Origin of the sequence: Gracilibacillus caseinilyticus (assembly GCF_022919115.1) — a bacterium.
GTDB classification, from domain to species: Bacteria; Bacillota; Bacilli; order Bacillales; family Amphibacillaceae; genus Gracilibacillus; species Gracilibacillus caseinilyticus.
Window position 1 is genome coordinate 634,386 of the sequence record NZ_CP095072.1, and the last position, 57,671, is coordinate 692,056.

General features: G+C 38.4%; 51 protein-coding genes, 1 pseudogene and 1 riboswitch (2 of these 53 cut by a window edge). Of the genes and pseudogenes, 12 read left to right on the forward strand and 40 right to left on the reverse strand.

Features of this window, described 5'->3' with window-relative positions:
• On the reverse strand, nucleotides 1-1,157 hold the 5' portion of the coding sequence (locus MUN88_RS03075; RefSeq protein ID WP_244720685.1) for a hypothetical protein. Its footprint begins 985 nt before the window's first position; the window shows 1,157 of its 2,142 coding nt (coding positions 1-1,157); it begins with the start codon at nucleotides 1,155-1,157; the stop codon falls past the left edge of the window.
• Nucleotides 1,158-1,522: 365 nt separating this feature from the next.
• On the opposite strand from MUN88_RS03075, the gene MUN88_RS03080 reads away from it, so the two are divergent.
• On the forward strand, nucleotides 1,523-3,211 hold the full coding sequence (locus MUN88_RS03080) for a hypothetical protein (RefSeq protein ID WP_244720687.1): 1,689 nt from the start codon (nucleotides 1,523-1,525) through the stop codon (nucleotides 3,209-3,211).
• Nucleotides 3,212-3,617: 406 nt separating this feature from the next.
• Here MUN88_RS03080 and MUN88_RS03085 read toward each other — a convergent pair whose 3' ends face one another.
• The 4 genes from MUN88_RS03085 to MUN88_RS03100 all read right to left on the reverse strand — a co-directional run bounded on the left by MUN88_RS03085 (nucleotide 3,618) and on the right by MUN88_RS03100 (nucleotide 7,816).
• A complete protein-coding gene (locus MUN88_RS03085; protein ID WP_244720689.1) occupies nucleotides 3,618-4,280 on the reverse strand; it encodes a response regulator transcription factor in 663 nt (220 codons plus the stop codon).
• A gap of 14 nt (nucleotides 4,281-4,294) precedes the next feature.
• The gene (locus MUN88_RS03090) at nucleotides 4,295-6,508 is read right to left on the reverse strand and encodes an ATP-binding protein (RefSeq protein WP_244720692.1); all 2,214 of its coding nucleotides are present in this window, start codon (nucleotides 6,506-6,508) and stop codon (nucleotides 4,295-4,297) included.
• Between the two features lie 231 nt (nucleotides 6,509-6,739).
• Entirely contained in the window at nucleotides 6,740-6,916 is a 177-nt protein-coding gene (gene comX / locus MUN88_RS03095; RefSeq protein ID WP_244720695.1) for a competence pheromone ComX, read from the reverse strand.
• A gap of 18 nt (nucleotides 6,917-6,934) precedes the next feature.
• On the reverse strand, nucleotides 6,935-7,816 hold the full coding sequence (locus MUN88_RS03100) for a polyprenyl synthetase family protein (protein WP_244720698.1): 882 nt from the start codon (nucleotides 7,814-7,816) through the stop codon (nucleotides 6,935-6,937).
• A gap of 989 nt (nucleotides 7,817-8,805) precedes the next feature.
• On the opposite strand from MUN88_RS03100, the gene MUN88_RS21620 reads away from it, so the two are divergent.
• Complete coding sequence (locus MUN88_RS21620; protein WP_440136857.1) at nucleotides 8,806-8,985, forward strand: tubby C-terminal domain-like protein; 180 nt, start codon at nucleotides 8,806-8,808, stop codon at nucleotides 8,983-8,985.
• A 161-nt stretch (nucleotides 8,986-9,146) separates the two neighbouring features.
• Here MUN88_RS21620 and MUN88_RS03105 read toward each other — a convergent pair whose 3' ends face one another.
• Genes MUN88_RS03105 through acpS form a run of 3 tightly spaced genes read right to left on the reverse strand, consistent with a single transcriptional unit; the run spans nucleotide 9,147 to nucleotide 12,146 of the window.
• A complete protein-coding gene (locus tag MUN88_RS03105) occupies nucleotides 9,147-10,166 on the reverse strand; it encodes a LolA family protein (RefSeq protein WP_244720701.1) in 1,020 nt (339 codons plus the stop codon).
• 54 nt (nucleotides 10,167-10,220) lie between these two features.
• Nucleotides 10,221-11,732, reverse strand: coding sequence for an NAD(P)H-hydrate dehydratase (locus MUN88_RS03110; RefSeq protein ID WP_244720704.1), 1,512 nt, complete (start codon nucleotides 11,730-11,732; stop codon nucleotides 10,221-10,223).
• Nucleotides 11,733-11,789: 57 nt separating this feature from the next.
• Nucleotides 11,790-12,146 (reverse strand): holo-ACP synthase, encoded by a 357-nt coding sequence (gene acpS, locus MUN88_RS03115; RefSeq protein ID WP_244720707.1) that lies wholly within the window; start codon nucleotides 12,144-12,146, stop codon nucleotides 11,790-11,792.
• A 264-nt stretch (nucleotides 12,147-12,410) separates the two neighbouring features.
• Between acpS and MUN88_RS03120 the strand changes: the two genes are divergently transcribed.
• Both MUN88_RS03120 and MUN88_RS03125 read left to right on the forward strand, forming a co-directional pair.
• The gene (locus MUN88_RS03120) at nucleotides 12,411-13,172 is read left to right on the forward strand and encodes a rhomboid family intramembrane serine protease (RefSeq protein WP_244720709.1); all 762 of its coding nucleotides are present in this window, start codon (nucleotides 12,411-12,413) and stop codon (nucleotides 13,170-13,172) included.
• A gap of 18 nt (nucleotides 13,173-13,190) precedes the next feature.
• Nucleotides 13,191-13,634: a hypothetical protein gene (locus MUN88_RS03125; protein WP_244720712.1), complete on the forward strand. Its 444-nt coding sequence runs from the start codon at nucleotides 13,191-13,193 to the stop codon at nucleotides 13,632-13,634.
• Nucleotides 13,635-14,446: 812 nt separating this feature from the next.
• Here the strand turns inward: MUN88_RS03125 and cshA are convergent.
• Nucleotides 14,447-15,919, reverse strand: a complete 1,473-nt coding sequence (gene cshA, locus MUN88_RS03130; RefSeq protein ID WP_244720714.1) for a degradosome RNA helicase CshA — start codon at nucleotides 15,917-15,919, stop codon at nucleotides 14,447-14,449.
• Nucleotides 15,920-16,292: 373 nt separating this feature from the next.
• Here cshA and MUN88_RS03135 point away from each other — a divergent pair, with 373 nt between their 5' ends.
• Nucleotides 16,293-17,198 (forward strand): DMT family transporter, encoded by a 906-nt coding sequence (locus MUN88_RS03135; protein ID WP_244720716.1) that lies wholly within the window; start codon nucleotides 16,293-16,295, stop codon nucleotides 17,196-17,198.
• A 532-nt stretch (nucleotides 17,199-17,730) separates the two neighbouring features.
• Here the strand turns inward: MUN88_RS03135 and MUN88_RS03140 are convergent.
• From MUN88_RS03140 to MUN88_RS03200, 13 genes are all read right to left on the reverse strand, one after another.
• Nucleotides 17,731-18,456: an alpha/beta hydrolase gene (locus MUN88_RS03140; RefSeq protein WP_244720718.1), complete on the reverse strand. Its 726-nt coding sequence runs from the start codon at nucleotides 18,454-18,456 to the stop codon at nucleotides 17,731-17,733.
• Nucleotides 18,457-18,689: 233 nt separating this feature from the next.
• Nucleotides 18,690-19,031 (reverse strand): YppG family protein, encoded by a 342-nt coding sequence (locus tag MUN88_RS03145; RefSeq protein WP_244720720.1) that lies wholly within the window; start codon nucleotides 19,029-19,031, stop codon nucleotides 18,690-18,692.
• A gap of 62 nt (nucleotides 19,032-19,093) precedes the next feature.
• Nucleotides 19,094-19,333, reverse strand: a complete 240-nt coding sequence (locus tag MUN88_RS03150) for a thioredoxin family protein (protein WP_244720722.1) — start codon at nucleotides 19,331-19,333, stop codon at nucleotides 19,094-19,096.
• Between the two features lie 71 nt (nucleotides 19,334-19,404).
• The gene (locus MUN88_RS03155) at nucleotides 19,405-19,878 is read right to left on the reverse strand and encodes a MarR family winged helix-turn-helix transcriptional regulator (protein ID WP_244720724.1); all 474 of its coding nucleotides are present in this window, start codon (nucleotides 19,876-19,878) and stop codon (nucleotides 19,405-19,407) included.
• 56 nt (nucleotides 19,879-19,934) lie between these two features.
• The gene (locus MUN88_RS03160) at nucleotides 19,935-21,356 is read right to left on the reverse strand and encodes a hypothetical protein (protein ID WP_244720726.1); all 1,422 of its coding nucleotides are present in this window, start codon (nucleotides 21,354-21,356) and stop codon (nucleotides 19,935-19,937) included.
• Nucleotides 21,353-22,039: an ABC transporter ATP-binding protein gene (locus MUN88_RS03165; RefSeq protein WP_244720728.1), complete on the reverse strand. Its 687-nt coding sequence runs from the start codon at nucleotides 22,037-22,039 to the stop codon at nucleotides 21,353-21,355. Before MUN88_RS03165 ends, MUN88_RS03160 begins: the two co-directional genes overlap by 4 nt.
• A gap of 413 nt (nucleotides 22,040-22,452) precedes the next feature.
• Nucleotides 22,453-22,773: a thioredoxin family protein gene (locus MUN88_RS03170; protein WP_244720730.1), complete on the reverse strand. Its 321-nt coding sequence runs from the start codon at nucleotides 22,771-22,773 to the stop codon at nucleotides 22,453-22,455.
• A gap of 80 nt (nucleotides 22,774-22,853) precedes the next feature.
• Nucleotides 22,854-23,663 (reverse strand): DUF368 domain-containing protein, encoded by an 810-nt coding sequence (locus MUN88_RS03175; RefSeq protein ID WP_244720732.1) that lies wholly within the window; start codon nucleotides 23,661-23,663, stop codon nucleotides 22,854-22,856.
• A 12-nt stretch (nucleotides 23,664-23,675) separates the two neighbouring features.
• Nucleotides 23,676-24,800, reverse strand: a complete 1,125-nt coding sequence (locus tag MUN88_RS03180; RefSeq protein WP_244720734.1) for a CapA family protein — start codon at nucleotides 24,798-24,800, stop codon at nucleotides 23,676-23,678.
• Nucleotides 24,801-24,891: 91 nt separating this feature from the next.
• Nucleotides 24,892-25,167, reverse strand: coding sequence for a YkvA family protein (locus tag MUN88_RS03185; protein WP_244720736.1), 276 nt, complete (start codon nucleotides 25,165-25,167; stop codon nucleotides 24,892-24,894).
• 381 nt (nucleotides 25,168-25,548) lie between these two features.
• Nucleotides 25,549-27,372 (reverse strand): translational GTPase TypA, encoded by a 1,824-nt coding sequence (gene typA / locus MUN88_RS03190; protein WP_244720738.1) that lies wholly within the window; start codon nucleotides 27,370-27,372, stop codon nucleotides 25,549-25,551.
• A gap of 78 nt (nucleotides 27,373-27,450) precedes the next feature.
• Nucleotides 27,451-28,806, reverse strand: coding sequence for a sensor histidine kinase (locus tag MUN88_RS03195; protein ID WP_244720740.1), 1,356 nt, complete (start codon nucleotides 28,804-28,806; stop codon nucleotides 27,451-27,453).
• Nucleotides 28,803-29,495: a response regulator transcription factor gene (locus MUN88_RS03200; protein WP_244720742.1), complete on the reverse strand. Its 693-nt coding sequence runs from the start codon at nucleotides 29,493-29,495 to the stop codon at nucleotides 28,803-28,805. The genes MUN88_RS03195 and MUN88_RS03200 overlap by 4 nt, the downstream gene beginning before the upstream one ends.
• A 236-nt stretch (nucleotides 29,496-29,731) precedes the next feature.
• Between MUN88_RS03200 and MUN88_RS03205 the strand changes: the two genes are divergently transcribed.
• Nucleotides 29,732-31,000, forward strand: coding sequence for a S1C family serine protease (locus tag MUN88_RS03205; protein ID WP_244720745.1), 1,269 nt, complete (start codon nucleotides 29,732-29,734; stop codon nucleotides 30,998-31,000).
• Between the two features lie 399 nt (nucleotides 31,001-31,399).
• On the opposite strand, the gene MUN88_RS03210 is transcribed toward MUN88_RS03205, so the two are convergent.
• On the reverse strand, nucleotides 31,400-32,839 hold the full coding sequence (locus MUN88_RS03210; protein ID WP_244720747.1) for a carbon starvation CstA family protein: 1,440 nt from the start codon (nucleotides 32,837-32,839) through the stop codon (nucleotides 31,400-31,402).
• Nucleotides 32,840-33,143: 304 nt separating this feature from the next.
• Complete coding sequence (locus MUN88_RS03215) at nucleotides 33,144-33,494, reverse strand: TraR/DksA C4-type zinc finger protein (protein WP_244720750.1); 351 nt, start codon at nucleotides 33,492-33,494, stop codon at nucleotides 33,144-33,146.
• A 118-nt stretch (nucleotides 33,495-33,612) separates the two neighbouring features.
• Between MUN88_RS03215 and MUN88_RS03220 the strand changes: the two genes are divergently transcribed.
• Nucleotides 33,613-34,482 (forward strand): NAD(P)-dependent oxidoreductase, encoded by an 870-nt coding sequence (locus MUN88_RS03220; RefSeq protein WP_244720753.1) that lies wholly within the window; start codon nucleotides 33,613-33,615, stop codon nucleotides 34,480-34,482.
• A 30-nt stretch (nucleotides 34,483-34,512) separates the two neighbouring features.
• On the opposite strand, the gene MUN88_RS03225 is transcribed toward MUN88_RS03220, so the two are convergent.
• Nucleotides 34,513-34,743, reverse strand: a complete 231-nt coding sequence (locus MUN88_RS03225; protein ID WP_244720755.1) for a hypothetical protein — start codon at nucleotides 34,741-34,743, stop codon at nucleotides 34,513-34,515.
• 986 nt (nucleotides 34,744-35,729) lie between these two features.
• Here MUN88_RS03225 and MUN88_RS03230 point away from each other — a divergent pair.
• The gene (locus MUN88_RS03230; RefSeq protein ID WP_244720757.1) at nucleotides 35,730-36,851 is read left to right on the forward strand and encodes an alpha-helical endospore appendage domain-containing protein; all 1,122 of its coding nucleotides are present in this window, start codon (nucleotides 35,730-35,732) and stop codon (nucleotides 36,849-36,851) included.
• Between the two features lie 823 nt (nucleotides 36,852-37,674).
• Here MUN88_RS03230 and MUN88_RS03235 read toward each other — a convergent pair.
• The gene (locus tag MUN88_RS03235) at nucleotides 37,675-37,785 is read right to left on the reverse strand and encodes a Spo0E family sporulation regulatory protein-aspartic acid phosphatase (RefSeq protein ID WP_244724303.1); all 111 of its coding nucleotides are present in this window, start codon (nucleotides 37,783-37,785) and stop codon (nucleotides 37,675-37,677) included.
• Nucleotides 37,786-39,290: 1,505 nt separating this feature from the next.
• Here MUN88_RS03235 and MUN88_RS03240 point away from each other — a divergent pair.
• Nucleotides 39,291-39,784: pseudogene (locus tag MUN88_RS03240) on the forward strand (CotY/CotZ family spore coat protein).
• 185 nt (nucleotides 39,785-39,969) lie between these two features.
• Here the strand turns inward: MUN88_RS03240 and MUN88_RS03245 are convergent.
• Genes MUN88_RS03245 through MUN88_RS03255 form a run of 3 tightly spaced genes read right to left on the reverse strand, consistent with a single transcriptional unit; the run spans nucleotide 39,970 to nucleotide 40,664 of the window.
• A complete protein-coding gene (locus tag MUN88_RS03245) occupies nucleotides 39,970-40,134 on the reverse strand; it encodes a hypothetical protein (RefSeq protein ID WP_244720760.1) in 165 nt (54 codons plus the stop codon).
• 54 nt (nucleotides 40,135-40,188) lie between these two features.
• Nucleotides 40,189-40,353 carry a LysM peptidoglycan-binding domain-containing protein gene (locus tag MUN88_RS03250; RefSeq protein WP_244720763.1) on the reverse strand — a complete coding sequence of 55 codons (165 nt, stop codon included), beginning with the start codon at nucleotides 40,351-40,353 and terminating at the stop codon, nucleotides 40,189-40,191.
• 5 nt (nucleotides 40,354-40,358) lie between these two features.
• On the reverse strand, nucleotides 40,359-40,664 hold the full coding sequence (locus MUN88_RS03255) for a hypothetical protein (RefSeq protein WP_244720766.1): 306 nt from the start codon (nucleotides 40,662-40,664) through the stop codon (nucleotides 40,359-40,361).
• Nucleotides 40,665-40,849: 185 nt separating this feature from the next.
• On the opposite strand from MUN88_RS03255, the gene MUN88_RS03260 reads away from it, so the two are divergent.
• Both MUN88_RS03260 and trhO read left to right on the forward strand, forming a co-directional pair.
• Entirely contained in the window at nucleotides 40,850-41,089 is a 240-nt protein-coding gene (locus MUN88_RS03260) for a tyrosine-type recombinase/integrase (RefSeq protein WP_369809936.1), read from the forward strand.
• Nucleotides 41,090-41,341: 252 nt separating this feature from the next.
• Nucleotides 41,342-42,316: an oxygen-dependent tRNA uridine(34) hydroxylase TrhO gene (trhO, locus tag MUN88_RS03265; protein ID WP_244720772.1), complete on the forward strand. Its 975-nt coding sequence runs from the start codon at nucleotides 41,342-41,344 to the stop codon at nucleotides 42,314-42,316.
• A gap of 44 nt (nucleotides 42,317-42,360) precedes the next feature.
• Here the strand turns inward: trhO and MUN88_RS03270 are convergent, their stop codons facing one another.
• From MUN88_RS03270 to MUN88_RS03285, 4 genes are all read right to left on the reverse strand, one after another.
• Nucleotides 42,361-43,590 carry a cytochrome P450 gene (locus MUN88_RS03270; protein WP_244720775.1) on the reverse strand — a complete coding sequence of 410 codons (1,230 nt, stop codon included), beginning with the start codon at nucleotides 43,588-43,590 and terminating at the stop codon, nucleotides 42,361-42,363.
• A 37-nt stretch (nucleotides 43,591-43,627) separates the two neighbouring features.
• Nucleotides 43,628-43,858, reverse strand: a complete 231-nt coding sequence (locus MUN88_RS03275) for a ferredoxin (protein WP_244720777.1) — start codon at nucleotides 43,856-43,858, stop codon at nucleotides 43,628-43,630.
• 622 nt (nucleotides 43,859-44,480) lie between these two features.
• A complete protein-coding gene (locus MUN88_RS03280; protein ID WP_244720779.1) occupies nucleotides 44,481-44,966 on the reverse strand; it encodes a glutathione peroxidase in 486 nt (161 codons plus the stop codon).
• Between the two features lie 145 nt (nucleotides 44,967-45,111).
• Entirely contained in the window at nucleotides 45,112-46,002 is an 891-nt protein-coding gene (locus tag MUN88_RS03285; protein ID WP_244720781.1) for a TetR/AcrR family transcriptional regulator, read from the reverse strand.
• Nucleotides 46,003-46,774: 772 nt separating this feature from the next.
• Between MUN88_RS03285 and amt the strand changes: the two genes are divergently transcribed.
• Nucleotides 46,775-49,054, forward strand: coding sequence for an ammonium transporter (amt, locus tag MUN88_RS03290; protein WP_244720783.1), 2,280 nt, complete (start codon nucleotides 46,775-46,777; stop codon nucleotides 49,052-49,054).
• A gap of 73 nt (nucleotides 49,055-49,127) precedes the next feature.
• On the opposite strand, the gene ribH is transcribed toward amt, so the two are convergent.
• The 7 genes from ribH to carB all read right to left on the reverse strand — a co-directional run.
• Nucleotides 49,128-49,595, reverse strand: a complete 468-nt coding sequence (gene ribH / locus MUN88_RS03295; RefSeq protein ID WP_244720785.1) for a 6,7-dimethyl-8-ribityllumazine synthase — start codon at nucleotides 49,593-49,595, stop codon at nucleotides 49,128-49,130.
• Between the two features lie 2 nt (nucleotides 49,596-49,597).
• Complete coding sequence (locus MUN88_RS03300) at nucleotides 49,598-50,818, reverse strand: bifunctional 3,4-dihydroxy-2-butanone-4-phosphate synthase/GTP cyclohydrolase II (RefSeq protein WP_244720787.1); 1,221 nt, start codon at nucleotides 50,816-50,818, stop codon at nucleotides 49,598-49,600.
• A gap of 11 nt (nucleotides 50,819-50,829) precedes the next feature.
• Nucleotides 50,830-51,462: a riboflavin synthase gene (gene ribE / locus MUN88_RS03305; protein WP_244720789.1), complete on the reverse strand. Its 633-nt coding sequence runs from the start codon at nucleotides 51,460-51,462 to the stop codon at nucleotides 50,830-50,832.
• On the reverse strand, nucleotides 51,462-52,553 hold the full coding sequence (ribD, locus tag MUN88_RS03310; protein ID WP_244720792.1) for a bifunctional diaminohydroxyphosphoribosylaminopyrimidine deaminase/5-amino-6-(5-phosphoribosylamino)uracil reductase RibD: 1,092 nt from the start codon (nucleotides 52,551-52,553) through the stop codon (nucleotides 51,462-51,464). Before ribD ends, ribE begins: the two co-directional genes overlap by 1 nt.
• 227 nt (nucleotides 52,554-52,780) lie before the next feature.
• Nucleotides 52,781-52,932, reverse strand: a riboswitch (FMN riboswitch).
• A gap of 273 nt (nucleotides 52,933-53,205) precedes the next feature.
• On the reverse strand, nucleotides 53,206-54,117 hold the full coding sequence (murB, locus tag MUN88_RS03315) for a UDP-N-acetylmuramate dehydrogenase (RefSeq protein ID WP_244720807.1): 912 nt from the start codon (nucleotides 54,115-54,117) through the stop codon (nucleotides 53,206-53,208).
• A gap of 174 nt (nucleotides 54,118-54,291) precedes the next feature.
• Nucleotides 54,292-55,254, reverse strand: coding sequence for an ornithine carbamoyltransferase (argF, locus tag MUN88_RS03320; protein ID WP_369809975.1), 963 nt, complete (start codon nucleotides 55,252-55,254; stop codon nucleotides 54,292-54,294).
• Nucleotides 55,224-57,671: the 3' portion of a carbamoyl-phosphate synthase (glutamine-hydrolyzing) large subunit gene (gene carB, locus MUN88_RS03325; RefSeq protein WP_244720813.1), read on the reverse strand. 789 nt of this gene lie beyond the right edge of the window; 2,448 of the gene's 3,237 nt are visible here — the last part of the coding sequence; the start codon falls outside the window, past its right edge; its stop codon occupies nucleotides 55,224-55,226. Before carB ends, argF begins: the two co-directional genes overlap by 31 nt.

The window sequence follows — 57,671 nt, forward strand, 5'->3', positions numbered from 1 at the left end:
TGCTGCAGCATATCCACATTATGCTGTCCTTGCTCTGTCTCCATGTGTCCACCTTGGTCGCGATCGAGTGGTCCGAAATGGGCATTCCCTCGTGATGCCGGCACCCCAAACTCTGTGATCATGATTGGCATGTCTTTATGGTATTCTTTCAGTTCTTGCAGATACCCTTTATATGTATCTACCTTTCCTTCATCATTCTTCACATTGTCATATTTGTCGGTATACCTTAGAAAATCCGGATAATAAGGATAAGCGTGATAAGAAGCAAAATATCCTCCTGTTTCATTAGTCCGCTGAATATGAGTAGCGTCGACACTAACCAAGTCCTCCATGACAAATGGTTCGTCAGGATGTTCGAGTGGATCCGTTGTTATCCAATTAGTAAATGTAATCGGATGTTGCCACCCCTTAGCTTCTTCCTTCTCGGCTAAGTCATCCATCAACTCTGCCAGCCAGCTTTCAAATGCTGAAGCTTCCTTTGTCGTTTCAAAATAATCCCCTTGAAACAGAGAATCTTCATTATGCTGTTTATTCGTATTCTCTACTATTTCAGGATCCCACTCTGTCCCAATATGCCAAGACACTAAGTAGGAACTGGCATCTGCTGTGAATTCACCGCTTGCTTTTCCAGGATTTTCAGGTAGTGTTATATCACCACTAACAGCTCCTATCGCATTGGACATTTCTTCTTTGAATTGTTTTGTCACTTCTGGTGCCCATGCATCCTTCTTCTCTTTAAGCAAGTTGACTGGTGACCACACTCCTTGCATGAAATAAAGAGGATCTTCGTTATGCTTTTGATTAAATTCAACTAAAGCCTGATAAAAAGCTGGATCATGAATGGTGTATATACGAATCGTATTAGCTCCCATTTCTTTAATCATCTCAAACCAACGAAGATAATCTTCTTTCTTAATTGCATGCTCGCCTGGGAAATATCCAGGTAAAGTAGCTCCCATATTGACACCTTTCACAAAAAAGGGAGACCAGCTGTCATTTTTGTATATTTCTAACTGCTCTTTGTTTGTTCGAAATTTGATTTTGGTTCCATCCGCTAATTCTTTACTTTCTGCTTCTTGTGCTGCATTCATTACGGAACATCCCCCAAGAATGGTAACGAAAAGTATAATAAGAAGCCCTTTACCCGTATATTTCATCTTCACCTTCCTCCTTTTTTCACGAAAGAAAATTATTTTCATAGTTGAAATTTTTTGTCGAAACAGTTACGTTAAAAATATGATTTATCTTCCCCGCTACTTACGTTAACACGAGGGGTAACAATGTTCATCGAAAACTGTATTTCGGAACAACGAATATTTCATTGCGGTACCGCAGTATTTTGTACCGCATTAACAGACAAACAGTCCGAAATTACACATTACCATCAAAGAAGAAAAATGGAGATTTGATGCTTGATTAAGTGTTTTCATTTGTACATTGCGCGTCTCCCCTCAACCCCTAGAAAAATACCTAAGGGTAGTGTCTATTATTTATTTTCAATTCAATCTTGGGAGGTCTATGAATGAATCAAAAATTATTGTTGTTTATCTTGACATGTACATTCTTCACGTTTCTAACGGGGTTCTCTAATACCGATACCGTGAAGAAAGCAATGTGGGTGGAACACTTAGATGTTATCAAGAACAGTGAGCAACTGTTACAGAATGCAAAAGAAAATGGCTACAACGTTTTATATGTAAAAACAGATCCTGAAAAAAGTTTAGAAAGCTACTCGGAATTCATCCGACGCTCCAATGAATTAGGCATTGAAATTCACGCATTAGGAGGAGAGCCATCCTGGTCACTTTCAGAGAACCAGCAAAAAGTGATCAACTTTGTAGATGAAGTAGAGACATACAATGAACGTGTTTCGGAAGAGGCACAGTTTAGTGGTGTTCATTTGAAAATTCAGCCACAGTATTTGCCTGAATGGTACGAAGACCAATCATCCGTCATCAAACAATGGAAAAGTAATCTGACTGCTACGTTGGATACTTTACCAGAAGACACTACATTGGAAACAAGCAGTTCCATGCCTTTTTGGTTGGATGATGTGGAAACACCAGGCGAATCTGACGTACCATTCCATACATGGTTAATTCGTCAATTTGACCATACGACGATTCTTGCTTATCGTGATACGCTGGAAGGCCCTAACGGTATTGTCAACTTAACAAAAGATGAATTCGCTGCAGCTGATAAATATAACAAACAAATAGTTATCGGTTTAACGCTATCTGATACAGGTCAGGATCATACTACTTTCTTTGAAGAAGGTTTGTCGGATATGGCCATGCATCGCAAATTGGTTGATAAGTACCTAGGCGAGTTCGATTCCTATGTTGGTACAGCGATCGATGATTACTCCAACTGGCAAGAGCTAAAGGAAAATCCTCCAACAACGCAACAAAAGGACAAACAATATCGCGGTACCTATATTTGGGAAGCAGAAACGCTGATCAATGAGAAAGATAAAATTCTTCAGTTTGCGAAAGAAAAAAATATTAATCTCTTATATACACGCTTAGATCTTACTCAGCCTTACAGTGCATATGCTGATTTTGTTGAAGAAGCAAACAAGGCAGGAATTGAAATCCATGCGATGGGTGGTCACCCGTCTTGGGCACTTAAGGAAGAGGAGGAAAGAATGCTAAATCTAGTGAATTACGTAAAAGACTATAACGATACTGTCGACGAGGATCAGAAGTTCGCCGGCATTCACCTTGATGTTGAACCGTACGTAACACCATCCTGGGCTGAGAACGAACAGGAAGTACTTTCGCAATGGATGGACAACATTGAATTATTTGTAAAGGAAACGAAACGCGAATCTGATTTAGAGGCAAGCATGGACCTAGCCATGTGGTTCGATGATACGAGTACACCTGGTCATCCAGACACGCCTTTCTATGAATGGGTCATCAACCAAATGGACCATACGTCAATCATGGCATTCCGAGATGAAGCGAAAGGGTACGGCGGCATCCTCGATATGGCTAAAAATGAATTGAATTATGCGGAAAGCACGGACAAAAATATGATCATTTCTGTAGAGATAAAAGAGAACAAAAACAATCCGCAAATTTCCTTCCATGATGAAGGAGCAGATATTATGGAAGAACAATTAGAAATCGTAGACAAAGAGCTAAGTTCTAATTCCGCTTATAACGGCCATACAGTTCACGCCTACCGTTATTGGAAGGATCATTAAGTCTAGCATTACGCTATTGCTATCTTAGAAAAAAGCATATTTAACTAGAAAAAACCGGGCAACTGCCCGGTTTTTATTAATGTATTTATTCGCTCTAGATTTAAGAATAGGGATTATATCATGTGGAACTGTATGTTAGTGTGGTCATTTTGAAATGTTATATTTGCTCAGCAAAGCTCTGAAAATATGCCCCCGCAGGACGCGAAGTGGTTAGTAGAAGGTATCCCAAGCACGTGAATCATTTTAAATTACCAACAAGTTTACATAATCCATATTACAAGCACCCTTACTTTTTTATTTTGGACACGGTTCATTCATCTAATTACTCCCATGCCAGTAATGATGCTTTCTTTGCTTATAACAAAAGCAGCCAAAGGAGGATGGAGTCCCCCAGCTGACTGCTTTTTTATTTTATATCTTCTGTGATAACACCTAGTTGTTTGGATTTCAATACCGCTTCTGCTCTTGTTTTGACTCGAAGCTTCTTAAAAATCTCAGTCAAATGATATTCGATCGTTCGAGGACTCTTAAAGAAGCACTCTGCAATTTCTTTATTACTCTTCCCTTTTGCCACTTCTGTTAGAATATCCTGCTCTTTCGAACTGATAGATACCTCATTTGTTTGTTCCACACTATTTTTTTGTTTTTCATGCACACGAATTTCTACTTTTCGCAATTGCTCCAACAACGAAACCGGAACAATTGCTTTGTCTTCTATCCCATAACGAATGGCTTGTATAAGTTCCTCTCTTGAAGCTGTTTTACTAATAAAACCTGTGACTCCAGCTTCCATTAATGTATTAAAATACGGTCCCACATCATGTCCAGTATAGATTAAAATCGGAGATGTCTTGCCCATCGAACGTACCTGCTTCGTCAGCTCAATTCCGTTCATTCCATCCATTCGTAAATCAAATAACATGATGGTAAAGTCTTCATCTTTCAATATTTCAATCGCTTTGCCAGGACTATCGGCGATGGTTACTTCCATATCGTCTTCTTTTTCAATGATTAACTTAGAACCCTCTCCTATCACTGGATGATCATCCACTAACATAATTGAAATCAATACGATCCCTCCCATTACATCACGTCAGAGTAATGTCTTATTTCTAAATCCGTTTCAAGTAAAATAGCAACCTCCACACCAGTATTTTCAGAGGAAAACACCTCCATATTACCTCGAATACTATTAACACGTTGTCTAATACCTACAAGGCCCATATGTTTTCCTGAATGGTAGGATGTGTTGGGTGGAAAACCTACTCCGTCATCTTTATATGTCAAAAATACTGCGTTGCCCTCACTTTTCATCTCTATTACAATCTGGCTTGCTCCGGAATGCTTGGATGCATTATTTAATAATTCCTGCACCACCCGGTAAATAACCAGAGCTTGATCATCTTCAAGATTCACCTTGAAGTCATGGGATATAAATTCAATAGCAAAACTTTCGCGAGAGCGATATTGCTGAATTAAATAGGATAATGCTTCGATAATTCCCGTTTCCTTCAAGAAAGGCGGTCTTAATAACGTACAAGTCTCACGAATTTGCTCCACAACACCCAGCAAACCTTGGCGCATATCCGTTAACGGCGCTCTAACAGAATCCGGCAACTGATCCTCTTCGAGTAATTCTTCCACTTTCCTATACCAGACTAATTGTTCTTGCAGGGCAGAATCGTGTAGATCTGAAGATAATCTTGTCCGTTCTTTTTCAGACAGTCTAAATAATAACCTTAACATCCAGGGTGGCATTGCCTGGTCATTATCCAGCGATTGCTTCATATCCTCCGTTACACCCTCTATCAATTGGAAGTTTTCATAGACAATACTCGTATAATGCACTAGCATTTTTAGCCAGCTCTGCTCATCCCTGTTAAATGGTGTAAAGTTCGCCTTTCGTTGTATCCATAGTACATGAATAGAATCATGCTGCTCACTGATGATGTAACATAATCCTCCTTCAATGGAGAATTGTGAGCCAATTGAAATCATAGGGTTATAATACTTTATGTAAATTTCAATTAAGCCTTCTGGATATATATTATCACCAGCAGACAGTTCTGTATTTACTCCTTTTTTATCAAACTTTATAAGCGAGACTTTTTGGATTGGGAGTACTTCTCTTATTTCTTTGATTAACCGTTTATCCAGTTCCTCTCTCTTTACGATTTTTGCAATATCATAAGAATAACGATCAAGATTAAACTTGTCCTTAAATAATCGATGCCTAATATTGAATTTCTCTTCTAAGTAAAAAATAATAATTAGTGATCCGTAAGTTAAGATAGTGACTCTTGCCCATTCTATAAAAGATAAATTAGTGAAGAACAGCATTATTCCAATAATAATTCCTGTGAGTATCAATGATATAAACGCATAATACCTTAAACGACTATTGATAAAATCAATATCAAACACTTGATCCATGATCACTAAGTATAGAAAAAACACAGGCAGAAAAATAAGGCATGCCGCCGTTAAGGATGCAGGAATTAATTCCACACCAAATATCGTATTTGGTAAAGCAGTTAAAAAGATAAAAGGAAAAAACGATACGACAATTCCAAAAATAGCATTCTGTAAAATTGGTTTTTGAACCATTTTTCGATATTTAAAATAATGATAAATAAGAACGACAAAGCTCAGTAAAATTTCAAAAGAAAATAAGAGTAATTGTGCGTTTCTAAAAAAAACATACATGTTTCCGACATACACAAATATCGACAACATCCCAAGTAAAACCACAAGAAGGTTTACCACATAGATGATGACCAGATATTTCATTTTCATGAATTGAATCTGGTACTTAAAGAAATACCGATAATGAAAATGAATAAACAAGGCCGGCACCATCATCATTGATAAACTGTTCATAATACGTGCAAACGAATCCGTACGAGCGGAAGCCCCTGCGCTGACATAACAAAGGCCAACAGCGATAAAAAAAGCCACTAAAATGAAAACCACTTTATTGTCACGTTTCTTACAATAAATATAAACAGAAAAACCAAAAAGCACTAAAAATGCTAGCAATGGCAATAACGTATGGTATAAAAGAGTATTATAATTCCTTGGCACTTGCACTTCAAACTCCAGTAAACTTCCATTACGCAGGACTTTCATTTGATCGAGATGCCCAACCACTCCATACTGTTTAATAAAATGAAATGACTCCGGGTTTTTCCCATTGATTTCCGTAATAATATCGCCAGTTTCGACCTTTCTTTGTGCCGCCCATCCAATTGAGTCTACTTTGGTAATTTTCCATTGTCCATCAGTAGTTTCCTTCACATTCAGCCCTACATATGTTTTTGACACTGTGACATAAGTCATATATAGGCCAATTAACAGAACAATAGCTAAAAAAAAACATATTTCTTCTTCATATCAATCCCCTTTCCTTGAAAAAAATGATGATAGCTTGTTTGTTTCAATATCTATTCATTGCAACACTAAATCTTCTAAATAGTGAAACGAAAAAGCCAGAGAACCTCTGGCTTTTTTCATAGAATGTATACGATTTTACTGCCAATAGCAATTCTTTGCCTGCAGTTGCTGAGTACTGTTATTATCAGAAACAACGTCCAACACTGCCGCTTTCTCCATCTCTGAAACACCGGATAGTTCAAGCTTTCCCTCTTTTAACCTTTTGATCAGATCAGGATTCTTAACTAACTTTTCTACTACATTTTGTAACATACTTTCTCCTCCTTATTTTTATATTTGCTCTAAATACTCCTGCATGCCATCTTTCCAATCTTGGCTAACCTGCAGGTCCAACATTCTTTCTAATGCTTTTCTCTGGTACAGGCGTTTTAACACTTTGACATATGACACAACCGGTGAATGATAAATCCACTGAAACAACTCCTCTTCCCTCTGCACCATAAACTTCTTGTCTACCTTGCCAGCATAATAAGCCCGTATCCAATCTGCTTCTCGATCACTTTCCTTTGCAAGTAACATGATTGGGAGAGTCCATTGCTTATGCAATAAATCATTCTTGGTGTCCAGTCGGAGCAATCCATCGATATCATTTGCTAATTGCGCTGCAACTCCGAAGTTTTCTGAGTAATCCTGAATAATCTCATGTTGTCTTGTGCACTGAAGGGTTGCTCCAATAAGTGTCGCACAAGCCATTAAGGATCCTGATTTATCTTTCATCATGCTAACAAATTCTTCTTCGGTAGCACAAGAACACTGCAGATCTTTATGTTGACCTTCTACCGCACGCAATACCTGTTCATCTAAATACTGAAGTGCTTGCATCTTTACCTCGTTATCAAAACGAGATTGTCTCAGGACAAGTGTACTTAACATTAAAAAACCCGTTGATATATTCATAGAAGTAGACAAAGACACCAGAGACCAAGGCTTCTCCTTATCATCTTGATCCTGTAAATCATCAAGTATATCCAAAGCCAGCATCAAAAACTCTATTGCCGCTGAAGCATGGACAATCCCTTTACTCTTGTCATCCACGTCCATATGATAATGAAACTGAGTTAAAGACGAGAAAGAAAAACCTTCTTGATTCTTGTATAATATGTAAGAAATTGCATATTCCTTCAGGTCATCATTATCCAAATGTGTATTCACCGTCCTAAGCATCACTTCTTTTATTTCATCAGATGGATAATGTGGAATCGAAATAAGGTGTCACCCCTTCTTTCTATTTAAATTCATGATTAGCTTATCATAGTCTATTATCCAAAAAAAAGGTTCTTAAGTACTGTTTAAAAAATCTTAGAATGTCCTTTCATCCCTTCCTATTTCTCATCTGCGCCTCTCTTTGGAAGCGCACACAAAAGTACTTCGTATTACAAAGACTTAATATTCTTGTAACAATGGAGAGGCAGAAGTAACTAAGATATAAATTAACAACAATCACCAAAAAAGGTAGACCCAAAATACATGATAAACATGTTGTCTACCTTTTGAGGTAATGCCATTATTTCATTCACTTTAAATTTTTGTTACTTTTCAACCTTAATTAATTCGTCTTTTCTTCATTCAGAATAGTCATTATAAGGACGTGTTAAAATATCTAAAAATTTTACATTATTTGTATAAAAAAAGAGCTTTAAATCACATTTATTCTAACTAATATTGAATTGTTAATTTTATATTAATTCAATAAAATAAGATGATTTTGCTTCATAAATGCTATTCATGATCTTTATTTGATTAACAGTTTACCTACTTTCACTTTTTCTTTTTCGTTTTGCAAAGAGTTCTTGTAGTTATTGTAAATCCTCTGATTCTGCTCTATTTATCCTTTAAAAGAAAAGGAGGTTAGTATGCTATGATATCTGTCTCTATCAGTTAAATCAAAATGTTATGGAATTCTCTCGTGTGAAGGATCTTCTCGGTAATATGTTGTTTCAAATAGCACCAATAAAAAATAAATCAGAAGTAGAAGTACAATCTGGTGAAGGCAAGACTCTTTATTGCGCAACAAAGAAAACTCCTATCTTCAAGATGAATTATGCGTTTGAAGATGTACAGTCTAACACTACTTTTACTATGAAGAAAAACATAATTTGCTGGTAAAGTAACATTTCATTATTCAGCATAATGATTTTACGGTGGCCATTAAGAAGAATAATAATGACTGGGCAAGTTTTTATGAGGACGATGTCGAAGTGGCAAGATGGTTATTTCACTTACATGAAGGAAACATACATCACGTACAAATTGAACGTAATGCAACGATTCAATCTCCGGGTTTCTATATTTTCATCGCACAATTAATATCCTCTTCTTAGTCATATTCAAAAATTGCTACGGTTAAGGTATTCTTGCTTTCATTTTTAAATAGTTAATGTGCTGTTATACGGCTTTATATGAAATATAAAAAAAGAAAAAAAGCAGTCCATTTTGAAATACCTGTCTGTTTGCTGTATTCCAAAACGGAACTACTTTATTTTTATTTCGTTGCCTCTTCTGTTGTCATCGAGCTTGCTACTTCTTGCATTTCTTCTTTTGTTAATTGTTCACTAGCCAAATAGTAATTAACCCCTTGATAATGCCATTCTAAAGAGGAATTCGTCTGGGCACCTACAGTGAAACCTAAGTCAACAGGCTCACCATTCACTGATTCAGGTGATGCTGCACTGGTAGGCATAACATCCACTGTTTCTTGAATAATGGTGTAATTCTTTTCACCTTGATAAGATAAAATAACACGTTTGCCGTTTTCTAGATCCATTTGATTCTCTTCTACTAATTCAGAGCCCATGTTTGCTGAAGGATACAGCACAGACAGTTGTTTCGGCATATCTTCCTGCGCCATTACCGGTACACCGAAGATACTGCTTGTCATGTTTGTCTCCATATCAAACGTATTATCAGGTAACTCTGGATCTAATTCGAAGCTTGTGAACTCTACTTCTACCAATGTATTTTTATCACGATCCAGGACCTCAACTAATACAGGTGCATAAGTTTTCTTATCGAAGTAAATTGTTTGGTATGGTAAATTGCTGTTGCTCTCATAGCTTGTTTTCGTTTCAAACACATAATAATTATCTGTTGCTGTGAAAGTTGCTTCACTGTCATCTACTAAGTCCTGAATAAGTGATTGGAACAAATATGGCTGGCTGTTGTTCGCTGGCCATTCACTTTGGAACTTAAAGCTTTTATTCAATGCTGGCGTCAGAACAAATACACCGTCATCATTACGTAAAATGATTTGACTGCTTTCCTCATCATTCTCATTTTTTAACAAAACACGGTAGAAATCTTTTTTCTTGTGTGTGACATCAACACGATAAACCTGATCTTCTTTTCCTGTTTTCAAGGTCATCATCGACTGTGACTGATAAGCACTCATATTCTCTGCCATGCTTTCCAATTTTTCCACCACATCATCTTTCGATTTGTCCCCACAAGCGCTTAATACAATTAACAAAATAATCCCCATTATTATGCTTGTATATTTTTTCATCGCGACATCTCTCCTTTGTCTCATCTGAGTGGACAAAGGGAACACGATCACACGTTAAGACAATGTACGAAATACTTGCGATAGTCCTTCAATCACATCGGTAGCCAGCAAGTCGATTTCTGAATGTTTTTCCTCCACCAGATATTCTGCTGAGGTTCCATGCAGATAACAACCATTTGCCAAAGCGATCAAGACATCCTGATGTTGCATTAACATCGTTAACAGAATTCCTGACAGAACATCACCTGTTCCACCTTTTGCTAACCCTGCGTTACCTTGATCACTTACAATTTGATCACCATCGGGTGCGGTTATAACCGTATTCTTCCCTTTAAGCACCACATAGACTTGATGCTGCTGGGCAAATTGCCTAGAAATTGAAAAAGGATGTTGTTTTAATTCTGCAACAGATCGGTCTGTTAACATCGCCATTTCACCAAAATGGGGCGTTATGACAGTCGGTGCGTCTCGTTTCACTTGTGAGCCTAACAAGTCTTTCCATTGATATAAGCCATCAGCGTCAATCAGTACAGGGCATGTCGTCGATTCCAACAACTCGAGTAGCATCGTCGCTTTGTCTCTTCCTATTCCCATTCCAAAAGCGATTGCGTCCATTTGTTGGAATGCTTCCATATCGCGCGATTGGAAGCCCCCGCTAAAACCTTCCAGCAAATGATACGTAGCCTCTACACATTGACTGGCCACGATCGGTACATTCTCCCTAACAGTTGCAACGGTAAGCAAGCCTGCTCCTGAGCGAAGTGCTGCTCTGGCTGACAGAAGAATAGAACCAGGCATCATGGCTTGTCCGCCTATCACCATGCCTTTACCGTTCGATCCTTTATGTGCATACAGGTCCCGTTTCGGAAAAGATGCCAATACATCTTTCTTACACCAAAGACGATTAGGGTTACACGACTGGTGTGCAGCATCTGGAATACCTATGTTAACTACTTGCCACTTTCCATAGTACCGACTCATATCTTCTAAGAACACTGTCATTTTTGGCGCATCAATGATATACGTCAAGTCAGCAATAATAGCTTTATCAACATGGATTCCTTCATTTGCTGGCAAACCACTTGGAATATCGATAGCAACGCTTACTAATCCTGATTGATTGATCACATCGATGAAGCTTCGTATCGGCTCACGAATTTCACCCGAAACCCCTATTCCGAGAATTGCGTCAATCACAATGTCAGCTGCACGCAAATATTGTTCCAGCTCAAATGGGTCTGTGACACGATACAATTGATGAGAAGTATTTAACCATAATTGCTTATGAAAGGCTGCATCCCCTTTTATTTTTTCGTCAGCCACTAGTTGAAAAACCGTCACATCAAACCCTACTTCTACTAAATAACGTGCGATAACAAAGCCATCTCCGCCATTATTCCCACTTCCAACTAAAACTGCCGTTTTTTCACGCTCTGTAAATGTCTGACTAATTTGTTGTGCCACCTGTGATCCGGCATTCTCCATCAGAATCTTTCCTTCGATTCCCCCTTTTTCTATCGCATACCGATCTATTTCGTACATTTCTTCCGCGGTTACGATGTACATCTTGTTCCCTCCTACCCGCACTAAAATATTATGAGACAACCTCCTTTAATATGCAGATTATGCTTCAATTATTACTTGAGCAATTGCATATTGTTCACTGTGAGAGATTGATATAAAGCACTTTTGACCTGTTAAAACATTCGAATTCAAAACTGGTGCACCGGACGAATTATTAATAATTTCTATATCTTGAAAACTTAATTTACCAAGACCGGTACCAATTGCTTTCGCAAAAGCTTCTTTGGCAGCGAATCTGCCAGCTATGTATTCAATACGTCTTATCTCAGATCGTAATGCCTCAGCTGCTTCTCTTTCACTATTTGTAAGTACACGTTCTATCATCCGTGGCTGCCTTTCCAGCATTCCCTTTATTCTGGAAAGTTCCACGATATCAACACCTATCCCTTGTATCATCCTCATCACTCCATTTATCACGGCGTTAACCGTCCGTAATACCCCCACTTCAAGATTCGAGCTAAGTGGGGGATAAACGGACGATAACTTCCTGATAAGTTTCGCTAGCAATCAGTGGGGGCCAAAACCCCCACTGATTGAAGTCTCACTTTATACCGATAGTATAGCTTATTTCACCTGAGAATTAAAACGGATACTTCTACTATAAAAAACAGTTCCCTGTATGCTAAAATAATAATCATTAACAGACAAAGGGAGAATCGTATGTTTATTAGGACAGAGAATTTTCGAGAGTTTTTAAAATTTTATCCAGTTGTTTCTTTCATCATAATAATCCAGCTTATCCTTTGGGTACTGATTTCTTTCGTACCCTTTATAGGTGAATGGATTTATGCAATGGGCATTGGCTGGAATGGATTAGTCGCACAAGGGCAATATTGGCGAGTAGTGACACCGATATTTTTACATGCAGATTTTCCACACCTTATTTTTAATTCCTTTTCACTCGTTTTATTTGCACCTGCATTAGAAGTAATGCTAGGGAAATTAAAATTTTTGGTGGCCTACTTGGGAACTGGAATCATTGCAAACGTTCTTACTTTTATTGTTGAGCCAAGTTTCAATTATGTTCATCTTGGCGCATCTGGTGCCATCTTCGGATTATTTGGGTTATATATTTTTATGATCTTTTTTGAAAAACAACTCATTGATCCACAGAACGCCAGAATTATCCTTATCATCGCCGGGATCGGCTTAGTCATGACATTTTTCCGCGCGAACATCAATATCTCAGGTCATATCTTTGGATTCATTGCCGGTTTTGCATTTGGTCCCATTCTTTTACGTAATGTGAAACCATTCTCGCCAGTCCTCTTAAAACGACGCGTGCGAAATCAAGGCGATATTGGATTCGATCCAAACCGTTGGAACAAAAAAAGAAACCGTTATAAACCGTATCTAAAACCGATCCTATACGGCATATTGATTGTATTAATGCTGTTAGGTGTACTATCGAGCATATTGTAACAGGAAGGAGATGGTTGTGTGATCGCTATTTGGCTATTCACAGTTGCCGCTGTCATTGCAGGATTCGGTATCCTGTTTGCATACAAACGTTTAATGAGGGGCTTGTCTTACCGTATTAAACGCAACGAATTCCATTTTAAAGGATTACAAAAAGATCAAATTTCATTTTTTATTCAAATTGCTTTGATCGAAGCGATCCCTATTTTTTTGATTATATTAGGCTTTACTTTCATGGGGGGAGCATCCATTTCACTTCCAGGCAGAATCATTCCATTATTGATTATACTGGCAGTGATTGTCACCTGCTTTCTCCAGGTTCAAAAAGCAAAGAGAGACGTAATGGAGATTGCTACAAACTTAAACGGACAGGAACTAAGCTACGTACGTTCCCTATCCTTCATCGGATACATGACGGTACTAGGAATTCCCGTCTTAGCCATCGCAGGGATATTCTTAGTCTAAGCTATCTCTCTCAGCAAAAGGCAGCATGGACGATTTAAAGGTCAAACATCCCTTGCCTAGCTAAGCACATTTAAACCAGGGGCACACCTTGACTAACTTACGTATATATACAGCTACCCATAATACGGATTATGTAAAGTGGACCTGTATGACAATGTAGTAATATTGACATTTTTTATTGTGGATAGCAAAGCTACGGAAATATGCCCCGCGTCCTGCGGGCACGGCTTCAGCTAGGCTACTACTTGAATTACTTCATTGCTGCCTTGTGCCGAGAAAGCTTACTTCGAAGTGATACTAGTAGACACAGGCACAGACGAAGTGGATCTTCAGCTCGCGCTGATTCCACGGGAGTCTCCGCATATTTCCTACGCTTTAGTGAAGTACTACAACGATTGAAACAGGTAAAAGCAGTGGTGTTAGGCATTATACGTCATCAGAATAAGGTATTAATCATGAAAATAGTGCTCCATATTCTACCTGCTGCAATAGTTGTAGAACAATTCATAAGCGTAGGCCAACCACGTAGACTCCCGCGGGACGTGCAGGTGCTGAAGATCCACTTTGTAAAGCGGTCTTCTTTACAAAGTTAGCTTCAGCCGTGCCTCGCAGGACGCGGAGTGGTTGGCCGGAGCGGTCTGCCAGCACATGAACAATTTCAAATTTATCACATAGTTAGTTGACATAATCCGTATTATCAGAACCCTTGAATATCGAGCATGATATTCACTACTGCAATTCCGCTTTAATGGCTGTCATTATATACTTTAAGCTTACAAAAAAGGAGCTGACGATTGTCAGCTCCTTTTTTGTTATCTATTTTGATTTCCTTTTGATCGTTTGTTTTGGAATTTACGGTTGCGTCCGCCGCCTTGTTTTCCTTTACGACCGTTATATCCGCCACGCTTATCATTGTTACGGAATTTTTTATTATGGCCGCCTTTATTTTTGGAAGCTTTCTTCACACTCACTGGTTGAACCGAAGTAAGTGTTACAGGTGTTTGTCTTCTTTCCTTTGTCAACATTTTCAACGCAGCTGCTACAACTGTTACAGAATCATACTGATCTAACAACTCAGATGCTGTTTCGCGATAATCCTGTAATTCTCTTTTTTCAATTGTTTTGATTAATTTTTCCACAGTTAATTGTTGTTGACCACGCTTCGCTTCATCATAACTTGGCGCACTCATTCGCTTCATTTTACTCTTTGTTACTTTTTCAATTAAATGCAAATGTGGTACTTCTCTTGGCGTGATAAAAGAAATGGCTTCTCCCATTTTACCGGCACGACCAGTACGTCCAATGCGGTGTACATAGCTTTCTGGGTCCTGTGGAATATCGAAGTTGTAAACATGTGTAACACCTGAGATATCAAGACCACGTGCTGCTACATCTGTTGCAACTAAGATTTCAATTCGACCAAATTTAAACTTCTTAAGAACTGAACTACGTTTACCTTGTGTTAAGTCACCATGAATTCCTTCTGCACGGAAACCGCGAGCTTGTAATCCTTCTGTCAGCTCATCGACACGCTTCTTCGTACGACCAAATATAATCGCCAATTCCGGTACATGAATATCCAAAAGATTTGTTAATGTATCGAATTTTTGCTTTTCGTGTACTTCTACAAAGAACTGATCGATATTGGATACAGTCATTTCTTTTGATTTTACTTTTACTTCTTCAGGCTCTTTCATCAATGTTGTTGCAATATCACGAATTTCTTTCGGCATCGTAGCAGAGAAAAGCAATGTTTGTCTTTCTTCTGGAATTGCTTTAAGAATATCACGAATATCATCAATAAAGCCCATGTTCAACATTTCATCCGCTTCATCTAATACAGCAGTATGCACGTTCTCCACTCTGATCGTACGGCGACGTAAGTGGTCTAATAGTCGACCTGGTGTAGCTACCACAATATGTGGGCGATCTTTTAGCGCTCTGATTTGACGCTCCATATGTTGACCACCATATACCGGTAATGTGCGAACACCTTTGATTTTAGCTAATTTATGGATTTCCTCTGACACCTGAATCGCCAATTCTCTTGTCGGCGCGACAACTAACCCTTGTATTTTTCGTTCATTTGGATTAATTTTCTCGATCATTGGAATACCGAAAGCAGCGGTTTTCCCTGTACCTGTCTGTGCTTGGCCAATAACGTCCTTACCAGCCATTCCCAATGGAATCGTCTGAGCCTGAATCGGTGTTGCCTCTTCGAATCCCATTTTCTCTAATGCTTGCATAATTGATACTGAAATACCTAATTCATTAAAATTTGTCACTATTTCCTTCTACTCCTTTTTATATATAAATCTCATTATTCTATCATCTTTTTCGTCGTTATGTTTAGTGTATCCAAGTTTTTTTATTTACATAAAAAAAATATATTCAGTTCGTTATCGTAATTTTCACTCCTAAAACGAAGATACCTACGAATAACAATGAAAAAAGCCTTCCTCCACATCGGAAGAGGCTTGTTAATGACCATTCAATGGATTATTAAATCATAACATACTCTTCCTATTAATTCTATATAATATTTTGGATGGTTTCAAACAATTCATGCTAAAAGTGAATAGTTATGATTAGGAATTCAATAAAAAGTTGTTATACTAAAGAGGAAACTGATATTTTTTTGATGATGTGGGTGATTTTTTGAATAAGCAAGTTATTCCGTTTATTGCCATTATTCTTGGCGTTATATCTGTATCCACTGCTGCTGTCTTCGTAAAGCTAGCCAGTGATGCTCCAGCGGCTGTAACCGCAAATTATCGTTTATTAATAGCAAGTATTTTGCTGTTACCATATATTTTGATAAAAAAACGTGACGAATTAAAAAAAATAGCCAGAAAAGAATGGATATTCACGATACTGGCAGGCGTCAGTCTTGCTATCCATTTTATTGTCTGGTTTGAGTCCTTTTCCTATACGTCTGTGGCCAGTTCGACTGTTATTGTTACGTTACAGCCAATATTCGCTTTTATTGGCACTTATTTTTTCTTTCATGAACGATTTTCTGCTGGCACCGTCATTAGTATGATCATCGCTATTTTTGGAAGTGTTATTATCGCATGGGGTGATTTCCAGATAGATAACGAAGCATTATATGGTGATTTTCTAGCATTACTTGGTGCGATATTCATCACGATATACTTTTTGTTCGGACAGGGCATTCGTACCAAAGTGTCCGTCATGAGCTATACCTTCATAGCATACAGTATTGGTGCGATTACCATACTGATGTACAATATAGCAGCAGGGAATGCCATGACAGGCTATGATAGTGATCATTGGCTTATTTTCACAGCACTTGCAGTGATCCCGACAATTCTTGGGTTAAACCTATTAAATTGGGCATTGAAATGGGTAAGTGCCTCTGTCATATCCATGGCTATTTTATTTGAACCAATTGGCGCGTCTCTGCTTGCTTATATATTGTTGGGAGAAGAGATCACCTGGGCACAATGGATGGGTGGTACCATTGTGATCTTTGGCTTGTTGTTGTTCATCGCCAGTACAAGAAGGAAGCGAAAAATGAAAATTACCTTTGGTCACGATTAATACAGATTAGAAAAGCGCAAGCGCCCGCTTAGAAACGTAGCGACTGGACGGCATCAACTGAGATAAAGGAATCACGGTGAGCTTGCGAACCGATGATGACTTATCGTAGGGCGATGCAGGAAGTCGCCTAGTTTCTGGACGCCGGAGCTGGACATGGCTGTTCATGTTAGAAAGCGGTACGAAACCTTAAAAATTTTATACTTTCTTATCTTTTTAGAAAAACAGGCTTAAACCCGCCTGGTCTTAACTAACCTAAGTATATATAACTTCCTCTAATACGGATTATGTAAAGTGGACCTGTATGACAATGTAGTAATATTGACATTTTTTATTGTGGATAGCAAAGCTCCGGAAATATGCCCCGCAGGACGCGAGTGGTTGGCCGGAGCGTTCTGCCAGCACATGAACAATTTCAAATTTATCACATAGTTAGTTGACATAATCCGTATTATAAGAACCCAATTTTCATTTTCAAAATCTTGATTCTTCATTGCTAAATTTTAATACTATCCTAACATAAAAAAACACGACCTCACGCATTGATAGTGAGTCGTGTTTTTTGTTCATTCTTCAAAAATTGAAATACCGTATCGATTACGATTTCTTTGTCATCACCTAAGCAAATCAGATGTTTCGAATCACCAAAATACATTATCTCGCTTTCTGAAGGAATTTCTTTATCCAAATATTGTACCGCTTTATATGGAACCATTCCATCTTGAATGCCTTGCGCAATAAAAACAGGACAGCGAATTCTCTTCAAATATGGTTTGGTAAATTTCATGCATTTCAAGAATTCTGAAACAGCTTTCAGTGGAACAGATCCCGACTTACTCCGGTAATGATTATACAACGGGTCTTGTTTCAAAGTTTTTCGGATTGCTTTTTGTGCAAATTGAATGAAATCCAGACCCATTTGAGAAACACTGATATATTTTCGTGAGGTAGATAGCAGGACTAGTTTTTCACAGGCATATTTCGCTGCTAAATATGCCGCAATCATCCCACCCATCGAAAAACCAATTAAATATATCTCCTGATGAGATTCCCTTAACTGCAAATACGCCCTTTCTGCTTCGTCGATCCAATCTTGATAGGTAACATTCATCAAGTCCAGATCTCTCCCTTGACCCAGGCCGTGTCCGGGTAAGCTAGGTGTCACCACTTCCCAGCCAGTCTGTTCTGCAATATGTACAGCAAGTGGCTCTACTTCGTAAGGACCACCAGTAAATCCATGTAGTACAAGACAAGCAGTCATCTCTTCATTTCCTCCTACCAATAAAGTGAGACTTCAATCAGTGGGGGTTTTGACCCCCACTGATTGCTAGCGAAACTTATCAGGAAGTTATCGTCCGTTTATCCCCCACTTAGCTTCTTATTTATCTCTCGAATCTTGAAGTGGGGGTATTACGGACGGTTAGCGCCGTGATAAAGATACGTAATGCAAAAAACAGAGAAATCCTTGCCGGAGAGGACAAGGATACAAGTTACTTATTTTTGAAAAACCTTTAAGATACTCCCTACGTTCTTAAACAATGGTGATACTTGTTGATACGTATTAGCCAATTGATTAACTGTGTGAAACACCTTATCGAAATCTACTTCACCATTCTTATCTTGAAAATAATGCATCATTGGATTATTCTGTTTCCCGAAAAAGGAAGATGTTGGCGTATGAAAACCATCATATGGATCTGGCACCACTGGCTTTTGATAATATTGGAAAGGTGTCATTGGTAAAGGTGATGTATAGGTCGGTGGCTGATACGGATTCATATTTTGTTGTTGGTAGGGATTATAATATTGCATAAAGCCATTATTTCGTTCATCCATGAACTTCCCTCCTTCTGCTGCTATTAGTAATAGCCTATGCAACAAAAGAGGTGTTGGTTCATCTACACATTTAAAATTTGGTTAATTCTATCCTTGTTGAATCCTATAATCTGGTAATAATTATCAATGATAACGGCAGGCGTAATATAGATATCATGTTCTTGCAGTTCTGATAAATGACACTTATCCTCTGTCGTATTTTTCACATCGAAGCTGATGTCCAGGTTACTAATGTAATCCATGATCTGATCACATTCTTCGCAATTATCACTAACGTACAAACTAACATGCTTATGTCTCAATATATAGATCCTCCTAATTGTTTGATCTATATATTATTACCCATCAGGTCCCTTCATCAAACAAAGATCCCTCAATCTCTTTTGGTCAAACTATCTGCATAAATTCCTAATTTTTTCAATAAACGGATCGTTTCCTGCTTTTCTGATTCATCAAGCCCAGCTGTAATCACTTCAATTTGCTTCCAGTGCTCTGGAAAGATTTCGTTCAATAATTGCTGACCACTTGTTGTGATCGATGCATAGGTAATTCTTCGATCATCAGGTGAGGGCGTACGTTTCACTAATCCTTTTTTCTCTAATTTATCGACTACATATGTAATACTGCCACTTGCTAATAATATTTTATCACCGATCTTCTGTAATGGCTGTTCTCCTTGATGATAGAGCAATTCCATTACCGCAAAATCAGTAGTATTCAAACCGTGTCCGCGTATATCTTTCGCAACCTGATCAAAAACCGCTCGATATGCTTTAGATAGTACCACAAATAATTTCAGTGAGGGGTCTTGCTTTTTCTTTAGGTATGCGTTTCTTTCCTGATCCATCCCTCTCATCCTCTCTATCTATATCTATGTATGAATCGTATTATATGCAATCTGCCTTAACTAGTCAATTGTTGTTGGTTAAAAATGCTAATGATGTAGTTGGTGACCATTCCTAAACACCATACTAAAATAATGACCGGATACGCCATAGAAAGAGCAAGGATGACAAAAGTAATCAGTTGCCACATACGATTCATCACAGGTGTATGATGCCATTTATTGTGAAGCTTCTGGATATTGATATTTAGCATTTGCTTAAACAAAAATAACGTAGCCAAATAGATAAACAGAAGTTGCCCCATTAACAACAAATTCACATCATTTGTCACCAATAATATCAATGTTATCATACCAAATACAACAACACCTATTACTAAGGTAGTTTGAATAAATGCTTCTTTGATGATATCTAGCCTCCAAGGAATGCTGTGAAATAATTTGTCCGTAAATATTAATCCAAATAAGCTCAGCATCGTTTGTATAAAGATAAAAACAGACAACATCACACCGATTCCTTGCAAAATGTCATATTCTAATGACAGGACAATCATCGCTGACAGAATACATCCCAACATATACATGACAACCTTCAATTGGGTAAGAATTGTTTTTCTCCATAATTTGCGCAATAACCTATCTGGTTTTGCATATGGAAATGGAGAACGATTCATTCTCGATGTGAGAATCGTAGAAATGATGTAGTTTTTTGTTGGCTTTCCTGCGAGCTGATCCATTCCACTCATTTTTTGGACAAAAAACATATTCCACTCTTTTTCATCGCTTTTCTCAATGACTTGCGGCCAATTTGCACTTTCTATTCTTTTTGGCCATAACCAAATATTCACACAGGCCATTAGTAGAATGAATAGCATACTAAAAGGTAAATGTACGTCGAGCAATACATACGTCATTCCGAATAGTCCAAATAAAACTACTGTTAGGCCATAAACGCTCATTTTCTTGAAGCTGCTTAACTGAAATAAACGCCACTGCGGAATAATGGTTAATACCAAGACCAAGAAAATAGCACAAAACCATTTTACTAAGAATAAGGAAGAAAATGGTGTCAGAGCTAATAAAGACAAGAAGATCAGCAACAGTATAAAATGATTTCTAATTATTCCTTTAAACGTAATATACCATATATCTTTAATGGAAAAAGGCAATGCTGTTAATTTCCATTCTGCACTTGTAATTTTTATACCAGCATGCTGAAATGCCATCGCTAGCCTACTAAGCGTCACCCCTATCAAAACCAACGGTAACATTGGATCAATCGTTGTCTCGACATTGGCAAAAACAGTCGTCATTTGTCTCAACATATCAAAACCAATGATCAAAAAAAACATCGCAAATAAGCCGCAGTAAATACTGATCGTCCAATCAAACGCAACCCCAAATGCCATTTTATACAATTTTAATTTTTTGTTTATGCGCTTTTTCTTCAAAAAGCGCATCATCCGTCTCGTTTTTTTCATGCCTTCCCTCTCCTTGATAACAAACGAAAATCTCCCATAGCACCTTGTTCGGCAATCTCACCATCATGAAGCATGACGTAAGAATCTGCCATTTCCTCCATTCTTTCCAATTGATGGGAGGTAAGTAGGATACTGGTCCCGCTTTTGGCTTTTTCGATTAGAAGAGTTTGTAAGTGATGGGCAGCATGTACATCTAAGCCCATAAACGGCTCATCTATTAACAAGAGTGGAATATCAGGCAGTAATGAGCATATCGTTTGGACCTTTTGCCGCATTCCTTTTGATAATGCTTCTGGATATTCATGAAGTTTATCAGAAATCTCAAATAACGCTGCCAGCTCTTTGGCTCGCTTTGTAAATAGATCTTCTTCCAGCTGATAACTTTGTCCATATAGTTGGAAATGTTGAAATACTGTTAATTCGGGCAATAAGAAAGGTTCTTCGGGTATGTATGCCAGCTGTTTTTTATAGGATATAAAGGATTGATCCTGGTCAATATCATTAATGTTTATCTTCCCTTGTGCTTTATCGTGCCACCCCATAATCGTTTTCATCACAGTAGATTTCCCCGCCCCATTATGACCAATCAATCCGACAATGCTGCCAGCCGAAACAGTAAAGCTTACATCCTTCACAATGAGCTCCACCCCTATTTTCACTGATACGTTTTCAAGCGTTAACATGGATAACATCCTCTCATTCGGTATGTTACTCGTGCTGTATCAATCAAGATGCAGGTACAGTATATACGTTTAAAAGAGGAAAATGGTTTCAATACATGATCAGTTGTTTCGTTTGAAATGGAAAAGATAACTATATGTTAATGTGGGAATTTTAATAGGTTTATAGTGATAGGATACCGCTCCGCCCAACCACTTTGCGTCCTGCAGGAGTCTACGTGGTTGGCCTGCGCTATGGTATAGATCATGAGGTAACATATTGATTGCTATCCTCATGCTGATCAAGCATAATATTAAAGGAAACCTTACTAATTAATTCTTAAAATAGTACTCATTTTCACTACTTCAATTAACTTTATGACGAGGGATACTATGCTTTCTTTGGATAAAAAAAAGAGACAGCTTTTTGCTGTCTCCTAAGCTAATTCTTCTTGCAAGAATTCCAGTACATCATCGGGTGTTTTCGTATAAGCACTGTGGCGATGGGCTAGTTTTTCACCATTTTGGAAAATAAGCAAGCTTGGGATACCCATTACATCATATTTTTCCGCCAGGCCTTGCACCTCGTCACTGTTGAGTTGATACCAATCATAGTTATTATATTGTTCGATAATCTCTCCAATAAACATGTCCATTCGCTTACAATCCGGACACCAGTCTGCATAGAATTTAATGATAACCGGCTTGTCCGATTGGATGATCTCATTAAATTGATCTGCTGTTTGAATAGCTTCCATGTTCCATACCCCTTTTTCTGTATTAGTTGTGCTCCTCTATAAAAGCTAGCATCTTCCACTGAGGAACGCAACTTTTCTGTTTAATATTCAACTTTTCCAAGAAAGTATGCAAAAAGCAATCCACCAGCAAAGGTAACCACACACATCAAGACCCCTAAGACACTTGCCGGAAATCCTGGGAAGATAACGAATATAGAGCCAATTACCATCCCGATGACCACTGCATAAGTAGCCGTTGGAAATCTTGAGAGGAAAAAGTGAATCAACTTACTCATCAGTACTAATCCTAGTAAAATTCCAATACCCACTGTGATGATGACAGGAATATTAAAGTCATCGATCGCACTAATAATAGTCGAATAGGAACCTATAATCAACAGTAAAAATGACCCGCTAATCCCTGGTAAAATCATAGCAGCACTTGCTAAGAACCCTGATAGAAACAACCAAAGGTAAGTAGACGCTTCGAAATCTGTAACAGGGGCAGGCTCTCCAGTCTGAAAGAAAACCATCGATCCAACAATTACGAGCCCTATGAAAACTAATAATACATGATTTGTTTTAAACGTTTCTTTTGCATTAGATTGCTGAAAAAGAAACGGCAGTACACCGATAATCAACCCTAAAAATGCAAATTGCGTTTGTTGCGGATAATGTTCAAACAACCATTCAATCAATCCTGCCAAAACAAAAATGGCTGTTACAATACCAATACCTAATGGAATCAAAAACATTAAATGCTTCTTAAAATCCTTACTAAAAAAACCATTAATCGCTTCAATCAATTGATCATAAATTCCTAACACAACAGCAATGGTACCACCGCTTACTCCTGGTACTACATCACTTGCCCCCATTAACATACCACGATATATATTTCGCCATTCCATGCTTCATTCTCCTTATTCTATAAACTGTAATCCTTCTATATTTTGCGATACATGTTGTTTGATTTCTTCTAAGTGCACCTTGGCATCCGAAAGCTGTTGATTGGTTACATTCCCCAAAGGTAACACTTCTACATTTGTCATGGTGTCATCAATCATTTCAAATTGGACAAAAGTTGGCAGAAAAGCTGGAGTATGAACGCTCACTGAATCTCCTTGTTTTTCTACTGTAAATTGAAAAATACCACCAATTCTGCGATTCAGTTCGTACTGTCCGGACAGAAAATTGCCCAGAGAATAAGCGACTAGTGTTTTGTTTCCTTGTTCTCCTTCAACCCACTCTATCGGTTGAAGCACATGCGGATGATGACCGATCACCACATCTGTTCCCAAATCTGCTGCAAACTGAACTAAATCTTGCTGTTCCTGATTCGGCTGGCGCATATATTCCTGTCCAAAATGATAACTTACAATTGTAATATCCGCCAGTTTTTCTGCTTCTAGTACGTCACTTTTAATTTGCAAACGGTCGATCTGATTCACCAGATACTCTTTGCCGTCTGGTACAGGAATTCCATTGGTACCATATGTATAACTTAAAAATGCTGCAGAAATACCAGCATCTGTTTCTATGACTCTAATCGTATCCTGGTCGGCTTGACTTTTAAATGCCCCCGTATAACGCAGACCGATTTTTTCATAATAATCGATCGCATTATGAATAGCCACTTCCCCTTTATCCAAGGTATGATTGTTGGCCATCGTAACTAAATCCACACCCGTCTTTTGGATATCATCAGCCAAATCAAAAGGGCTGTTAAATCTCGGATAGTTGGATAACCCTAGCTCTTCACCACCCATAATCGATTCCTGATTAGCCATCGCAATGGTCGGTTTTTGCAAATAATTCTGCACAGGTGCTAACATCGATTGAAAATCATAACGCTCCCCATCCCATGCATCATTATATACTCTATCATGAATCAGCAAGTCACCAATGGCAGCAATCGTAATTGCTTGTTGATAATCCTTTGCCGATCGCTCTTTATTATCCATATGGTGAGACTGTCCTTTATATTCCTGATCAGCCGTACACCCTGTTATTATTAATAGAAGGATAATCATAAGATGATACTTCATCTGCAACCAAGCTCCCTCCGTAAGTCATCTTTATTCTATCATATTTGACTTGAAAAGTTTGTCAAATATGAAAAGAATATGATGAAACCACTCACTTCTTCAGGTCATATTTTGCCCGAAGACTTTCTGGAGCCATTTTGATCATTTGTTGCAAAATTAAACCTACAATCATTACATCATCCAAAACACCAAATACTAATAAGTAGTCAGGAATTAGATCAAACGGGAAAACGATATAACCCACCATTAACAACACACTTGCCAACTTAACGAGCAACGATACTTCTTTTGACAGAAAGAACTCTTTTAAAAACGGCAATGATTTACGAAATTTAACTAAAAATTTTAGTCTGCTAAAAAACCGCATGATATACACCCTTTTCTTAATAGAAATCCTTATTATTATACCCTTCATGTACGAGCGGGAAAAATGAAAGCTCAGCTGCGTATTCTATCTCTTCTTCTTGCATGCAACTCTATCTAACGGGCTAATAATACATTCTATCGGACACTTCTCTGTTCAGAGGGCTCACTTTTGTACGATTGACTCCTTCTATTGGGCATTTTACTATTATGGAAGCATTCTTCTGTTCAGTTAGTTATTTTCCTTTTCTTCTCATCTATCACCCTTATATTTTATTTTCGCCATAGATGCCTCATTTTTGGAGGGATGACGATAATTTTTTAAAAAATGCACGAAATCAATTTAAAAAAACCAGTGAGCGCTTGCTCACTGGTCTCATTATAATTACTTTTTCTTAGCTGCTTTTTCACGTTCGTTTTTGTTAAGGATTTTCTTGCGAAGTCTTACGGTTTCTGGTGTCACTTCACAATACTCGTCATCATTTAAATATTGGATAGCTTCTTCTAGTGACATATTACGTGTTTTACGGATTGTTGCAGTTTGATCTTTTGTTGCAGAACGCACGTTAGTTAAGTGCTTTTCTTTCGTAATGTTAACCGTTAAGTCGTTCTCACGGTTGTGTTCGCCAACGATCATTCCTGCGTAAACATCTGTACCTGGCTCAACAAAAATCACCCCACGGTCTTCTAAGTTCATAATACCGTATGTTGATGCTTTACCATTTTCTAAGGCAACAAGTACACCTTCACGACGTCCGCCTACTTGACCTTTTACAAACGGGGCATATTCATCGAACGTATGGTTAATAATGCCGTAACCGCGAGTTTGTGTCATGAATTCTGTAGCATAACCAATTAAACCACGAGATGGTACTTTGAATTCCATACGTACTTGACCAGTACCATGGTTCTGCATATCCAACATTTCACCTTTCCGTGCACCTAACGACTCCATAACAGCACCTGTATAATCTTCTGGCACGTCAATCTGTACACGTTCTACTGGTTCACATTTAACACCATCTATTTCTCTAATAATAACTTGTGGCTTAGAAAGTTGAAGTTCGTAGCCTTCCCGTCTCATGTTTTCTACCAGAATCGACAAGTGTAATTCACCACGTCCCGATACGATCCAGGCATCTGGAGAATCTGTTGGGTCAACACGTAAACTAACATCTGTTTCTAACTGCGATAATAAACGTTCTTCAATTTTACGAGAGGTTATGTGTTTACCTTCCCGACCAGCGAACGGACTGTTATTGACAACAAAAGTCATCTGTAATGTCGGCTCATCAATACGTAAGATCGGAAGTGCTTCCTGGTGATCGTTAGGACAAACTGTTTCACCTACGTTAATGTCCTCCATACCTGCAAGAGCGATAATGTCGCCTGCTTTTGCTTCTTCAATTTCAATACGCTTTAAGCCGATAAAACCGAATAATTTAGATACTCGGAAGTTTTTCACAGAACCGTCTGTTTTCATAAGTGCTACTTGTTGGCCAACTTTGATCGTACCACGGAAAACTCGTCCCACTCCAATACGACCTAAATAATCATTATAATCAAGCATTGTAACTTGGAATTGTAATGGTTCCTCACCATTATCAACAGGCGCAGGGATCTTTTCCAAAATCGTTCCAAAAATTGGCTCCATTGTTTCCTGTTGTTCTTCGTCAGGAAAACTTGATGTTCCGTTTAATGCTGATGCAAATACAACCGGAAACTCCAATTGATCATCGTCAGCGCCTAACTCGATAAATAAATCCAGTACTTCATCTACAACTTCGTCTGGTCTCGCGTTAGGACGGTCAATTTTGTTTAACACGACAACTGGTTGCAGTCTCTGTTCTAATGCTTTCTTTAATACGAAACGAGTCTGTGGCATACATCCTTCATAAGCATCTACCACAAGTAATACCCCGTCTACCATTTTCATGATACGCTCTACTTCGCCTCCGAAGTCAGCATGTCCTGGTGTATCTAATATATTTATACGCGTATCTTTATAATTAATCGCTGTGTTTTTGGCTAAAATCGTAATACCGCGTTCTTTCTCAATATCATTGGAATCCATTGCACGTTCTTCCACTTGTTCGTTCTCACGAAATGTACCAGAATAACGAAGTAACTGGTCTACTAATGTCGTTTTACCGTGGTCTACGTGTGCAATAATCGCAATATTGCGTAGTTCTTCTCTCAATTGCGTCATTTCATTCTCTCCTCTTATAGATGCATTGATCGTTTAACAACTTATCTAGTATATCATAATAGTCAGTAATTGGTAGCCTTAATCATCATTTTTTTCAAAATCTATAAAAACGATGGTAAAGCGTGCTCCACCTTTAGGGGCATTTTCGGCTTTAATAGATCCGCCAGAGCGTTCGACAATCGCACGGGCAATCGCTAAACCTAGTCCTGTTTCACCACTTTTCCCTTTGACAAAACGGTGAAATAGTTTGGAAAGAAGCGCTTCATCAATACCCTTGCCATCATCGGTTACCTGGATGAACAGCCGCTTATCTTTCACATAGGCCGAAATCGTCACTTTTTCCTTAGCATGGCGAATCGCATTGGCCACAATATTCATGACCGCTTGCAGCATTTTTTCTTCATCTACAAATAGTTGTGCCTTCTCCAGACCTTTATCATCAATCTCAATACCTTTATCATTTGCAATCGGTACAGCTCTATCCATTACTTTTCTCATAAAGGACTGGATCGCCACTGTTTCCGGATGATATATATCTGTCTCACTATCTAATTTCGCCAGCAAGATAATTTCATTAATAATTTTCTTGAGACGATGAATTTCATCTACCATTACTTGCAGCCCGCGATCTGCTTCCTCTCCTTCAAAAATACCATCTCGAATTCCTTCTGCATAGCCCTGAATTGCCATAAGTGGTGTTTTCAACTCATGACTGGCATTTTGGAAGAAATGATGCTGAGACTGAATAAAGCTATTTAGCTCATTGGCCATCTCCGTTACACTTTGCTCTACCTCCTTAATTTCACCAGTCGCCTTAATTTCTTCAATTTGATCGAATTGCCGTTTTTCGATTTTTTTCATTTGGTGCCGCAATTTGGTTAAAGGGGTTACCAGTCGTCTTGTTAAATAATGACTAAGTAAAACAGCAACTGCGATACCAATAAGAAAAATTAACACTAACCTGTTTACAAGGCTATTCCGGACTTCCTGAAGATCATCTAATGGAGTTAGCAGAACTAATTGCTGAGTCGCTTCTGGTGAGTAAAAAGGGATGATCGACACAACAAAGTTTTCTCCACCCGCTTGCCATAATGGTTGATCCTGGTCCTCGAGATTATATTCGTCGACCCATCCTTTAATGGTATCAATATCTGGAATCGACGTAAAAATAATACTATCTGAACCTTGATCATAGGCAAACACCTGCAAGTTATACTCATCAAGTAATTGAGTAAGTTGTTGTACGTTTGAAGAATTGTTCAAATCTTGATACAAAACAAAATTCACGATAAGTTCTCCTTTATCCTCTAACTGTCTCTGCTCATCTTTGATCAGCATCTGCAACATCTGAGAGTAAATCGTAACCCCGGATATCGCCATAACGACAACTAGTAAGGTTGTAAAGGCAATCGTCAACTGTGATTGTAATTTCATTGGGCATCCTCTTCATAATGCAGACGGTAGCCATATCCCCATACCGTTTCTACCGGTAAATCCTCCATTTTTTTGCGCAATCGTTTCACTAGGTCATCCACCGCTCGATCACTGCCAAAGTAATCCTCACCCCATACCTGAGTCAGTAATTCTTCACGAGAAAAGGCCCGATTCGGTTTTCTCGCAAAAATCTCTAATATATCAAATTCCTTTGACGTTACATCCACTTCTTGTCGTTTCCAATATACTTGCCTTGCTGCCTGATCAATTTCCAAATCAGCAATTTTAATGACAGCATTCTCGGTCTCACTGGTAATCGGCTGGGCAACTGCTCGTTTAAAAAGCCGTTTGACCCGTGCCACAAGTTCGCGAGGACTAAAAGGTTTCGTTAAATAGTCATCACTACCTAATTCCAAGCCTAAAATTTTATCTACTTCTTCATCCTTAGCCGAAATGATAATAATCGGAATTTCGCTCATTTGTCTTATTTTTTTACACAATTCATAACCATCCATACCAGGCAGCATAATATCCAATATCCACATATCGGGTTGATGCTCTGCAGCCTTATCCCAAGCATCCTCCGCATTTTCCATTAACGTAACTTGAAATCCTTCTTTTGATAAATATGCTTTTACAATATCTCTAATATTCGGATCATCTTCTACAATAAAAATTTCCTGATTCATCAGATTTCCACCTTTCTCGGCAACTCGCAATCATCATAAGCTTATTTTCTCACAATTACAACTAAAAATGAAATGTAGATGTTTACGATATTTTTACTGTGGTAAAAGTATTTATAGGGCATTCCGACTGATTATTTACACAAATATTCTACATTTATCACATTTTTATGCCATAAGTCTTATGTACAATAAAATTATCAAATCATTAAACCAAACCAAGAAAGGTGTGAATAGATATGAGTCAAGATTTCAATCCATTCGATCAAGAAGAAAAAGAACAAGCTCCGCAAGTAAAGGAAAAGCATGAAAAAAAGAAAAAAGATGCCAGTTTAAGCAAGATGCTTTTTAGTGGGGTAGCAGGTGGACTTATTGTGGCACTATTTAGTGGCGGTATTTTTATTTCGATACTAGACGATCAGGAAAGTAATTCAACGGATGTAGCTTCTAATTCTACGGAGCAAACCGAATCATCTTCATCTGATCAAGAAAGCGTTCCAACCACTAACATAGCAAATGAGGAAGATGAAGCAACAACGACGAACAACGCCATTCAGCAAGTATCCGATGCAGTGGTTGGTGTATCCAACATCCAGCAAGTGAATCTCTGGGAAGAATCAAATGCATCAGGAACTGGATCAGGAGTTATTTATAAGAAAGAAGGCGACTCCGCGTATGTTGTAACGAATAACCACGTTGTGGAAGGCGCACAGGAAGTACAAATCACACTAACTAACGGTGAACAAGTAAAAGCTGAAATTCTAGGAACAGATCAACTCACCGATCTTGCTGTATTAAAAATCCCTGGAGACCAAGTAGAAACTGTCGCAACACTAGGCTCTTCTTCTGATGTTGGAGTTGGTCAGACAGCAATCGCAATTGGTAACCCTCTAGGTCAGGACTTTGCAGGATCTGTAACGAAAGGTATCATTAGTGGGGTTGAACGTTCTGTGGATGTGGACCTCAACGGCGACAACCAGCCAGATTGGACGACAGAAGTCCTTCAAACAGATGCAGCGATTAACCCAGGTAACAGTGGTGGTGCATTAATTAACAGTAAAGGGGAAGTCATTGGTATTAATTCGATGAAAATTGCCCTTGAGTCAGTAGAGGGAATTGGCTTCGCTATCCCTATTGATGATGCAAAACCAGTAATTGAACAACTTGAAACAGATGGTGAAGTAGTTCGCCCATTTGTAGGTATTAGTGCCGTTGACCTTTCTACTGTGCCGGAACAACATCGTCAACAAACACTTAACTTAAGTGATGATGTTCAAAATGGTTTAGTTGTAGCACAGGTACAATCAGGTTCACCAGCTGCGAACGCAGGCTTACAACAGTATGATGTTGTTACAGCGATCAATGATAAACAATTGGAGTCCATGCTTGATCTGAAAACGTATCTGTACAATGAAACAGAAATTGGCGAAGAAGTGACGGTTACATTCTATCGCGATGGCGAAAAACAGACCGTCAACTTAACACTAAGCGAACAAGGTAATTTATAGAAGAAACACATCCGGTGGCAAAAAAGTATAGTAGTAAAGTGGAAAGCTGAACATGGCATAATTGTTATGTTCGGCTTTTTTTATGCTATGAATATATAATGCGAAGTAAGTCGAACCAACTTTCTCCCTTTGATGTGTGTTAGGCAATCGCTACAGGGGAATATACCGTATCCTGTGGGGGCGGCGATTTGCTTACTCGGAAAGAAGGCTCATCAGTCAGAATGAGTTGTCATTAATTAGCAGTTTTCTCCCCCTTAAAAACACTTACTCCTGTTCATCACTCATCGTCCGTGGAATTATACTTTGAAACAGTAATAGAAATATATGAAGCAATAAAAACCAGCTCAATCTCTATTTCAAGAAATGAGACTGATCTGGTTATTTACATGATACTATTTTTCAAGCTGAGACCGCACTTGTCTCATCTACTTCTATCTTTCGTTCTTTATTTCTTCTTGCTTTTTTAAAGAATAAATACGTCAGTCCAATCGTCAGCACTATTCCAACGATAAAGGATAGATTTAAATCTAAATTAAATCCGATCTTGGCATTTAATATATAAACAAATACCATATAGGACATAAAAACCGCCGGTACTAAAGAGACCACATAATTTTTGCCCTTGATATATAAATACATTGTCGCTATCCATAACGCAATAACTGCTGTAGATTGGTTAGCCCAGGAAAAATATCTCCATAAAATATTAAAGTCAATGTTCGTTAATGCATAGCCAATTGCAAAGAGCGGAATTGCAATCATTAAGCGTTTCATTACACTTTTTTGTCCGATCTTTAAATAATCAGCAATAATTGTTCTCGCAGCACGGAATGCCGTATCTCCTGATGTAATCGGAAGAACAATAACTCCGATAACCGCCACCGTACCTGCAAAAGCACCTAATAAGGTAACAGAAACTTCATTTACTGCCGAAGATGCTGTACCTGTTGCAATCACTTCACTTAGAGTTTGGCCATCAAACAAACTCATTGCCGCCGCTGCCCAAATCATGGCAATGATACCTTCTGCAATCATCATACCGTAGAAAATATAACGCCCTTGTGATTCTTTTTGTGTAGTTCTTGAAATGATTGGTGATTGTGTCGCATGGAAACCAGATAATGCCCCACAAGTGATCGTAAAGAACAATAATGGGAAAATTGGTGCGTTTTCAGGGTGTAAATTCTGCAACGACATTTCTGGAATCGTGTAATCAGAAAACACTAACGAAACACCAATTGATATTGTTCCAAGTAGAAGAATAGCTCCTAATACCGGATAAATACGTCCTATGATTTTATCAATCGGTAAGATAGTAGACAGGAAGTAATACAAGAAAATACTACCTAATATAACACCGAAAGCAACTTTCCCATCAAGCAATAAATCTATTAACGATGCCGGTGTAGTGATAAACACTGTCCCGACAAGAACTAGCAATAATAGCGAGAATGCGTTTACAACGTGACGCGATGCTGACCCTAGAAATTCCCCTGCCAATTGGGGAATATGTGCACCATTGTGACGAATCGAAATCATGCCAGTAAGGTAATCATGCACAGCCCCTGCAAAAATAGAACCGATAACTATCCACAAAAATGCAACAGGTCCATATAACGCTCCCATGATAGGTCCAAATATTGGGCCCGTACCTGCAATGTTAAGCAGTTGAATCATCGCATTTTTTTGTTTATGCATTGGTACATAGTCTACCCCATCATTCACACTGTTCGCTGGTGTATCTCGTTTATCTGTTGGATCAAATATCTTCTCTATGAACTTACCATATGTGAAATATCCAATAATTAATAATGCAATAGCAATAAAGAAAGTAACCATTTTGTGTATCCCTCCCAATATGAAATCGCTACCATGACAATTATAACTTATTAAAATTAATCTACAATAGCATTTTGAACTTTTAATTATAACAATTAATGGAAAAAATGAACTTTCTTTAACCATGGTCCTATGAGATTATACACAGTACGTGAAAAAAGGAAGGGCTAGGCCGCGATCTCTATCTAAATTATAAATAAACTACTTATAATGCGTATTATAAGCACCCTTACTTTACTATTTTCAATTTAGGATACGATTAGTACTTTTAAAAAACCCTAGACTTTCATAATCTAGGGGCCCTTTATTCAGCGTGGTCGATGCAAAATCTTGTTGCGGGCATGGCCAGTAATCGGTCTTCATTGATTTCTTTGCCACATTTTTCACACAAATGATACGTTCCTTCTTCTATTTTTACTAATGCATGGTCAATTTCATTTAATTCTGATCCCTGATGTTCGTTTAATGCTTGATCTTTTTCTCTTTCATACAGCTCTGTTCCCATATCCCCTGGGTGATTATCAAAAGTAGTTAACTCTCCTACTTCTTCCTCCAATGTCTGATCTTGATCATCAAAATCAACTCCACCTTCATTCAATTCCGCTCTTCTATCCTCTAATATCGCTTGGCATTTATCTATTACTGCTTGATCCATAATCAGCCTCCTTATAGTCCTTCTATTCCCACAATTGATTTTTTGAAAACTATCATTAGTATGCACGTCGATTTTTTTGTTACTATTAAAGAAAGATAATAGATAAAGGAGAATCGTGATGACAACAATCGGCTTTATTGGTACTGGTGTTATGGGGAAAAGCATGGCAACTCATTTACTCGAAGCAGATTTCGATCTTCACATATTTACGAGAACACAAGAAAAAGCACAATCCTTATTAGATCAAGGGGCTGTCTGGGAAGATACAGTCTCTTCGCTCGCACAAAAAGCAGACATTATCATAACTATGGTCAGCTATCCAAAAGATGTAGAATCTATCTACTTAAAAGCAAATGGGATCATTGCCAACGCGAAGCCTGGTACTTACTTAATCGACATGACAACCTCTGATCCATTACTGGCAGAACAAATCGACAAAAAAGCAAAAGAAAAAGGATTGCACAGCCTGGATGCTCCTGTGTCTGGAGGAGATGTCGGTGCAAAAAATGCAAAACTCACCATAATGGTTGGCGGAGATAAAGCAGACTTTGAGGAAATACTACCCGTTTTCGAAAAAATGGGAGAAAACATTGTTTTACAAGGGCCAGCTGGTGCTGGTCAGCATACAAAAATGGCCAATCAGATTACGATCGCATCGAATATGATTGGCGTTTCTGAAGCAATCATGTATGCCAAAAAAGCAGGACTTGATCCAGTTCGCGTATTAAAAAGTATCTTAACAGGAGCAGCTGGCAGTTGGTCACTCACCAATTTAGCACCAAGAATGATTAAAGGCGACAGTGATCCGGGATTTTATATTAAACATTTCATTAAAGATATGACCATTGCTTTAAAGAACGCGCAGGAGATGGAATTAAAAACCCCAGGGCTTTCACTATCACTTGAGTTATACCAGGAACTAGCTGATAAAGGATTGGAAGACCGTGGAACACAAGCGCTTATCAAGTGGTTTGAAGGAGATATTTAAATATGAAACACCTGCACATCTGCAGGTGTTTTATTCTATTTCAATATTATGCTTGTCCACCCCAAGTTTATGAATAATACCTTCCTTCAATTGCTCGATCGTGTGGTATTGATATTCAAAAAATAAGTCCTCGATCTGAATCTGATTTCCTTCCTTATCAAAGCCCGTAATTTCATTTATTTGAAACACATGGTCATCATAAGCATTATCTCGGTTACGAAATTCGAATATGGACAGCTTTACTTTTTCTATATCACTCACTTCTTATCCCCCCCTTGCTTTCCTGATATCAACAGTCTAAAGTCTTTATTAGTGTTACAATATATCCTTCTGTTATTCACGGTCTTCATATTATCAGTAAATATTTAAAGAATGTTGTTTACACTATAAAAACATGGTAAGATATTGTCTTGCAAGATTATAAAGTACAAAACCAACCTAAAAACATTTATATCTTGCAAATATCCTTCGACGGAAAATAGCATACAATAGTATACATTTTTTAGAAATTGAGGAATATCATACTTTTAACAAACTTCTTTTTAAATAAAGGAACTATAGTAATAAACATTTCGTGATCTTTGTGTGATCAATGTGAGCAAAAAAACACCTAATAATAGGTGCTTTTTGTTAATCATATGCTCCATTTCTAATCAAATTCAATCTCCTTTTTAAATAATTTTAACTGACTATTACTATTTAATTCCTCTACTTCATCTTCAAAACAAACCAAATTCTGGTCATTTTTTCTGCCTAGTATGTATAGCTCTTTGTCCTACATCTTCACCATAGTATGTTTTAATCTTAACACGCTGTTTCTTATGACTAAAAATCATGTATCCTCTCCTCCCAATATCTTCATTGCTTTTTTCGACAATATTAGTGTATATCAAGCAACATATTACAACAAAGATAAGAATAAATACTAAAGCAATAACTGTGCACCAGAAATTCCCGCTTTTATACAAGTAGGGTTCAGTTTTAAAATATCGATCAGAGCTAAATTCTTTTTATAGCGATATTTTATATTTTTCAATTAATTTAAAAGATAGTTCTTCGATAATAGAGTAAGATATCATACAAACTTAAAAACGTTAATGTTATTAATAATAGTTTATTTTAAATATAGATTCAGTAAAAATGGATCTAAAGCAAAAAAAATTTGAAAACTCCGCATATAAACAGGCAATTGTTTTATGTATACATAGCATAATTATTGTATTAAAAATGGAAAGGAGTTCGATATTATGTCCCAGTCAAATATTCCAAATATTACACCAGATATAACCCTTACTCGTGATGATGCAATAAATTTATTGTTATCCTCAATTGCTATGGAAGAATTAGGTCTTAGTCATATTCTCAATGCAGAAGGAGAAAAGTTACAGTATGTACTAGGAACTTTACCAGGACTCACAACAGCGGCGAGCATCAGTGATTTGTTAGCAATGAATGAAAGTGTGCGCAATACCATCGGAGCACTTACTAAAAAAGAATACTTATTAGAGAATAAGTTGGAAACAATTATATCTACTCCTATCTATGTTGGAACAACCGGGCCTACAGGAGCTACGGGACCAGCAGGACCAACCGGACCAGCGGGGGCTACAGGAGCTACGGGGCCAGCAGGACCAATCGGGCCAACGGGGGCTACAGGAGCTACGGGACCAGCAGGACCAATCGGGCCAACGGGGGCTACAGGAGCTACGGGACCAGCAGGACCAACCGGACCAGCGGGGGCTACAGGAGCTACGGGACCAGCAGGACCAACCGGACCAGCGGGGGCTACAGGAGCTACGGGGCCAGCAGGACCAATCGGACCAGCGGGGGCTACAGGAGCTACGGGACCAGCAGGACCAATCGGGCCAACGGGGGCTACAGGAGCTACGGGACCAGCAGGACCAATCGGGCCAATCGGGCCAACAGGGGCTACAGGAGCTACGGGACCAGCAGGTGGATTATCCCAATACGCATATACTTACAATCTCGGTGCGCAGGTTGTGCCTATAGAGGCTGATGTCATTTTTGATTCAAATGGAATATTTACATCTGGAATTACGCATGCACCTGGAACCTCACAAATTTTAGTTACCACTCCAGGAGACTACGAGATTACTTTCTCCGTATCAGGTGTAGAACCAAACCAATTCTCACTATTTTTAAATGGGGCACCTGTTGCAGGAACCGTCTATGGTTCAGGAGCCGGAACTCAGCAAAACAACGGCCAGGCTATAATCGCCATATCAGCTGGAGATGTAGTGACTCTTCGAAATCATAGCTCTTCAGCAGCAGTTACCCTTCAGACTTTAGCTGGAGGCACACAAACAAACGTAAACGCTTCTATTGTCATGAAAAAATTGAATGGATAAGGAAGCCTCATAAAATTTTTAGAAAAAGATAAAATAAGACATCATTTAATATAAAGAGATGCAAAGGGCTGACCCCGCAACAGCACTACTAGTTCTATATGAGCAACAGGACCAATGGACCACTTATCACAGCAAATAATGCAAAAGCAGTTATAGAATTAACCACAACAATATATGCTGGAGGTTCTGTTGCAATTTGGTCAAATGTAATAAATCCTAATCAGAGCTATTATGCCAATTATGATTCTGCAACAAACAGGGGTGTTTTTGAAACTTGAATTATAAAATTGGAGAGGTCAAGTGAAGCCGCAAATTTTAGTGGGTCCATGATCATCAGAAGTATAACATTAAGTTGGACTTATGATAGTTCATAAAAAGCAGTGGTGGTTGTAAATTAAAACAGATATCTCTGAGTATTGTATTATACATTCGGTACGTTCTTGTGGATTAGTTGCATCAATAGGGACATATATTGCTCCAATATTTACAATCGCTAACTGGCTACAATTAAATCTTTCGAACGATTAAGTGATATACCTACCCTATCTTATTTTTTTATGCCGTTCATAATTAAGTAATTAGAAAGTAGATTGCTAGATTTCTTAAAAATGCCCTTACCAATGTAAAATTATGATTGGTAAGGACTCAACACGTAGCAAGGAGGACAACTCCCTGCTACACTATTATAACATAACTCTCTAAAGGAAAAATACACCAATAAACTGTGATGGGATCGAAAGGTATGATCGAAGTTTCATTCTTACATATTGGTGTTTCGGTTTAATAATAAAATAATTTAATATAAGACCGTAGATATTTTGTATCAATTATTACTTTTCCGTAATTCGTCTAGCTGATTTAATAGATTATCTAACTCTTGTGAAATTTTAACTAATTCGTTGTACGAAATTGAGTTTATATATAATTCATACATTTTTAATCTGACTTCTTCTATTTTTTCCTCTAAACAATCTACAGAAGGCAAATACAAACTCCTCTCATTTAAATATTTTCCTTGGAAGGAATTGAAAAATATGAACAAAGCTCTAGTTGTATGATTGTTTTTATTGTGCTCCTGTTTGTTTTAAGAGCATAACTTTCTATATAATAACTAAATAAAACTAAAATGTCGAACATTGGAAAAAAATGACGTTTTATACTTATGCGGATTTCATCTAAATCCCTGTTGACTAATAAAATAGAGATATGAATAAATGAGGATAGATTAAATGAGAATCCTTTTCAATCCTGTTTTTTTACATATATATATCATCTATATACTAGAGAAACTATAAACAAATAATTTATCAAGATTATCGGAGGATTATATGGCACTGGATCTGACAACGCTTGAGCTTGTGGTTGGAATCTTTAATTTTATGGGACTTCTATTAATGATTGTTCTGTTGAGAGTTAATCCTATGATAGAAGATCCTGCTTTCTGGACGTGGTCAGTTAGTTAGTTTGCGAGCTTTATTAGTATATATCTCTTCGATGGAAGTTTTATAATTTTCTTTAACAATTGTGGTACATTGTTCGGCGCAATTCTATTAACGGAAGAAATTCTTAGATTTTGTTATTTTGGCAATGCTAGAAAAAGACGAAAATTCATAATAGCGTTACTTCTATTATCTGTTATCATGCCATATAAAAATCAGCCAAACCCCACCGCAAGATATCTTTACCGTGATTTTATTATTGTATTAGTTGCTGTTATTTCAATAGTGGCTATGCTTTATAAAACAACAAGAGTTCCATTTTGGGTTCATTTATACATTGTTGTTTCTCTCATTTTGATCCTCCAGTTTTTTCTTATAGGTGGTATTTAGCAGTCAAATCAAGCATCATCTAATTGGACCGACACAGCATTTACTCCAAGCTTTTTTAGTTCTATTTACTGTTCCAATTTACATTGGATGGCCTTTAAGATTAGGACTTGCTTTATCATATCAAATGAGGCAGAAATTGAAATCCGCAATGGAAGCAAAATGGTTACAAGCACAGATACAACCTCATTTTATTTTTTAATACTTTACATTCCATCAATGCACTAAGCATTGTAGACGTTGAAAAAATGCGTCGATTAGTAGATGAATTTAGTGAATTTCTAAGGAGTAAATTTGACTCTGGTTCCTTTAATAAATGGTCGCCTTTTGAGTCCTTAGAAGCATGTTACATTTTTTGGTTTAGCAGAATCATGGGCATAGCTCATAGCACTACTTAAATGTGTTAACGCTCTTTCACATTCAGTAATACATTCTTGTAGTTGATTTTGGTCCACGTAATTCGCCTCCTTTTAGTAAAATCATTAATATTATGCGTTTGTTATAAGAATTTATCTGCCCAAATTTGTGAAAAGAAGGCGTATGTCTATCCATATAGACACTTTCTTCATAGATTGTTAGGGCTAACGAAAACTTTTGACGAGGAGTGTAATCAATGGGCAAAAAAGTCAGAAATATTGAAGATAGTAATGAAGCTGTCTTAGAAAATAGAAGTGCATGCGTCTGTGATGTTGTACGTGCAATTGATGAAGCACAAGATAACATTACAGAGATTGAATGTGATACTAGTTGTGCTCGATCAATTCAGGATTTGGTGTCTCCTGTGCGTGGAAATGGCTTAGACACAGTACCTTTCATCTTATATAATAAAAAAGGAAAACCCTTTAAAGGATTCGGATCTGAAGTAAGCAGAGGTCAGTTCGAATGCTATAGCAGTTTTATTTTTCGAGTAAATACATAGCTGATGATGAATGCTGTGCAAATTTAGAGCTGTTAATATTTGACAACGATGACAGAGCTTGTGGTGATCCATGTGAACAGTTGGACAACGAACTAATGGGAGATTTAGTACGTTCCGGCATCTGTATTACTGTGGATTTAAATTGCTTCTGTGCTATAACTTGCTTACCAGCTGTTTCTTTATTTTAATAATCTGTTCTAACCCATTTTAGAAGTTTACGCCCAGGTTTTCCACACCTGGGCAATAATTTATTGTTAATATAGTATAAAAAAGCGTATCACTTAATCAAATAGCTGTCCGAATGTTACAGGACATGGTACACCAACCGCTTTTATACCTGCAGCATGTTGGAATGCTTTAACAACTTCTCCTGTTAACTCTCCGAATACAGCCCAGCATTAAATTGTTTATTCAATTCAATTTGATATGCCTTGATTAGTGCTTTTAGTGTTCCAGGGCCGAATTTATTATCAACATCTATGCTAAAGCCATATCGATCATTCATCATCTTCTGTATGAGAGCTATGGTCCCTGCCAAATTATCGTCTGCCTCTGTATTGTTACTAGAGTTATTTTCTTTACCTAAATTAATTTAATTACTTGGCCTGATTTCCTTTTTTTTGGGATCTACACCATGTTTTCTATTTTGCAGTTCATCTACATTTATACCGTCCATATTATTAGCAATGCCCCAAAATGTATCTCCTTCTTGAATTGTATAAGTACCTGGAGTACTTATAGGCTTTGTTTCATCCAAGAATTTTAATGCTTCTCGATAATTATAAACACAACACGCTTTCCAACTGTAACTGGCATTTGATGATGCAATTTATCATATTTACCGATATTATCTTTGACCAGCGCTTCCTGCAGTTCATCGATACTTGCTTTAGTTGCAATGGTTAGATCTTCTTTTCGGTAATCTCCTGTCACGCAAATTCCAAGACTAAAGTTATTAGAATTCCGACATGGTATTCTTGCTTGTAACATTGCAATACACAATTCTGGCACGTGGTCTATTAGCTGTCCCAATGATGTTTTTTGCTTCAATAACAAAAGCATAGCCACAACCTGGCCAACCTAAACTGATAGCAAAAACACCTTCAATTACAAAAACATATTATAGCGAGACAAAAAGAATTGATGTTTTTACATTGGTACTTCCAAAAACGAGGGGATCTATCCTCATTTATATAGATGACTTTGTAACTGAGACACTTCGTGAGCACAAATCATGGCAAAATGAATTTATTATGAAAAATAGGAAATTCTATAGTGATTACGATTTTGCGTTTATTAATACGAATAAGTATCCAGGCTATCCAATGCATCCACATTATATTTATGATCACATGAAAAAGATATTAAAAAAGATGGAACACTCTAATAAATTGGCTCCTCACTCTTTAAGACATACACATGCTTCGCTTTGTATTGAAGCTGGTATTGCATTAAGAGATATAGCTGAAAGATTGGGGCATAATGATCATTAAACAAAATTTATACTCATACAACGAAAGGACAAAAGAAAAAAACATCCGCACAATTCAGTGCATTTATGCAAAACATTCGCAGGCAAATTAGTTTATAAACAAATGTGAGCATTAACGAAATTTATTAAATTACTCTGTTATTGTTAATACTGTGAAAACGTGATAAAATAAGTTCTTGCAAGATTATAAAGTACAAAACCAACCTAAAAACATTTATATCTTGCAAATATGAATTGATAGGTGGTAAAAAAAATGGAGAATAATGAAAAGTATCAAGTATTACTGTATTATCAATATGTAGACATCGAAGATCCTGAAGGCTATGCGCAAGAACACTTGACGTTCTGTAGAGACATAGGATTAAAAGGTCGTATCCTTGTAGCACACGAAGGCATCAATGGTACGGTTTCGGGAACTGTGGAACAAACGAATAAGTACATGGAAGCGATGCATGCGGATGCTCGTTTTGCTGATATGCCATTTAAGGTAGATGAAGCAGATGGTCATGCATTTAAGAAGATGCACGTTCGTCCAAGGCCTGAATTAGTTACTTTGCGTCTAGAGGATGATATTGACCCTCGTAAAACGACAGGACAATATTTAAATCCACAGGAATTTTATGAAGCAATGCAAGACGAAGACACTATTATCTTGGATGCTCGTAATGATTATGAATATGATCTTGGTCATTTCCGCGGAGCAATTCGACCAGATATTGAAACATTCCGTGAACTTCCGCAATGGGTGGAAGAAAATAAAGATAAATTAGAAGGAAAGAAAGTATTAACGTATTGCACAGGTGGTATTCGCTGTGAGAAGTTCTCTGGCTGGTTGGTCGAACAAGGTTTCGAAGATGTAGGACAACTTCACGGTGGTATCGCAACATACGGTAAAGATCCAGAAGTACAAGGTGATCTATGGGATGGACAATTATACGTATTTGATGAGCGTATTTCTGTTCCTGTTAACCATAAAGAACATGTTGTGGTTGGAAAAGACTACTTTGACGGTACGCCTTGTGAACGTTATGTGAATTGTGCAAACCCTGAATGTAACAGGCAAATTCTCGCTTCTGAAGAGAATGAGCATAAATATATGCGCGGCTGTACACACGAATGTCGTGTCCACCCTCGCAGTCTTTATATTGCCGAGAACAATCTTTCTGATGAAGAGATCCAGGCTCGATTGGCTCGCATCGAAAAAGAAGACGGCGTAACACAATTATAAGCAATGCACGAGGATAAGCCTCGTGCATTTTTATTTTGGAAATTTCATCGATATAATTTTGCTGGTAAATGGGTTAAGGACTGACCTGTTGCTGATTCTACAAGGTTTTCCTCCAATTCGAACGGTAAGGCTTCAATCTTAGAGAATGCTTTGACAAATGTTGTTAAAGTAAGGTTGGATTCTAATCTTGCAAGTGGTGCCCCCATGCAAAAATGCGGGCCTTTTCCGAAAGTAACATGTTTTTTGTTGGATGGACGGTGAATATTAAGGTTATAAGGATCTTCAAACACTTCTTCGTCTAGGTTGGCAGCACTCATCCATGCTACAATTAAGTCACCTTCTTTTAAATCCACACCTAAAAGTTGATTATCTTTCTTCACCGTTCTGTCTCGCTTAGACGAATGGAAGCGATATCTCAACATTTCCTCGGTTACTTTTGGAGCTAATGATGGATCCTCTCTTAATTCCTGATAAAGGGATGGATCATCATACAATAAGGAATAAAACGTATTGGCAAGTAAATGTGCCGTCGTTTCTACTCCTGCACCTAACAGTAACATCGTTGTTCGGACGATTTCATCATCTGTAAAGCTTTCACCATCTACTTCTGCTCGTACTAAATCAGAGATAATATCGTCAGAAAGATTTTGTCTCTTCTCCACAATAATAGGGAACAAATACTGGTAGTATTCCATAGCAGCTTGCTGTTTTTCTTGTTCGATTTGTTCCGCATTTTCCGATCTAATCGGCTTAAATAATGTATCTACCCACTCTTTGAATTGATCTCTATCTGTGATAGGAATGTCGAATAAATCAGTAATTACAATGCTCGGTATGGGACCAGCAAAATCCTGAACCAAATCCACTTCCTCTTTTTCTTTCAGTTCTTCCACTAATTCTTCAATTATCTCTTGAATTCTCGGCTCCCAATTTTTTAAGCTTCTTGGAGTGAAAGCTGCTTGCAGCAAGGACCTTCTCTTTCGATGTTTTGGCGGATCAGCGAAATTAAGGTTAGTTTTATCAGGGACTTCCCCTTCTTCACTTTTGGAACCCACCTGTATCGTCGTACGAGCTCCTTCACTTGAGAAATACTCATAATTAGTCAACACTTCAGTCACATCTTCGTGTTTAAAAACATTCCACGTATCTGTTGTTTCATCATAAAAAATAGGAGACTCCTCGAGTTTTTGTTTATACCAGTCGATTGGAAAAAACTCTTCGGATCTCGTCTGGAAATTTGTTATCTTATCGAGCTGTGTAACGTTTTTCGCCATTTTGGTACTTACTCCCTTCCTTTTTTAATCGTTTTTGTTAATCGTTTAATGGATGTCCTTGTAGCACGATCGAACTTGTAGGGCATTCCTCTGCGGCTTCTCTCAAATCCTCTTCCTGATCTTCAGGTATCGGCGTTACACCTTGATTATCATCCAGTTTAATGTAGGCAAGTCCTTCTTCATCCAAGTCGAAAATGTCTGGTGCAATTCCTTCACAGTTACCACATCCAATGCATGTATCTACATCGACCTTTGCATATAATGCCAAAATGGCACCCCCAATCATTTCTTTTATGACTAAATCGTTCTATAATAGAACGCAATAGTCATTTTCATCTTAACACGTCAATATTGAATGGGCATCAGACTTGAGGAGCAATTTCATTGGAAGGAATAGCAGAAAAGGACTAGGGGAAAAAGCACCAATAACTAATTACATATAAAGCTACCTATAATGCGGATTATGTTAACTAAACTAATTCGATATGGTGATTTTGACAAAAAGTATGAGCGTAGCAAAGCTCCGGAAATATGCTTCGCGTCCTGTGGGGCACGGCTTCAACTAAGTTACTACATGAACTGCTTCATTGCTGCCTTGTGCCGAGGAAGCTCACTTCGAAGCAATTCTTGCAGACACAGGCACAGACAAAGTGGATCTTCAGCCGTGCCCCGCAGGACGCGAAGTAGTTGGCCGGAGCGGCATTTCAGCATACAAACTATTTCAAAATTAACACTAAGCTAGTAAGTTGCTAGTTAACTTAATCCGCATTATGAGAACCCATACTTAAACTTGAACGTGATTACTTCTGAATTTCACCTTGCTCCCAGTAATTATGCTTTCTTAACGCACAAAAAAATCCCAGGAACTGGTCCCGAGATTCGTGTTGATTTTAACTATTCTTATTAAGTAATGCTTCAATATCTTTTTCCATTTCTTTTGGTTCCGTCTTTGGTGCATACCGTTTCACGACATTTCCGTCTTCATCCACTAAGAATTTGGTGAAGTTCCATTTGATTTGATCGGAAATGATTCCTGGAGCTGCTTTTGTGAGTGTCTTGAATAATGGATGCGCATTTTTTCCACGCACATTTATTTTAGCAAACATCGGGAAGCTGACACCATAATTCAGTCGGCAATGCTGTTCTGCTTCTTCACTTGAGCCTGGCTCTTGATTCATGAACTGATTACTAGGAAATCCTAAAATTTCAAGTCCTTCATCCTTATATTTTTCATATAGCTCTTGTAAACCATCAAATTGCGGGGTAAATCCACACTTACTAGCTGTATTTACGATAACCAGTGCTTTTGCTTTATAATCCTCTACTTTTTTCTCTTCGCCTTTGGATGTTTGAATCTGCAAATCATAAATAGACATTTACATCACCTCCTTATTCAAAGAATAGCATAGAACACATTAAATATTGGAAAGATTTGCTCGAATTACCGATCGTTCGATAGAGAAATACTAGTAATCTAAGGACCTTTCAATCAGAAGAAACACATTGAAACACTAAGTCTTTCTACCTATCAACCATTAAACTTTCTTGCAATATTTGATGATATTCTTTCAAGCTATCTATCGTAGCCAGATTATGAAGCATTCCTTTAAGAATGACTTTCCTTGGCTGGATGCTGGTGAGTTCCTGTTCGATAATGTTAATCGACGCTTTTGCCTCTTCTTTTTGTTCCGAAGGAATACCTTCTTGTTCCAGATGGTGTTTCATTTTATTTAATAGCTTTAACGGATGTTTTTTTTTAGTGGTATCTTCTTCTAAATATAATGACCAGAGACTTTCATTCATAATAGGAGACATGGATTTTTCGTTCATACCTTTTATTATAAACTCTAGTTGGGTCAGTGCGTAATCAACTATTTTATCAACATTCAAAGAGAAATGTTTCCAAAATATTAATTCCATATAATGTCGTATGATTGCTGCTAATAAAAACGCACCGTCTGCTGCATACAATTCGATTTTCTGGCCATATATTTTTATTAAATACTTTTTAAACCATTTAAGCTGAATCGTATTTTGTTCTCTAAAATATTGATAAATGATGTTATTCAGATAGCCAGAAAGATCCTTACTTTGAAGCTTGTAAAATTCCTGGTTTTTTACATAGTGATTCATTTTTATGGTTAAACCTTTTTTAAACTTCTCCATATTAGACAAGTTATGATCCGATTCCACTACAAGAATTTGTCCTTCCATATTATGAAAAAAGTATTTCAGAATTTGCAGGAGCAGATCTTCCTTTGATTTGAAATACATATAGAGACTGCCTTTCGACACACCGCATTCGTCAGCAATTTCTTGCATCGATATTTGATTAACACTTTTTGCAGAGAATAAGTGCATGGACGTTACTAATATATGTTTTTCTTTTTCAACATCTTTCTTTCGCATCATGATCCTTCCTTCTAATACAAATTACCTTAATAGAGGATGTCCAAAAGGCCCGGGAAAAATCGCTGTGAACTTCTGCGTTGGATTACATCTCCGTTCCTCATGTATTGATAAGCATACATTCCGGTACTCGAAGCTACGTTGTCTTGAATTTCTTTGCGCTTTTTGTCCTCCTTTTTGAACACGCACTAACAGGGTATATCAAGATAAGTTTAATAGAAAAAGTTGTCGAGAACAATGACTCGCCTCTACTTTACACCCCCAAATACCACATGCTCCATCCACTTAAAGTAACAATCTGCATGATCAAATCCAACTTAGCGGAGCCAATTTACTTGTACATCAATAAGACATCCTTAGTACTCCCAGTCATTATGGCCATTATGTTTTTGTATAAATTCGCTAAATTTTATACCAATAAACATTTTATGTCAATACAAAAGATAATCTAAACCATTTTTACTATCCGAAGCCATTTGTCTTTTATTTGGTTAAATTTACAATCCAATCCATTCATAATGACCACAATTTCAGCTGTGATCGATCTTTCTTATTCACGCTTATTGCTATAATAGTAGACTTTCTCCTTACTCTTGCATATAACAAAGTAGCAAACAGAGATGTCAGAAAAATCAGAAACACTGTCATAAAATCTAACAATTAACAAGACATTTTTTTCATTAAAATAGTATTATATGACTATTACATCGGATGTGTATCATGAAAGATATTCGCCATTACATTATTGGAATTTATAGAGAAAAGGATGACACGTATGGAAATCATTCAGCTTCATGTTAATTTTGTTTGGATTACAATTGCAGCAATATTAGTATTTTTTATGCAGGCGGGATTTACCGCATTAGAAGCAGGACTTGTACGTGCCAAAAACTCCATTAATGTTGCGATTAAAAACGTATCAGACCTGTTAATCGCGACTGTTGTTTTTTCATTAGTTGGATTTGGTATTATGTTTGGTAATTCTTCAGGAGGGTTATTTGGAACCAGTTTATTTTTCTTTGATCAGTTAGCAGAAGATCCTTGGAATTGGGCCTTTTTATTCTTCCAAATTGTCTTTGCTGGAACAGCAGCAACGATTGTTTCAGGTACCATTGCCGAGAGAGTTAAATTTGGTGTATACATAGCTGGTACTGTTTTTATTGTTTTATTAATTTACCCGCTATTTGGCCACTGGGCTTGGGGAAGCCTACTTAATCCTGAGCAAGCTGGCTGGTTGGAGAATTTAGGATTCGTTGATTTCGCTGGTTCAACGGTCGTCCACTCCATTGGTGGTTGGGTTGCATTAGCTGCAGCCATTGTTGTCGGACCTCGTATTGGCAAGTACCAGGATGGTAAAATCAATGAAATGAAGCCTTCCAATGTGGTGCTGGCAGCATTAGGTGTATTTATCCTATGGCTAGGCTGGTTCGGCTTTAATGCCGGTTCTACGACAACTGGGGATACGTCGATTGCGCTTATCGCCTTAAATACACATCTCGCAGCAGCTGCTGGTGGGTTATTGGCTATGGTAACAAGCTGGATTGGATTCTCACAGCCAAAAGTAGAGGATATATTAAACGGGGTCTTAGCCGGACTTGTATCTGTCACAGCCGGAGTTGCTGTATTGACACCACTGATGGCTTTGTTAGTTGGCGCCATTGGAGGAATCCTCGTTGTATTTTCTTTACTATTTATTGATCGTGTTTGTAAAGTGGATGACGCGATTGGTGCTGTATCTGTTCACGGTGTATGTGGTGCCTGGGGGACAATCGCTGTAGGATTATTTGGCACCATGTCACTATTACCAGCGGAATCCAGGATAGCTCAAATTTTAATTCAATGCTTGGGAGTTGTGGTAGCCTTTGTTTGGGCCATCGTTCTAGGTTTCGTCATTTATAAACTGATTGGGTTCTTTATGAAGGTACGTCCAGAACCCGAAGAAGAAATAGCCGGTTTAAATGTTAGTGAGCATGGCGCATCTATAGCTATGCTTGATACGATTCAATCCATGCAAGCTATTGCGGATTCTGCAGGGGACTTAACCAAAATTATGAAAACTGATCCAGGGGAAGACACATATAAATTGAATATTGCCTTCAATCAAGTGATTAATAAACTCAATCAATTAGTGAGACAAGTGAAGACGGCATCTCATTATGTAGAAAACTCTGCTGATGATTTGATAGAAGTGACAAGCCGTTTGCAGGAGGATAGTAAAGAACAGGTCCAAACTATTGGTGTGACACATGCCGTATTTCAAGAAACCGACCAACGACTGGAACAAGAATTGGAGCGGGAAAATGAAGTTATAGCTACTATTCAGCAATTTTTCTCTTCGGTGGAACAAGTCAGCGAAAAAGTGACCACTTTAACGGATGAAATGACGACAGTGAAATCAACGGTAGATAACATTTCGGAAATGAATCAAAACGTCGATGAGACGATGAAAAATTATCGACGTCAAAACGAGGAAATTCAGCAGTTCTCCAATCAAAGTCATTCCGTGATGCAGGTTATTCGTGATATCGCGGAACAAATCAATTTATTAGCTTTAAATGCCGGTATTGAAGCCGCACATGCTGGCGAATATGGCAAAGGCTTTGCTGTTGTAGCTAATGAAATTCGAAAGCTGGCAGAGCAATCGAAACATTCGACGACGGAGATACAAGAAATTATCACCGGAACCGTCGATACGATACAAAAAGGGCAACTTGATTTTTCAACCTTTAATGAACAGCTGCAGCATTTATTTGAGCAATTAACGTATATGCCGGAAATATTCCATGTAATGGATCAAGAAGTTCAGGATATCAACCATGTAATGGATCATTTTACTGACAATTTAGAGATTATGAGTAAAGACACTTCTGACATGCTCGAAAGCAAGCAGGAACAACGGATAAGCTTCCAGAACATGTGCGAGAAAATCGAAATAATCTACGAACAAATGAAAGAAAGCGACGCATCCATTGAAGATATGGCGCAACGCATCGCTCAAATGAAAGAACAGAGCGTCTTTTTATCTAATAAGGTAAGCAAGTTTACTACTAGCTAAAAACTCATAAAAAGCAAGAATGGTTCCCTTGTTCTGGAAAATTAGAACAAGAGAACCTTCCCTCTGTTGCATATTAGCCAATTTCTTTTAACAAGTTTGCCATTTCTACTGCTGATATAGCTGCTTCTGCTCCTTTGTTTCCAGCTTTTGTACCGGCGCGTTCGATGGCTTGTTCAATCGTATCAGTTGTCAACACACCGAAAATAACCGGAATTCCTGCGCTCATGGATACACTTGCTACTCCTTTAGATACTTCATTGCTGACATAATCAAAATGTGGCGTCGATCCGCGGATCACTGTTCCTAATGTAACGACCGCATCATACTTTCCTGATTCTGCCATTTTCTTCGCTACTAAAGGTATTTCGAAAGCTCCTGGTACCCAAGCAATTTCAACATCTTGTTCTGATAAACCGTGACGACGCAAGGCATCTTCTGCCCCAGCTAAAAGCTTGCCAGTGATAAATTCATTAAACCTGCCTACAACGATCCCTACCTTTAATCCCGTACCGACTAAATTACCTTCATATGTTTTTCCCATGTTTAAATTCCTCCTCCGTTTTGATTACCTGTGATATGCAATAAATGATCTAGTTTTTCTACTTTTGTACGCAAATAAATCTCATTATTTTTATTTGCAGGTATTTCAATTGCTTTTCGACCAACCAATTCTAACCCGTATTCTTCCATACTGGACAATTTACGAGGATTATTCGTTAATAAATGCAGTTTCCCTACACCTAAATCTCGTAGTATTTGGACACTGATCGCATAGTCTCGTAAATCATCCGGGAAACCTAACTGATGATTAGCTTCAACCGTGTCATAGCCTTCTTCCTGAAGTTTATAAGCTTTCATTTTGTTGACTAATCCAATACCTCTTCCCTCTTGCCTCATGTATACCAGCACGCCTCGTTTCGCGTTTTGAATTTCCTCTAACGCTTTTTCCAATTGAGGTCCACAATCACATCGTTCCGAGCCGAACACATCTCCTGTTAAACACTCCGAATGAATTCGGACTAGTGTCGGCTGATCCGCTTGTAAATCACCAGTATAAAGGGCTAGATGTTCTTGGCCAGTATATTTTTCTGTATAGGCAACCAGTTTGAAATCACCAAATGAAGTGGGCAAATTTATCTCCGTTTCTTTCACAATTAATTGATCATAGCGTTTACGGTATTGAATTAACTCTTGTATCGTAATCATTGGCATATCATGTTTTGCAACGATTCTCTCCAAATCGGGCTGACGTGCCATTGAGCCATCTTCATTCATAATCTCACAAATAACTGCAACAGGCTGCGATCCAGCTAGGCGTGCCAAATCGATCGCTGCTTCTGTATGGCCGGTTCTTTCTAAGACCCCTGCTGTTTTTGCAATTAAAGGGAAGATGTGACCCGGTCGTTTGAATTCCGCTGCTGTTGTTGTCTGGTCAACGAGTTTCTGTACTGTTAATGCCCGTTCCTGTGCACTGATACCGGTTCTGGTTGTATGATAATCAATACTGACAGTAAAATTGGTGCCATGTGTATCGGTATTGTTTGTTACCATTTGACCTAATTGAAATCGATCCGCATAGTCCTTCGTCATCGGCGTACAAATCAGACCACGCCCCTCTTTTGCCATAAAATTAATTACATCAGGGGTTGTATGTTCTGCCAGGGCAATAAAGTCGCCTTCGTTCTCACGATCCTCATCATCCATGACAATTACGATTTCTCCTTTTCGAAGTGCTGTTATCGCTGCTTCTACTGAATGCTTCATCTTAGCACCTCCTAAAATCCATAGTTTCTTAATTTTTCTGCTGTGATGCCTGTCTGTTGATCTCTTGTTTCCAATAATCTCTCCATATATTTTGCTAACATATCGAATTCAATATTCACGATGTCTCCTTGTGTTTTCGCACCTAGAATTGTCGCCTGTTGCGTTTCCGGGATTAAGGAAATCGTAAAGCCTTTATCATCGACACCAAATACGGTAAGCGATGTACCATCCACCGATATAGATCCTTTCATCGCAATATAACGTGTATCCGTGACAGTGATATAAAAGTATTTCGCATTATCCTCTGTCCATGTCCGTTCGATTTTACCAGTCGCATCAACATGACCGGAGACAAAATGACCGCCAAATCGGCCATTAGCATGCATGGCTCTTTCCAGGTTCACTTTGGACATAGGGGTGAGCCTTGCTAACGATGAACCTCGAAACGTTTCCGGTATTACATCTACGGTAAAGCAATCTGCTGTAAAACTGGTAACGGTTAGACAGACCCCATTAACAGAAATACTGTCCCCAATATGAACATCTGCTGTTACTTTTTTCCCTTCGATTTTTAATTGTAAAGCTTGATTTTGTTGAGTGATCGAGAGCAGTTTCCCTTTCTCCTCTACAATGCCAGTGAACACTATGCTTCCTCCTTTGGAATAGCGACAATCTTGATATCCGGACCAAGCTGTTCCACACTTTCAAACGTCAAATTTTGTGCGTCGCTCATCCACTCCGGTGATTGTCCACCGATGACAGATTGCGCATTTTTGCCGCCTAATAATTTTGGTGCAACATACCAGTGACATGTATCGAATAACTCTTTTTGCAAAAAGGACTGGTGGATGCTCGCCCCTCCTTCTACATAGATCGATTGAATCTTCTCTTCCTTGAGCATGACTAGCACTTCCTCGATGTCTATCGTTTCCAGCGGTATAGATAGAACCCGAACGTGCGGATATTGTTTCTGAAACGCTCTTCTGTCTGCTTGTTCGGTGCACACTACCCATGTCGGTGCATCTTGGTTGAAAATGTGATAATTACCATCCTTGAGTGATAAATGGGTATCTAAAATAAGACGAATCGGATTTTTTCCACCTTTGGGGAGGCGAGTTGTAAGATTTGGGTTATCTTGCTTCACTGTATTCTTTCCAACTAAAATCGCATCGTGCTGATGACGTTGTTTATGAACATCTTCTCTTGCCTGCTCTGACGTAATCCACTTGCTGTTCCCTGTTACGGTAGCTGTCTTGCCATCTAAAGTCGTCGCAGCCTTTAAGGTCACAAAGGGACGTTTTTTCTGATGAAAGTGAAAGAAGTGCCGGTTGATACGAAGCGCCTGCTGTTCACAGATTCCCGTCTCCACTTCAATACCTGCCTCCTCCAGTATCGCTACGCCTTTGCCAGCTACTTTTGGATTAGGATCCAGGCAGGCTATATATACTTTTTTGACCTTGCTTTGTACGAGTAGTTCTGCACAAGGAGGTGTCTTGCCATAATGAGCACACGGTTCGAGCGTAACGTACACATCGGCGCCTTCTGCTTTTTCTCCAGCCTGTGTGATGGCATGAACTTCTGCATGTGCCTCGCCAGCTTTTAAATGAGTGCCGACACCTAAAAGTTCACCGTTTTTGACAATGACTGCACCTACAGATGGATTTGGGCTTGTTTGTCCGATTGTGCTTTCAGCAAGATGCAATGCCAGTTCCATCCACTCTTCATTTGATTTCATGTCATCACCTTTTCATAAATTAGATTTCACCGCTTTTTAAAATAAGAAAAAGCCCTAGGCAAACAGACCTAGGGCTTTTGTGTATTATTCATAGTAAAGTACTTGGTTTTATCGTTAAATCTACAGCTCTTTTCACGCGGTGTATGCATAAAAAAGCAATTCTAATAACAGAATCAGCACAAACCGCAACAAATAGGCTTTTCACATAGAAAAGTCGATATATCACCAATTTCCTTTTCCCATCCAGACTTTAACTGTCGGCTTTGGATTCACACCAAATCCACCTTCACATCACGAGAGATGCTCCGGGTCACGGACTGAAGAGTAAAAATACTCTATCACCGTCGGTCGGGAATTGCACCCTGCCCCAAAGGAATGTTATTCGTATATTTTATTATGGAAATAGTATATAGAATTTTGCTTGAGATTGCAAAGTTTTTGTTTTACTATTCAATGGGAAAATGTGTTAATATAATGACGAAGTCTAATTTAACAAAAACCTAATAGACAATTAAAATAAAAAAGTTGTCCGCGAGATTTCTTCTTATGGACAACTTTTTGCCTTTTCACTTTGAAATGGTCACAAGGTTCGATCTTATGTACGCTTTTTTCTACATTCATATAATTTTGTCCATAAGATCCTACATCCTTGCTAGTCTTCTCCCAATATCCGAACCTCACGTTCAAGGGCCACACCATAGCGGGCTTTCACTTCTTTTTGGACCATTTCGATGACACCGATGTAATCTGTAGCTGTTGCATTATTTTTATTGACGATGAAACCGGCATGCTTGGTTGATACTTCTGCACCGCCAATACCCTTACCTTGCAGCTCACTATCCTGAATCAATTTGCCGGCAAAATAGCCTGGTGGACGTTTAAAGACACTGCCGCAAGATGGATATTCCAATGGTTGTTTTGACTCACGTTTATAGGTGAGATCATCCATGGCTGCTTTTATTTCGCCCACATCGCCAGGCATCAACGAAAAGGTTGCTTCTAAGACAATATAGCCTTTTTCTGCAATATTACTGGTGCGATAATCTAAGTCAAATGCTGCTGCTGGTAAACGGTGAACATCACCCGCTACATCTACAACCAATGCACTTTCCAGACAGTCTTTCACTTCACCGCCGTAGGCACCAGCGTTCATGTACAATGCACCGCCGACAGTTCCAGGAATACCGCATGCAAACTCCAAGCCTGTTAACTTCTCTTGTAAGGCAAAACGAGAAGCATCAATAATACGTGCCCCACTCTCCGCAATCACACTATCCTCTTGTCGATGGATTGCAACAAAACGTTTCAAACTCAAGACAAGTCCTCGTATGCCGCCATCTCTAACTATCACATTCGAACCGTTCCCAAGCATGGTGAATGGCACTTCTGTTTGATTAGCATAGCGAATGATGGCCTGCACTTCTTCAATCGATGATGGAGTAACAAAAAAATCTGCATTTCCACCCAGTTTCGTATAGGTATGGTTCTTTAATGGTTCATCTATCAAAATATGTTCTGGACGTATGATGTTTCGTAAGTCTTTCATTACTTCTGTTTTATTCATGAAATCAACCCTTTAGTATACTATTGTGTTTTGCTACACAATTAATCTTTATTATAGCAAGAATAAAATATGACCTGCAAACTTGATCAAATAAAAAGTGTATACTTCTTATTTCGTGCTGAAGTCCGATTTTATGACTTATATAACAGAAAAAAGCTAGGCCTATAACTAGACCTAGCTCATTAATGCTACCATTAGCGCTTTTTGTGCATGCAAACGATTCTCAGCTTCCTGGAATACTACCGATTGTGGTCCATCGATTATTTCTGCTGTCACTTCTTCCCCTCTGTGAGCTGGTAAGCAGTGCATGAAGATGGCATCGGACTGGGCATGTGCGAACAACGCACTATTGACTTGGTATTCAGCAAATGCTTTTTCTCGTTCAATCTGTTCAGCTTCTTGCCCCATACTTGCCCACACATCAGAATAGATTACATCAGCATCTTTTACCGCTTCTACGGCATCTTCGGTTACGACCACCTCCGATCCGTCTGCGAACGATTTCGCCAATTCAATGATTTCCGTTTTCGGCTGATAATCCTTCGGTGCCGCAATGGCCACATCTAATCCCATTTTGGCACAGCCGATCATCAAGGAATGAGCCATGTTATTGCCGTCACCGATATAAGCTAATTTCAATCCGTCGAGCTTGCCTTTTTCCTCTTTGATTGTTTGTAAATCTGCTAACACTTGGCAAGGATGATAATTATCTGTTAAACCATTAATGACCGGGATCGAAGCATTTTCCGCAAGATCCTCCACATCCTTCTGGGAGAAAGTACGGATCATAATCCCGTCTAAATAGCCTGATAAAACTTTAGCAGTATCTGAAATCGGCTCACCTCTTCCGATCTGGATATCATTGGCGCTCAAAAATAAGCCAGTTCCGCCGAGTTGATAAATCCCCGCTTCAAAGGAAACACGGGTACGAGTAGACGATTTTTCGAAAATCATCCCTAGTGTTTTTCCTTTGAGTGGCTGGTAGACTTCACCGTTCTTACGCTTTTGTTTAATTTGATCCGCTAATTCTAGTAGATAGGCAATCTCTGCTTTCGAATAATCGGCAAGCGTCAAAAGATCTCTACCCTTTAACTGTTCTTGAAAACTCAAGGCATTGCACGCTCCTTTTTGTTTAATTGTAATTGGCTCTTGCGATGTTGTTGGATCGATAATGGCGCTTCTAACGTTTCTGTTGTTGCTTTTAAGTAAGTCGTTAACGTGTCGTTTGCTGTAAAGTGCAATGTATCAGAACGTAACGCGGCTTCACGTAATAGCATGTGGCTATCTTTTTCTCCATTTCGATGGGTATCTGCAATAAATGCATATTTCTCATCGAGACAATGCTGCTTTGCATTTTTGACCTCTGTGATTTGTGCTACCGGAATTCCTTGATCCGTTAATAATATGGCTGTTTCTTCGTCTGCTTCAATCGCTGCTGGAACTGATTTTAATTTCTTGATCAATTTTTTATCGAGTTTCGTTAACGATAAGAAAATGACATCCTGATCATTAAGTTTCTTTAAACTGTCTTCCTTCCAGCCGAACGCTTTGGCCATTGCTTGCTCAACAGTTGATCCAAGACCAATTGCTTCACCCGTTGACTTCATTTCAGGTCCTAAAATTGGATCAACTCCTGGCAACTTATTGGTAGAGAAGACCGGCATTTTCACTGCATAATAAGGCATTTCTTCATGCAAACCAAGCTTCCAATCCTGATCAGCCAATGCTTCCCCCATCTGAACGCGTGTTGCAAGATCAACCATCGGCACACCCGTTACCTTACTTGCAATTGGTACCGTACGGGAAGCACGAGGATTCACTTCTAATACGTAAATCGTCTGACGGTCTTCACTAATCACAAATTGAATATTCATGATCCCTTTCACTTTCAATTCTTGTGAGATCTTTTGAGCGTATTGTTCAATTTGCTGTTTGTGTGCTTCTGTTAAACTAGGCGCTGGAAAAATGGCTACACTGTCTCCTGAGTGTACCCCCGCTTTTTCAACGTGCTCAAAAATTCCTGGGATTAAGATATCAGCACCATCACAAATAGCATCAATCTCTACTTCATATCCTTCAATATAACGATCGATTAATAATGGGAAAATGCGATTATCATGTGCTTTTTCCTGTAAATCAGTTAAATAGTCGATCAGTTGTGTTTCATTATGCAAAATCACCATGCCTTGGCCACCAATCACGTATGACGGACGCATCAGAACCGGATAACCGATCTCCTGTGCTACAGCTTTCGCATCTTCGACTGCTGTTACTGTATCACCCGGAATATGCGGGATGTGCAGTTTTTGTAAAAGTTGATAGAAAAGATCACGATCTTCCACCGCTTCAATAGCTTCTAGGGCTGTTCCAACAATCGGCACGCCTGCTTTCTGTAATCCATCTGCTAAATTAATCGCAGTCTGGCCACCGAATTGTACTAATACACCTTGCGCTTGTTCTTTGCGAATCACATGTAATACATCTTCTACCGTTAACGGTTCGAAATACAAGTGATCGGCGGTATTGAAATCGGTACTGACTGTCTCTGGATTATTATTAATAACGACAGCATCTATTCCTTGGCCTTGTAACGATTTAGCAGCATGAACCGAACAATAATCAAATTCAACCCCTTGTCCGATCCGGATAGGACCAGACCCGAGCACTACCATTCGTTTATCTCCTTGTAAGGATTCGACCTCATCCCATTCATTCCAGGAGCTGTAGAAATATGGTGTTTCTGCTGAAAATTCTGCTGCACATGTATCAACCATCTTATAAGACGGCGACAAATTTTCTTCTTTTATTTTTTGTTGAATATCGGCTACTGTTACATCCAGCAATTTCGCTAGTGTAATGTCAGAAATACCAAACGATTTTGCTTCTTTTAATGTTGCCGCCTCGGCCTGGCTCCAACCTGTTGAAGCAATTTCCTTCTCTTTTTGAATCATCGCTTCTAACTCATATAAAAAGTAATTGTTGATCGCAGTAATGGCATGAATGTCAGCCACTGTCATTCCTCTTCGCAGAGCTTCAGCAACGATAAACATCCGTTCATCTGTCGCTTGATCTAACGCTGTATGCAACGCTTGATCTGATAGTTTTTCGACACCAGGCAAGTGCAATGAGTCCAATCCGATTTCTAAGGAACGAATCGCTTTATTGATGGCCATCGGGAAGTTACGAGCAAGTGCCATGACCTCTCCTGTTGCTTTCATCTGCGTTCCAAGTAAACGATCTGCTTGCGTAAACTTATCAAAAGGCCAGCGCGGAATTTTGGCTGCAATATAATCAATGGCAGGCTCAAAGCTAGCGTATGTGTCACCAGTAATCGGATTGATAACTTCATCCAAGTGGTATCCAAGTGCTACTTTTGCCGCAATTTGAGCGATGGGATAGCCTGTTGCCTTTGATGCCAGCGCACTGGAACGGCTTACCCGCGGATTTACTTCAATAATAATATAGTCATCATTTTCCGGATTTAATGCGAACTGGATATTACATCCACCTATAACGCCTAATTCACGAATAACTCTGACAGACGAAGTACGCAA

What these genes read in the sequence shown, in the direction of transcription:
- MUN88_RS03080 (WP_244720687.1), top strand. Translation starts at nt 1,523, where the DNA reads ATGAATCAAAAATTATTGTTGTTTATCTTGACATGTACATTCTTCACG.
- comX (WP_244720695.1), bottom strand. Translation starts at nt 6,916, where the DNA reads ATGTTACAAAATGTAGTAGAAAAGTTAGTTAAGAATCCTGATCTGATC.
- MUN88_RS03105 (WP_244720701.1), bottom strand. Translation starts at nt 10,166, where the DNA reads ATGAAAAAATATACAAGCATAATAATGGGGATTATTTTGTTAATTGTA.
- MUN88_RS03110 (WP_244720704.1), bottom strand. Translation starts at nt 11,732, where the DNA reads ATGTACATCGTAACCGCGGAAGAAATGTACGAAATAGATCGGTATGCG.
- acpS (WP_244720707.1), bottom strand. Translation starts at nt 12,146, where the DNA reads ATGATACAAGGGATAGGTGTTGATATCGTGGAACTTTCCAGAATAAAG.
- MUN88_RS03120 (WP_244720709.1), top strand. Translation starts at nt 12,411, where the DNA reads ATGTTTATTAGGACAGAGAATTTTCGAGAGTTTTTAAAATTTTATCCA.
- MUN88_RS03140 (WP_244720718.1), bottom strand. Translation starts at nt 18,456, where the DNA reads ATGACTGCTTGTCTTGTACTACATGGATTTACTGGTGGTCCTTACGAA.
- MUN88_RS03145 (WP_244720720.1), bottom strand. Translation starts at nt 19,031, where the DNA reads ATGGATGAACGAAATAATGGCTTTATGCAATATTATAATCCCTACCAA.
- MUN88_RS03155 (WP_244720724.1), bottom strand. Translation starts at nt 19,878, where the DNA reads ATGGATCAGGAAAGAAACGCATACCTAAAGAAAAAGCAAGACCCCTCA.
- MUN88_RS03160 (WP_244720726.1), bottom strand. Translation starts at nt 21,356, where the DNA reads ATGAAAAAAACGAGACGGATGATGCGCTTTTTGAAGAAAAAGCGCATA.
- MUN88_RS03165 (WP_244720728.1), bottom strand. Translation starts at nt 22,039, where the DNA reads ATGTTAACGCTTGAAAACGTATCAGTGAAAATAGGGGTGGAGCTCATT.
- MUN88_RS03170 (WP_244720730.1), bottom strand. Translation starts at nt 22,773, where the DNA reads ATGGAAGCTATTCAAACAGCAGATCAATTTAATGAGATCATCCAATCG.
- MUN88_RS03175 (WP_244720732.1), bottom strand. Translation starts at nt 23,663, where the DNA reads ATGGAATGGCGAAATATATATCGTGGTATGTTAATGGGGGCAAGTGAT.
- MUN88_RS03180 (WP_244720734.1), bottom strand. Translation starts at nt 24,800, where the DNA reads ATGAAGTATCATCTTATGATTATCCTTCTATTAATAATAACAGGGTGT.
- MUN88_RS03185 (WP_244720736.1), bottom strand. Translation starts at nt 25,167, where the DNA reads ATGCGGTTTTTTAGCAGACTAAAATTTTTAGTTAAATTTCGTAAATCA.
- typA (WP_244720738.1), bottom strand. Translation starts at nt 27,372, where the DNA reads ATGACGCAATTGAGAGAAGAACTACGCAATATTGCGATTATTGCACAC.
- MUN88_RS03195 (WP_244720740.1), bottom strand. Translation starts at nt 28,806, where the DNA reads ATGAAATTACAATCACAGTTGACGATTGCCTTTACAACCTTACTAGTT.
- MUN88_RS03200 (WP_244720742.1), bottom strand. Translation starts at nt 29,495, where the DNA reads ATGAATCAGGAAATTTTTATTGTAGAAGATGATCCGAATATTAGAGAT.
- MUN88_RS03205 (WP_244720745.1), top strand. Translation starts at nt 29,732, where the DNA reads ATGAGTCAAGATTTCAATCCATTCGATCAAGAAGAAAAAGAACAAGCT.
- MUN88_RS03210 (WP_244720747.1), bottom strand. Translation starts at nt 32,839, where the DNA reads ATGGTTACTTTCTTTATTGCTATTGCATTATTAATTATTGGATATTTC.
- MUN88_RS03215 (WP_244720750.1), bottom strand. Translation starts at nt 33,494, where the DNA reads ATGGATCAAGCAGTAATAGATAAATGCCAAGCGATATTAGAGGATAGA.
- MUN88_RS03220 (WP_244720753.1), top strand. Translation starts at nt 33,613, where the DNA reads ATGACAACAATCGGCTTTATTGGTACTGGTGTTATGGGGAAAAGCATG.
- MUN88_RS03230 (WP_244720757.1), top strand. Translation starts at nt 35,730, where the DNA reads ATGTCCCAGTCAAATATTCCAAATATTACACCAGATATAACCCTTACT.
- MUN88_RS03235 (WP_244724303.1), bottom strand. Translation starts at nt 37,785, where the DNA reads ATGTATGAATTATATATAAACTCAATTTCGTACAACGAATTAGTTAAA.
- MUN88_RS03260 (WP_369809936.1), top strand. Translation starts at nt 40,850, where the DNA reads ATGAAAAATAGGAAATTCTATAGTGATTACGATTTTGCGTTTATTAAT.
- trhO (WP_244720772.1), top strand. Translation starts at nt 41,342, where the DNA reads ATGGAGAATAATGAAAAGTATCAAGTATTACTGTATTATCAATATGTA.
- MUN88_RS03270 (WP_244720775.1), bottom strand. Translation starts at nt 43,590, where the DNA reads ATGGCGAAAAACGTTACACAGCTCGATAAGATAACAAATTTCCAGACG.
- MUN88_RS03280 (WP_244720779.1), bottom strand. Translation starts at nt 44,966, where the DNA reads ATGTCTATTTATGATTTGCAGATTCAAACATCCAAAGGCGAAGAGAAA.
- MUN88_RS03285 (WP_244720781.1), bottom strand. Translation starts at nt 46,002, where the DNA reads ATGATGCGAAAGAAAGATGTTGAAAAAGAAAAACATATATTAGTAACG.
- amt (WP_244720783.1), top strand. Translation starts at nt 46,775, where the DNA reads ATGGAAATCATTCAGCTTCATGTTAATTTTGTTTGGATTACAATTGCA.
- ribH (WP_244720785.1), bottom strand. Translation starts at nt 49,595, where the DNA reads ATGGGAAAAACATATGAAGGTAATTTAGTCGGTACGGGATTAAAGGTA.
- MUN88_RS03300 (WP_244720787.1), bottom strand. Translation starts at nt 50,818, where the DNA reads ATGAAGCATTCAGTAGAAGCAGCGATAACAGCACTTCGAAAAGGAGAA.
- ribD (WP_244720792.1), bottom strand. Translation starts at nt 52,553, where the DNA reads ATGAAATCAAATGAAGAGTGGATGGAACTGGCATTGCATCTTGCTGAA.
- murB (WP_244720807.1), bottom strand. Translation starts at nt 54,117, where the DNA reads ATGAATAAAACAGAAGTAATGAAAGACTTACGAAACATCATACGTCCA.